Genomic DNA, 49303 nt, shown 5'->3' on the forward strand with positions numbered 1-49303 from the left:
CGGTACTTAAAAATGGTTTAAAAATTTTAAAGGATGGAATTACATTATATCAAAGTCTAGATAGGCCTCAAGGATTATCACCAGCAGATTTACTTAAAGAAAGACGCGGGCGTATAACCAATATAGGGACAGCGATAGCATCATTATTACAGATTTATGCTAAATATGAAAGAAAGCAGATGCAAGACGCCATAGATGATTTAAAAAAGGTGCTTAAAGCTAATGAAGATATGCAAACGCATACGTATTCTAAACATGTCTATTTGTCTGGGTTAATTAATCATCTTGAAGATGCAGAATTAGCATTAACAAAAAGAAAAGCGGGCTTGTATGTTATAAATTATCGGTGTAATAAAAACAATTTTGAACTAGAAAAACTAGATGATTATCAAATGAGTTTTGCTAAAGGATTAGCTGTTCATAAAGCAGTAATAGAAAACATTATGTCAACATTTAAAGATTCTTATAGTTTGATAGCGCCTTGTAAAGAAAGACAATATCAATTTATAGTTTTAGATGGAGCTGGTAAACGTTATGAAAGTTACATAAAAATCATTAGAAAAAAGGATGGTAAAGCATTGTACGAACAACCAACTTATATAAGAGGGCAATCTGCTGAATTTACTTTATTACCTGATTTTTATACTTTAGAAATTTACGAAGGTACTGGAAGCGATGCCGCAAGAGTTTCTGCTCTTACCATTAATGATTTTGAAATTGAAGGTAATGAAGAGTCTGAAATAACATTAAGACCATTTGGACGTGTTGATTTAGAAGTAGTAGATAAATCTGGTAAATCATCAATTTTTGATTATAAATTTGTCAATGATGAGAATCAGATAATTCAAAGAGGGTTAACTACTGATAAAGTTTTAATTGATTTACCCGTTAACCAAGTTATTAACCTTAACATAAGTCATGGGTTATATGGAGAAAAAAAGAAAGATGTTTTTGTAAGTCCAGATCACATAAATAAACTTCGATTTGTTTATGAAGATAAAAAATTCGTAAATTCTGAGGTTCCAAATTTATCAGGTACTTGGATAGCTACGAATGCTTATTGTGGCGATGAAAACTCACAAATAGCGATTAAAATAAATCATCGTGGAAATTATATTACGGCTAAAAAAATATCCGAATCACTTAAAAAAGATTGTGTTCCTTATGGTTACAACTATTTTGAAGGAGAAGTTAAAATGGCTGAAGGTAAAATTAAGCACAGCGCAGTAAGTGTTGGTCACCTCAATTCTGATGGTACATTCATAAAATCTGATAAATTATCAATTGGAAAAATTGATAGTAATTATAAAATAATTAATGAAATTAAGATTGAAGTAGGTGGTCTTACATATCATAGAGTTTTTGAATAATGTCTAGTCCTAAATAATCGATACAGATTAATAAAGGATTAAATTTATAAATTAAACCTGAACAATATTACTATTGTTCAGGTTTTTTGATTTATATCGTTTTGGTTTTAAAGTGTTTTGTTGATGCATTTGTATTGGAGTTAACATGTTGTTAGACCAATGCGGTCTTTTTTTATTGTAAATTTTTATTGCATTTTTAATTAAAATGATCCTTAGCTTTAAATCCACATTGTGTTTCGCTATACCAAATTCTTGTTTTAAAATACCATTTATACGTTCTGCGATAGCATTTTCATAAGGATCATATTGTTCAGTCATACTTGGTTTTATAAAGTTATCTTTTAGTTTTTCTTGATAGTCATCAGAACAGTATTGTAAACCTCTATCAGAATGATGAATCAAACCTTTTTGTTTATATTTTCTGTTTTTAATAGCCATTTCCAAAGCTAATATAGAACCAGATGCATTTAAACTGTTAGATACATTATACCCTACAATCTTCTTAGAATAAGCATCTGTAACCAAAGCGAGATAAGATGGATTTTTTCTGTTTCCTGTGTATGTGATATCACTAACCCAAACTTGTTCTGGTTTTTTAATTTCTAAAGTACTTATTAAGTTTTTGTGTTTTCTAAAACGATGATGTGAGTCTGTTGTAACATGATAACTTCGTTTTGGTTTTATAAGTAAATGGTTTGCTCTTAGTATTCTAAAGAGTTTATCTCTACCAATATTTAAAGCTGTTAATTGTGTTTTCAGTATATGATAAAGCTTTCGAGTTCCAAGATTTGGCATGGATATGCGAACGGATTGCACTAGTGCTATTACTTTTTGGGCAACACTTTGTTTTTGTCTTTTGGATTGTATCGACCTATAGTAAACCTGTCTATCAATCCCGAGTAAATAACAGGTAGAAACTACTGTTTCTTTGTGGGCTTCTTTGAAGCGGTCAATAACTCGGGATTGTAATTTTTTCTAACATCAATATTATATTCCTTTTCGACCATATCAACCATCATATCAAAAAGAATCACTTTTTTATCTGCGCGTTCTGCTAGATATTCAGCTCTTGCTTTCTGCTTTTCTAATAGTTTTACTTGCTGTTCTAATTCTAAAATACGTTGCTCGGGAGTTGTAGACATACTGGTGGAGATTTGTTCTTGCCAGTCAAAGTTACCATATTTTTTTAACCATCTGGTAATGGTCGAACCAGCTTGAATGCCATATTTGTCACGTGCTTGGCTTCTAGTTAGAAATCCTTGCTCTATTTCTTGGACAACTTCTAGTTTAAAAGAAAGGGAGTAATCTTTTTGGGTACGCTTAACGTAACCTGTGTTTTCTGATGTTTTCATTACACTAAAGTTTTAGTGTATCGCTATTTCAGGACGGGACATAACGATATAAAAAAAGCTCAACTGAAAAGTTGAGCTTTTTAAATTATAATTGAGAGCTAATTAATTATTACCAGCTTCTAAGTTTTTCATTTCTTTTTCAATCATGTCGTAAAACTGATCAATTTTAGGTAGCACAACAACACGTGTACGTCTATTTTTTGCTCTGTTTTCTGCAGTATCATTATCAACTAAAGGTACGTAAGAACTACGTCCAGCAGCAATTAATTGTCCTGGGTTTACACCAAGCTCCTGCAATACACGAATGATAGATGTAGAACGTTTAACACTTAAATCCCAGTTATCTAAAAGCACCCCTTTTTGGTACGATTTACTATCTGTATGACCTTCAATCATAGCTTCAAATTCTGGTTTACTATTTATAACTTTAGCAACTTTGGCTAAAACTTCTTTAGCTCTAGTAGTTACGTTGTAGCTTCCACTTTGGAATAATAATTTATCGGCAATTGAGATAAACACAACACCTTTTTCTACGTTTACTTCAATATCTGGGTCGTTAATACCAACTTCGCGCTTTAGGCTAGTTACCAACGCCAATGTTACACTATCTTTTTTGGTAAGTGCATCTTGTAAACGAGTAATTTTAAGTTCTTTTTCTTTAATGCTTTCAAGTGTTTTTTCTATGCTACTTGCTCCTTTAGCAGATAAAACTTGAAGGTTGTCATTGTTTTTACGTAAATCTACAATTTGTTCTTCTAAAGCAGTGGCTCTAGCAGTTACTGCTGCTCTGTCTTCTAAACATGAGTTTAATTTAACGGTTGCAGAATTTAACAAATCTTGAGTCTCCTTTTGTTTTGCTTGTAAGTCTGTGAATTGCTTTTTCGATACGCATGAGCTTAGTAGAAAAATAGCAGATAAGCTAAGTAATAAAACTTTTTTCATAATTAATAATGGATTAAATTTCCTGTTTTTGTTGATTACGCAAAAGTATATAAAAAACCGATGATTGCGGCATTGTTAACAAAACTTTTGCTAACTATTTATAAACTTTCATAATTGTTTTTCTTATTTACGAAATATTCAAACACTATGGATGTTTTTTGGTAATATTTTATGGATTGATTTAATGTTTTTCGTTGTTTTAGCAAATAACTTAAATGTCTATAATAGCTAAAATGTGCTTTAACAATGGCAATAGTGTGTTTAAATTTTAATTCGAATAAAAATTTAATACCTGCTATACTATCTAAAATTAATCGTGTAAGTATTAAAAAGAAAATGTTGCCTTTTGCATTTTTTGTTAAGGCGAATAAACTATTTCTAAAATTAAGAAAGGTTTTTTTAGGATTGGTATTATTAAGTGTTGCGCCACCAACATGATAAATTGAAGAAGCTCCAACATATTTTATATTATAACCTAAATTTTTTGCACGCCAGCATAAATCTATTTCTTCCATGTGAGCAAAAAAAGCTTCATCAAATCCGTTTAATTCTTTAAAAGCGTGACTTCTAATAAATAAGCATGCACCTGAAGCCCAAAATATTTCTGAAACATCATTATATTGATTATTATCTTTTTCAATGGTATTAAAAATTCGTCCACGGCAATACGGATACCCAAATTTATCTATAAAACCACCAGCAGCACCAGCATATTCAAAATAATCTTTCTTTTTATAATCCAATAATTTTGGTTGAATTATGGCTGTATTTGATTCTGCTTTAAAGGTTTCTATAATAGGAGTCAGCCAATTTTTTGAAACTTCAACATCGCTATTCAACAAGCAAAATACATCAGCGTCAATGTCTTTTAGTGCCTCGTTATTACCTTTAGCATAACCACCATTTTCTTTATTTTGAATAATTTTAATTGAAGGGTAAGTGCTTTTTATAAAAGAAACCGAATCATCATTCGAGGCATTATCGGCGATGTAAACCTCAGCTTCGTTAGAAGAATGCTCAATAACCGAAGGTAAAAACTGTTCCAATAGTTTTCTTCCGTTCCAATTTAATATGACGACTGCTACTTTCAATTTAAATATTTATATTAGTTTTACTGTGACTGTTTACTATATTTTGGAATATCTTTTAAAAATTGATAGCGTTCATTTTTAAAATCCATTTGGCAATAATAATGATTTAATCCGTTTGTTACCATTAAATAACTAGCGTTAAGCACCAAATTATATTGTGCAATTTGATCGAAGGTATTTTGGTTAACAGTAATAGTGGGCGATTTACACTCAACAATTAGATGAATACTTCCGTTTGAATTATAAATTACAATATCGTATCGCTTCTTTAAACCGTTAACAATGAGTTCTTTTTCAACGTTTATTAAAGATTTTGGATATCCTTTTACTTCCATTAAATATTGAACACAATGTTGGCGTACCCATTCTTCGGGTTGTAAAATCACAAATTTTTTGCGAATACTATCGAAAATAGAAATTTTATTTTCGCTACTTTTGAAACGAAACGAATATGTAGGGAAATTAAGTTTTTGCACTACACAAATTTGGTGATTTTTTTTCAATGGACGAAGTCAAACAATTAGTAACCGATATAAAAAACAAAAATTTAAAGCCTATTTACTTTTTAATGGGTGAGGAGCCTTATTATATTGATAAAATTTCAGATTTTATTGAAGACAATGTGCTTTTAGAAGAGGAAAAGGGATTTAATCAAATGGTTTTATACGGACGTGATGTATCCATAGATGATATTGTGGGGAATGCAAAGCGTTACCCCATGATGGCAGAACGACAGGTTGTTATTGTAAAAGAAGCCCAGGATTTATCACGTACTATCGAAAAATTGGTTTCGTATGCAGAAAACCCACAACCTACAACCGTTTTAGTTTTTAATTATAAATATAAAAAGATTGACAAACGTAAAGCTTTATATAAAACGTTAAAGAAAACAGGAATAGTTTACGAAAGTAAAAAGCTTTATGAAAATCAAGTAGCCGATTGGATTCGTCGTGTTTTATCACCAAAAAACTATACCATCTCTCCAAAAGCAGCACAAATGCTGGTTGAGTTTTTAGGAACGGATTTAAGTAAAATTAATAATGAATTAGAGAAGCTTCAAATTATATTGCCCTCTGGTAGCCAAATAACACCAGAAGTTATTGAAGAAAATATAGGTATTAGTAAGGATTTTAATAATTTCGAATTACGAAAAGCCATTGGCGAAAAAAATGCAGTTAAAGCGCATCAAATAATTAACTATTTTGCTGAAAACCCTAAGGATAACCCTATGGTAGTAACAGTGTCTTTATTATTCAATTTCTTTTCGCAACTGCTTCACTTTCATGGTTTAAAAGATAAATCGCCACGTAGTGTAGCATCGGCTTTAAAAGTAAACCCTTATTTTGTTAACGAATATATTACTGCTGCAAGAAACTATCCTATGCGAAACGTAAGTGCCATTGTTTCTGTATTACGTGAGTTTGATGTTAAAAGTAAGGGTGTTGGTAGTAATGCAGTCCCTCAAGGGGATTTATTGAAGGAATTATTGGTTAGAATTTTATCTTAAATTTTATATATAAACAGAAACTGTTAAAACGAGCATGGTAAACAATAACAAAATAATTACTAATGGCATCACAAATTTCAGCCATTTGTTATAGCCAACTTTTACAATTGCTAATGATGCTAAAATTAATCCTGTTGGATTTATAAATGCGAATAAACCCATACCGTATTGATAGGCGTTTACAATCATTTCTCGTCCTATACCAACACCATCAGCCAAAGGAGACATTATAGGCATTGTTAATACTGCCATACCTGAAGATGAAGGAATAAAGAATGATAACCCGCCATAAATATATAACATCGCATTGATAAATATGCCTTTATTCATACCATTTGTAGCATTACTAGCATAGTACAAAAGCGTATCGCTAATTTGTCCATCATTCATAATTATGGTAACGCCTCTAGCAATTCCTATAATTATTGCTACACCTAACAAATCTCCAGCGCCTTTTACAAAAACATCAACAAAATGGTGCTCTTTTATTTTTCCAATAACACCTATAGCAATTGCCCCTACTAAAAAGACTACAGTCATTTCTATAAACCACCATTCTAATTGAGAAACGCCATATATCATAACGATAAAGCACGAGATAAAAATGAAAAGAATAAAACGTAATCGAGTGGTTAATTTTAAAGTAGCGTTTGTAGTGCTTCCAAAATGTTTTTCAATGTCTTCTTTTTGATCATAAATAATAGACTTTGTTGGATCTTTTTTTACGCGCTGCGCATACCTTATAATATATAGAATACAAATAATTGTTCCTAAGCTTAACATAACAAATCTTCCAGTAATTCCCGTTGTCCAATTAATACCAGCAGCATCTGATGCAATAATAGCACTAAAAGGATTAGTTGTAGAACACATAGTACCAATAGTTGAACCAATATAAATACAAGCCAATGGAACTATAGCATCATATTTAGCCGCTAAAAATATTGGTATAAGTATGGGGTAGAAGGCTATAGTTTCTTCAGCTAAACCAAATGTAGTACCTCCAGCAGCTATTAGCCCAGTAACTAGAATAATTAAGATGTATTCATTGCCTTTTAATGTTTCTGCTAACCAAGAAATACCGGCATCAAAAGCACCTGTATAATTTATAATACCAATTAAACCACCAATAATTAATACTAAAAAAATAATATCAGCACCTTCTATTATTCCTTTTATGGGCGATTTTATAAATGCAGTTACACCTTGCGGAGACGCTTTAACTTCTTTATAAGTATTAGGAATACTTATAGGTTTCCAAATATCACCATTTGTGAATTTATCTAATGGAATTTTAATTTCAAGATCATCTAAAGTTTCTTGAGTAGCAGCTAATATTACAATTTTGCTCAAACTTGTTTTGGTAAACGTGCTTTCAGCTTTGTTATATGCTAAAGAATCGTATTTTCCTGAAGGAACTAACCATGTTAAAATAGCAACTAAACCAGCAATTATAAGAAGTATGGTTTGGGCGGTTGGAAATTTTATTTTTTTCAATCCTGTTTATTTTATTTAGACGAAAGATAGTAATATTTTAGTGTTTTATAGAAATATTAAAAAATGAATGTAGACATACACGAAAGTTGGAAACCTCATTTACAAGGAGAATTTGATAAGCCTTATTTTAAGAATTTAGCTAATTTTGTAAAAACTGAATATAAAACACAAACTTGTTTCCCTCCTGGAAACCAAATTTTTAATGCATTCAATCATTGTCATTTTGAAGATGTTAAAGTTGTAATAATTGGTCAAGATCCATACCATGGAGCTGGTCAAGCCAATGGTCTGTGTTTTTCTGTCAATGATGATATGGCACACCCACCATCATTGATTAATATTTTTAAAGAGATAGAGACAGATTTAGGAATTCCATATCCTAAAAGCGGTAATTTATTACGCTGGGCTAATCAAGGGGTTTTATTATTAAATGCGACATTAACAGTTAGAGCTCATCAAGCTGGTAGTCATCAAAAAAAGGGATGGGAAAATTTTACCGATGCGGTAATAAAAATAATAAGTGATAAAAAGGAAAGTGTTGTTTTTTTACTTTGGGGAGGTTTTGCAAAACAAAAAGTAAAATTAATTAATAAGGGAAAGCATCATGTATTAGAATCAGGACACCCATCTCCTTTAAGTGCTAATAGGGGGTATTGGTTTGGTAACAAACATTTTAGCAAAGCAAACTTGCTTTTGGAGCAAAAGGGCAAAAAAAAAATTGCTTGGTAAAAATCAAGTATACTATTAACTACCAGTAGGCGCAAGCTTTTCAGATTCTTGCTCTAAAGCAATAGTTGGTCTAAAAACTATTGGCTTTTTGGTTGCTTTTGGCGTTCTATTTATCTTATTACTGCTAAACTTTAGCAATAAAAAATTGATGACGACTAATGTAGAAATTGAAATTGTAATTGTTAACAACATAGAATTTGGGGTTAATTCATCGGCAAAATACAAAAAAATAAGTTTAAATGCTAATTTTGACGATTAAATTATAATTATAGGCAAAAATAATAAATAAAAGACTACAAAACAATACGTACTTCTACTTATTTTTTAAAATATTTTTATCCCAAGAAATTTAATTCAATATTGTTTCAGGAACAACATCTTTATGTACCATTATAGAAATTGTTTTTAATCTAAAATATGCTTCACTCATATAAACGTATCCATCGTTAGCGACACGTTCAGAATTTTTACCCCAAGAATTTTTTACTTTATAATAAGTAGTTCCATTTTGGTCTTTAAGCATACCTGTTATGTGCATCAAATGGTCATCAGTAGTATTATAATTTTCAAACTCTTGTTGTCTTAAGGTTTGTGTAATATTTTTTTCTGGTAATACCTTTATTAAGGCATCTAGTTTACTATTCTCATCGTTTGGTATAACTGCTAAACCATATTTTGATGAAAATGTCTTTTCGCTTACATCGCAATCTAGCTCAATACTATAACCTGCTTTTAAAGCTTCATTTGTAATATTAACCAAATCATCTAATTTAACATTAAAAAAAGAACCATTAGAAAAATTATCTGGAATGTTTAATATAAAATTTGAATTGTAGGGTTCATGGGAAAACGATGTGATACTTATGTAATCTTTCGGGTTAATCTTTGTCATTTCTAAAAATGATTTGGGAGTATACTGTACACCATCATAATTAAAAGTTGATATATTTTTGCCAAGATAAATATCTAGAACACTTTCGGTTACCTGTTTCCACTTTGGCGATAGTTGACGACCAGGATTATCTATATAAACATCTAATAATCCTTTTAAAACAGCTATCATTTCTGAGTGATTGTGTCTTGACACATTGGCTTCTAAGCCAGAATAGGCATCGTTTGGTACTAAACCATAATCGGCAACACTATTAATAACATCGTGTGCTAATCCACCTTCGCTAAATTGAGCTTTTCCTTGTCGCATCATATAATTCCATGCTTTTTTAGGGTAAGTATTGCGAACGGTGTACATTTCAGACAAATCAATTTTTTTACCTGTAATGCGTATTATTTCACTTTCTAAAAATGATGAAGTCGAAAAGCTCCAGCATGTTCCTGTGCTTCCTTGGCTAATAACATCGGTAGTTTCTAAATCTATTATAGTTTCAAATTCGTAAGATTGAGAAAAACTTACAAGGGAAACAAAAGCTAAAATGAAAATTGAAATACTATTTTTCATGATGAAATAAGTGTTTTAATGAAATAAAATTTATTTTTGACTAAAATATAAAAAATGGAGGAAGCAAAATGGGTAACTGTTAAAGAATATCGAGATATTACCTATAAAAAATGTAATGGTGTTGCAAGAATAGCTTTTAATAGACCAAATGTTAGAAATGCCTTTAGACCCAAAACAACAAGTGAGCTTTATGATGCTTTTTATGATGCTAATGAAGATATTAATATAGGAGTTGTTTTATTATCTGCCGAAGGACCATCAACCAAAGATGGCATTTGGAGTTTTTGCTCAGGTGGCGACCAAAAAGCAAGAGGGCATCAAGGATATGTTGGAGAAGATGGGTACCATCGATTAAATATTTTAGAAGTACAACGGCTCATTCGTTTTATGCCAAAAGCAGTTATTGCTGTGGTTCCTGGTTGGGCAGTTGGAGGTGGGCATAGTTTACATGTCGTTTGCGATTTAACTTTAGCTAGTAAAGAACATGCCATTTTTAAACAAACTGATGCCGATGTAACGAGTTTTGATGGGGGTTATGGTTCTGCTTATTTAGCAAAAATGGTTGGGCAGAAAAAAGCACGTGAAATTTTCTTTTTGGGCAGAAACTATTCTGCGCAAGAAGCTTATGATATGGGAATGGTTAATGCTGTAATTCCACATGATGAATTAGAAGATACAGCTTATGAATGGGCGCAAGAAATATTGGCAAAATCGCCTACGTCTATTAAAATGTTAAAATTCGCTATGAATTTAACGGATGATGGCATGGTAGGACAGCAAGTATTTGCTGGTGAAGCAACACGTTTAGCATATATGACAGATGAAGCTATTGAAGGTAGAAATGCTTTCCTCGAAAAACGTAAACCTAACTTTGTAAAAAAATGGATTCCGTAAATGAAAAATATGTCTCTTTGGATTTCTACAATGCGTTTAAGAACGCTACCGTTATCAATTTCTGGAATTATTTTGGCATCTTGTTTAGCAGAGTACAATGGGTATTTTAATTGGACAATATGCGTTCTTGCTATTTTAACGACACTGAGTTTACAAATATTATCTAACCTAGCAAACGATTATGGTGATGGTGTTAAAGGTACAGATAACAACAATAGAATAGGCCCAGAGCGTGCTATACAAAGTGGTAAAATTTCTCCAGATGAAATGTTTAGTGCTATAAGAATTAATATTTTAATTTCTATAGGATTGGCTTTTGCTCTTATATTTTCAGCCTTTGGAGTTAAACACTTTTTGCTTACAATGCTTTTCTTTGTTTTAGGTGTTGCTTGTATAGTTGCAGCAATTCGTTATACCATGGGAAGTAATGCTTATGGATATAGAGGGTTAGGCGATATTTTTGTATTTATTTTTTTTGGATTAGTTAGTGTTATAGGCTGCTATGTCTTGTTTGCTAAAACCATTGATCATGTTGTGTTTTTGCCCGCATGTACTATAGGCTTGTTGAGTATGGGTGTTTTAAATTTGAATAATATGCGCGATATTGTTTCAGATGAAAAATCAAACAAAATGACTTTTGCTGTAAAACTTGGTCAAAATAAAGTAAAAGTATATCACACTGTACTTATTGGTTTAGCCATAGTTTTATCAGCTTTATTTGGCATATTATATTACACATCTCCTTATAATTTAATTTTTGTAGTTGCTTATATTCCTTTAATTATTCATTTAATCAAAGTGAATAAAAACTCAGTTCCAAAATCATTAGATTCAGAATTAAAAAAATTAGCATTAACAACTGTGTTTCTAGCAATTCTAATGGGTATAGGGCATTTATTATAGTTTTTTTTGTATTTTTCTAAATAAATAAAAGCACATGAAAATTACATTTTACGGTCACGCTAGTTTAGGTATTCAAATAGAAGATACACATATTTTAGTTGATCCTTTTATTACAGGAAATCCTAAAGCTTCACATATAGATATTAATAATCTTAAAGCAGATTATATTTTAGTAACGCATGCGCATCAAGATCATATTTTAGATGTTGAAGCTATTGTAAAACGCACCGATGCGGTTATCATTTCTAATTATGAAATTGTGACGCATTTTGGAAATTTAGGTTTAGAAGGGCACCCCATGAATCATGGAGGAACTTGGGACTTTGAATTCGGGAGTGTTAAATACGTCAATGCTATTCATACATCATCGTTTCCAGATGGTAGTTATGGTGGGCAACCTGGTGGTTTTGTAATTGAAGGTGAACATAAAAATATTTACATAGCTGGCGATACGGCTTTAACTTTTGATATGAAGTTGATTCCGCTTCAAACCAAATTAGATTTAGCCATTTTACCAATAGGCGATAATTTCACCATGGGAATTGATGATGCTATTTTAGCTAGCGATTTTGTGGAATGTGATAAAATTTTAGGTTGTCATTTTGATACCTTTGGCTACATTGAAATAGACCACGAAGTAGCCAAACGCAAGTTTTTCGAAAAAGACAAAGATTTAATGCTTCTGGAAATTGGCGAAAGTTTAGAGTTATAAATGACAAGAGCCACCTATCACAAATACGTTTTAAATTTTAAACAACCCAGTGGAACATCGCGTGGTGTTTTAAAAACCAAAGAAACTTGGTTTATTGTAATTGAGCACAACGGGAAAAAAGGCATTGGAGAATGTGGTATTTTCCGAGATTTGAGTATTGACGATGTGCCGCATTACGAAGACATATTAAAATGGACATGTGTAAATATTCATTTAGGGTTAGCGGTATTGTTGGATGAGTTGAATAAATTTCCCAGCATTCAACTTGGATTAGAAACGGCGTATAAATCTTTAGAAAGTGAAAATAAATTCGAATTATTTCCATCCGATTTTACTAACAATAAAGCTTCAATTTCTATAAACGGACTCATATGGATGGGGTCTGAAAACTTTATGAAGCAACAAATAAAAGATAAAATTTCAGCAGGATTCAATTGTATAAAAATGAAAATTGGAGCGATTGATTTTCAAACAGAAATTAATCTTATAAAATCTATTCGAAAAGAATTTTCATCAAAAGATATAGAATTGCGTGTGGATGCCAATGGTGCTTTTTCAAAAGATGATGCTTTAGAAAAACTGAAAATATTATCAGAACTCGATTTACATTCCATCGAGCAACCTATAAAACAAGGTCAAGTTGAAACTATGGCAAAACTATGTGAAGCTACACCGTTACCCATTGCTTTAGATGAAGAATTAATAGGTGTATTTTCTGTAACAAAAAAAGAGGAATTGCTACAAACCATAAATCCACAATACATTATTTTAAAACCGAGTTTAGTTGGTGGATTTAAAGGAAGTGATGAGTGGATTACAATAGCAGAAAACCAAAATATTGGATGGTGGATTACCAGTGCTTTAGAAAGTAATATAGGACTTAATGCTATTGCACAATACACGTTTAAAAAACAAAGCAGCTTACCTCAAGGACTTGGTACAGGCGCATTATTTACTAATAATTTTGATAGCCCATTGCAAGTAAAAAATGGTACATTGCAATATAATAATAGTGTTAATTGGAAATTTAATTTATGATGGATTACATACAACAAGTTTATAAAGGTAAGCGCGAATTATGGATGTTTATTTTAACAAGTGTTTTAATATCTGGAATTTTTGTTCTAAATTTTATAGCGTTCTTGTTTACTTCGCCAGAGGATATGGATGCTGCTTATGAAATGATGAAATCTATTCCTGCAAACCTATCATTAATTATAAATTTGGCACCATTTGCAATTTTGCTAATTTTACTATTTATTTTTGTGAAATTCGTTCATCAAAGAAGTATTTTATCACTCACAACAGCAAGAAAAAAAGTAGATTGGAAACGCATAGTATTCTCATTTTTGCTAATTGTAGTTATTACACTCATAACATTTGGTATTTCTTACTATTTAGATCCTTCTTTAATAGAATTACAATTTGATGGAAAGAAGTTTACAATACTTTTAATAATTAGCTTATTACTTTTTCCGTTTCAAATCGGACTCGAAGAATATTTGTTTAGAGGTTATTTTATGCAACATATAGGCGATTTAGTTAAAAACAGATGGTTTCCATTGCTATTTACTTCTATCTTTTTTGGTGTAGCACATAGTGCAAATCCAGAAGTAGCAGAAATAGGTTTAGTAACTATGGTATTTTATATAGGAACAGGATTGCTTTTAGGAATTATGACGCTTATGGACGATGGTTTAGAATTGGCTTTAGGATTTCATTTAGGAAATAATTTACTTGCTGCATTATTAATCACTTCAGATTGGTCTGCTTTACAAACCGATGCTATTTTTAGATATACAGCAGAAGAAGCGAATACAACATCACTAGAAATCATTATCCCCGTTTTAATTGTTTATCCAATAATATTGTTTATCCTATCAAAAAAATATAATTGGACAAATTGGAGAGATAAATTATTAGGTAAGGTAGTCGAGCCACCAAAAGAAAACTATAAAATTTTAGAAGACATCGGAAATCGTGATTCCCAGTTATAACAAAGTCCATTTAAAGTTTAAACTCAATAAGGTTCATTATTCGTATGGCGACCTTATAGAAGTCGCCTATAGTTTTGTAAAAGAAGGCTTACCGCACGAACAAATTATTGGTGGTTTTTTACTCGATTGGTTAGATGAAAAAGATTTTATAAATGTAAATACTTCGGGTTCTACAGGTAAACCCAAATGCATCAAAATTAAAAAGCAAGCTATGGTAAATTCTGCCGTAGCTACAGGAGATTTTTTTAATTTAAAACCAGGAGATTCTGCTTTGCATTGTTTACCAACACATTTTATCGCTGGTAAAATGATGTTGGTTAGAGCTATTGCTTTAGGCTTAGAATTAGATGTGATTGAACCAACTTCTAAACTAAATTTCGATTCTAAAAAACCATATATGTTTTGTGCCATGGTGCCATTACAGCTTCAAAATGTAATAAATAAATGTGATAATATAAGAACAATTATAGTTGGAGGTGCAGCGGTTTCAAATGTATTAAAATCAGATATTCAGAATATAAAATCTAATGTTTACGAAACTTACGGAATGACAGAAACTGTAACGCATGTTGCCGTAAAAAAACTAAATAATTTTCGTCATGCTGAACTTGTTTCAGCATCTCACTTCAAAACATTACCTAATATTTCAATTTCTCAAGACGAACGGGATTGTTTAGCTATTGATGCACCAAAACTTACAAAAAAAACAATAATAACAAATGATATAGTAAAGCTACATTCTGAAAACGAATTTGAATGGTTAGGGCGATATGATAATATTATAAATTCTGGTGGCGTTAAGTTATGTCCCGAGCAAATTGAAGCTAAACTTCAAAATAAAATAAAACAACGTTTTTTTATTACTTCTGAAAAGGAAGACCTTTTAGGAGAACAACTTGTTTTGGTTGTAGAAGGCAATTCAAATATAATAGATAATGCATTATTTTCAGATTTAGAAAAATTTGAAAAGCCTAAAATTGTTTACAGTATTAATCAATTTATCGAAACTTCTTCAGGCAAAATTCAACGTAAAAAAACTTTAAAGCATATAAAAGTTCAAAATTAATTGTAACATTGCCAACATTTAATCTACTAATAATAAAATTTTAATAATGAGTTTTATAAAGCGCGTACTATCTACCGTTACAGGAATTTTTGTGTTCCTTTTTATTTGTTTTGGACTATTGATTGTAATAGGATTATTAGCAGGTTCATCGTCAGATGAAAAGATTACAGTCAGAGATAATTCTGTATTAGACCTTAAGTTAGATTTTCAGATAAAAGATTACGCAGGAAAAACTGTTTTTAAACAGTATGATTTTTTAAATGAAAACAGAAAAGATGGCCTTTTTAATGTTATTGATGCCATAAAATATGCCGCGACAGATAATAAAATTAAAGGCATATCAATAGATAATAATTTTATTCAAGCAGGTTTCTCTCAAACTAAAGCCATTAGAGACGCTCTTTTAGAATTTAAAAAATCTAATAAATTTATTGTGGCCTACGCCGATATTTATACTCAAAAAGACTATTACTTAAGTTCTGTTGCCGATACTATTTATATGAATCCTGCTGGAATGATGGAGTTTAATGGTTTGTCTACAGAACGTTTATACTTTAAAGATTTTCAAGAAAAATCTGGACTTAAAATGGAAGTGATTCGTTTAGGTAAATATAAAAGTGCTGTTGAGCCTTTCTTAGAAAATGAAATGAGTGCTAATAACCGCGAGCAAATTGAAGGGTATTTGAATGGTATCTGGAATGCCGTTAAAAAAGAAATTTCGGTAAGCAGAGATATATCTGTCGAAAGGTTAAACACCATTGCAGATAGTTTACTATCTAGGACTGCACCTTTAGCGCAATCGTCTAAAATGATTGATAAAATTGCCTATTATGATGAGTATCAAAATGGCTTAAGGCATGCGATTAATGTTGAAGCGTCAAAAAAAATAAAGACCATTTCTATAAGAGATTATGCGGTGTATACTGCAAATAAAATAAAAACGAAAACGAGCAGTAACAAAATAGCAGTTATTTATGCTGAAGGCGAAATTATATATGGAGAAGGTGATGAAGAGTATGTTGGTCAAGGTGCCATGAATCGCTCATTAAAAGACGCTAGAGAAGACGATAAAGTTAAAGCAGTGGTTATTCGTGTTAATTCTCCAGGAGGGAATGCTTTAGCGAGCGAACTTATTTGGCGCGAAATAGAATTAACTAAAAAAGTAAAGCCTGTTATTGTATCAATGGGAGACCTTGCTGCTTCTGGCGGATATTATATTGCTTGTAATGCTGATAAAATTATAGCAGAACCAACAACTATTACGGGGAGCATTGGTGTTTTTGGAATGTTACCAAATGTAAAAGGACTTGCTGATAAATGGGGAATAAATGCAGAACAAGTAACAACTAACAAAAATTCTATTCTATACAGTCTTTTTGAACCGATGAACGAAGGACAAGAAGCTTATATAAAAGAAAGCATTAATGATATTTATGAGTTGTTTACAAATAGAGTTGCTACTGGCAGAAATATGACACAAGAGGATGTAAAAGCGATTGCTCAAGGTCGTGTGTGGACTGGTGTTGATGCTTTGAATAATGGTTTAGTTGATGAACTTGGAGGTTTAGATATTGCACTTGAATATGCAGCACAAGCAGCAGAAATTGAAGATTATAAAATAAAAGAATTACCTGTTTTTGAAAAAGACCTTGAAAAAATATTACAAAGTTTTGGTTTAGTAAAAACAAAGGAAGATATTTTAAAAGAAGAATTAGGAGAAGCTAATTACAAAATAATAAGAGAAATAAGATTGATGTCTCGACGAAAAGGTATTCAGTTGTTGTTTCCTTTTAATATCGAAATTAAATAAACAGTTTATAAATTAATTATTTGAAAGGCTAAGTTTTTACTTACCCTTTTTTGATTTTATAGTTAACTCACTCAAAAGTACACTTTACTCATTGTTGGTTTTTTAATATATAGTTTGATTATAGCTTTATGCTAAACTTTAAAAAAACTTTGGAAAACCAAATGAAACTAAAGACATTAAAATTATAAGATTAACCAAAACAAAAGACAAGCAGATTGTGGCTAAATTGGAAGTTTAGTTTAAAAGAAAAAGAGCGACCATTTGGTCGCTCTGTATTTACTAAACCTGCATAACACCCAAATTAAATTTTTTCTCAATAGGAGCATGGTTTGCTGCTTCTATACCCATGCTAATCCATTTTCGGGTATCTAACGGATCAATGATTCCATCAGTCCAAATTCTGGCAGCCGCATAATATGGCGATACTTGGTTGTCGTATCTATCTTTTATTTTTTTGTAAAGTGCGTCTTCTTTTTCTTTTGTGAATTTTTCACCTTGTTTTTCTAACGATGCTTTTTCTATTTGTAATAATACTTTGGCAGCAGAATTCCCGCTCATAACGGCAAGTTCTGCACTTGGCCATGCCACAATCAATCGTGGGTCGTATGCTTTCCCACACATGGCATAATTTCCAGCACCATAAGAATTACCGATAATAATTGTGAATTTTGGTACCACTGAATTACTAACCGCATTTACCATTTTCGCACCATCTTTTATAATGCCTCCGTGTTCAGATTTACTTCCAACCATAAAACCAGTAACATCTTGCAGAAAAACTAATGGAATTTTCTTCTGGTTGCAATTGGCAATAAACCGTGTGGCTTTATCAGCACTATCGTTATAAATAACGCCACCAAATTGCATTTCACCCTTTTTAGTTTTAACTAGTTTGCGTTGATTAGCAACAACACCTACTGCCCAACCATCAATACGGGCGTAGCAGGTTATTATGGTTTGTCCGTAGCCAGCTTTATATTCATCGTATTCCGAATTATCAACCAATCGCTTAATAATGTCATACATATCATATTGATCAGCTCTCGATTTTGGCACAATGCCATAGATATCTTCAGGATTTTCTTTTGGTTTTTTTGCTTCATTTCGATTAAAACCTGCTTTATCATAATCCCCAATTTTATCTATAATGTTTTTAATGGTATCTAAAGCATCAGCATCATTTTTGGCTTTATAGTCTGTAACTCCAGAAATTTCACAATGGGTTGTCGCACCACCTAACGTTTCATTATCAATAGTTTCACCAATGGCTGCTTTTACCAAATAGCTACCCGCAAGAAAAATACTTCCTGTTTTATCAACAATCAATGCTTCGTCACTCATAATTGGTAAATAGGCTCCACCAGCAACACAACTACCCATAACCGCTGCAATTTGAGTAATACCCATACTACTCATAATAGCATTGTTTCTAAAAATACGTCCAAAATGTTCTTTATCTGGAAAAATTTCGTCTTGCATAGGTAAATACACGCCAGCAGAATCTACCAAATAAATAATAGGAAGTTTGTTTTCAATAGCTATTTCTTGAGCTCTTAAATTCTTTTTTCCAGTAATAGGAAACCATGCACCAGCTTTTACAGTAGCATCATTTGCCACAACAATACATTGCTTGCCCTTGATATAACCCATTTTAACAATCACGCCACCAGACGGACAACCACCGTGTTCTGCATACATATTTTCTCCAGCAAAAGTAGCAATTTCAATAGATTTTGCTTTAGTATCTAAAAGATAATCAATACGCTCCCTAGCTGTCATTTTCCCTTTTGCACGATGTTTTTCAATACGAGCTTTTCCTCCACCAAGACTTACTTTTGCTAGTCTTTTGTTTAATTCGGAAAGTAGAAGTTTATTATGATCTTCATTTTTATTGAAGTTGATGTCCATGAATTATTTTGTTTGATGCTAATGTACAAAAGTTTCAAATTTTATATCGAGTTTGTTAATGAATTCATAAAATAAATAACATGGAAATATATTCCTAGGAATATAAAATTATGTTTTTTATATTTGTATAATAATTGAAAACATTAAATATGAAAAATATAATTGCCTTTGCAGGAAGTAATAGTAAAAACTCTATAAACAAGCAGTTAGTAAAATATGTGTCAAGCCTAGTTGAAGAAACACCTGTGAATATTTTAGATTTAAACGATTTTGAATTACCACTTTTTGGAGTTGATTTAGAGAATGAAAAAGGGATACCAGAGTCTGCTCATCATTTCTTAAAATTGATAAAAGAATCAGATGGCATTGTTTTATCGTTAGCCGAACATAACGGTGCTTACTCTGCAGCTTTTAAAAATATATTCGATTGGATGTCTAGAATAGAAGGAAAAACTTTTTACGGTAAACCTATGTTATTAATGGCGACATCGCCTGGAGCAAGAGGTGGAGCGTCAGTTTTAGAAATAGCAAAAGACCGTTTTCCTAGGCATGATGCTAACATTATTAAAACCTTTTCGTTGCCATCATTTTATGATAATTTTTTAGATGGAAATATTGTTAATGAAGAATTGAATTTAGAATTAAAAAACAATGTTAAAGTGTTTCAAAATTCTTTATAGTTATGGATGTAAAACAATTTGATGATGGAAAAAGGGGGAGGTTCTACATGGAAATTAATGGTGCACAAGAAGCTAAAATAACATATACTTATGTAGGAAAAGATAAGATTATAATAGATCATACAGAGGTAAGCGATAAATTAAGAGGACAAAGTGTAGGCTATAAATTAGTAAAAATTGCAGTGGATTTTGCGAGGATTAATAGTATTAAAATTATTCCTCTATGTCCGTTTGCAACTGCAGTATTTAAAAAGAAACAAGATGATTATAACGATGTGCTTTCTTAATTAAAAAATGATTATAAATGGGAGATATTTCTAAAGACGTTAACTCAAAGTTTAAAAACAATAAAGTTAAAGCACTAATTAATATTATGTTTACTGCAAACTGGATTACGGCTCATCAAAATACTTTTTTTAAGCCTTTTGGTATTTCTCCACAACAGTATAATATTTTAAGGATTTTGCGTGGCACAGATAAACCATTAAAAGTTCAAACCATTAAAGACCGTATGATTGATAGGGCTCCAAATGCTACACGATTAATGGATAAACTTTGTGCGAAACAATTAATTGAGCGTATACCTTGTCCTAGCGACAGACGTGTTGTACATATCCAAATAATGAAAGAAGGTCTAACGCTTTTGCAGAAAATTTCAAAAGATTTGAATACTGATTTGTTAGAACATTTAACAGAACAAGAAGCACAGCAATTAAGTGATTTACTCGATAAAATACGTTAATCTGTTTTTCAAGCAAATAGCTTCAAAAAATAAGGCGAAGCGATTTTATGAATATAAGATCAATACAATTTCTTTTAACCTTTTTCGATGAAAGAAATAAAAATGATAAATCTTTTTACTATTTCCCCATTATAGATCATACGCTATGAACACGTAAACAGAGATTAAGGTTCTCCTCACGGGATTATCAAATGGGTAAAATAGGATTTCTTTCAACGAGTTAATAAAAAGCATCCTTTAAAAGGTGCTTTTTTATGTAAAATAGCGATATTTGCTTTTAGACTAACCATCAAAAAAAATCAATTATGGCAATGAATAAAAATACAGTCCTAGCTTGGGCTACCACAATTATGATTATAGTAGGATTAGCATTAATAGCTTTGGGCGCATTTAGATACGATGATGTTGCAGGCTGGGGGTTTGCAGCAGTAGGCATTGGTTTTTTTGCTATTGCATGGGTATTTAACGCTTTAAAGGGTAGAGTATAATTGACTTAATAACTTAACAATTACAACAAACAAAAATGAACGACGATAAGAAGATAATTTTCTCAATGACTGGTGTAACCAAGACATTTCCTAGTGCAAATACACCCGTTTTAAAAAATATATATTTAAGTTTTTTTTACGGAGCAAAAATTGGAATTCTAGGTTTAAACGGTTCCGGTAAATCAACTTTGCTAAAAATTATTGCAGGTGTAGATAAAAACTACCAAGGTGATGTGGTGTTTTCTCAAGACTATTCGGTTGGTTATTTAGAACAAGAACCAAAGCTTGATGAAGATAAAACAGTTATGGAAATTGTACGCGAAGGTGCAGCAGAAACCGTTGCTATACTTGATGAATATAATAAAATTAATGACCAATTTGGATTAGAGGAAGTATATTCTGATGCAGACAAAATGGAAAAATTGATGAACCGCCAAGCGGAGCTTCAAGATCAAATTGATGCTACAAATGCTTGGGAATTAGATACCAAGCTAGAAATTGCCATGGATGCTTTGCGTACACCAGATGGCGATAAAAAAATCTCTGTTTTATCTGGAGGAGAACGTCGTCGTGTAGCACTATGTCGCTTGCTTTTACAAGAACCAGATGTACTATTATTAGATGAGCCTACCAACCATTTAGATGCCGAATCTGTACATTGGTTAGAACACCATTTAGCTCAATATAAAGGTACCGTAATTGCGGTAACGCACGATAGGTATTTTTTAGATAATGTTGCTGGATGGATTCTCGAACTCGACAGAGGAGAGGGTATCCCATGGAAAGGAAATTATTCATCTTGGCTAGATCAAAAATCTAAGCGAATGGCACAAGAAGGAAAAGTAGCATCTAAACGACAAAAAACATTAGAGCGCGAGTTAGAATGGGTACGTCAAGGTGCTAAAGGTCGTCAAACCAAGCAAAAGGCACGTTTGAAGAATTACGATAAGCTCATGAGTCAAGACCAAAAAAAATTGGATGAAAAGCTTGAAATCTATATTCCAAATGGACCAAGATTAGGAACTAATGTTATTGAGGCAGTTGGAGTTAGTAAAGGTTATGATGATAAATTGCTTTACGAAGATTTAAATTTCAATCTACCACAAGCAGGAATTGTTGGTGTTATTGGACCAAACGGAGCTGGTAAGACTACTATTTTCAGAATGATTATGGGAGAAGAAACTCCAGATAAGGGTGAGTTTAAAGTAGGCGATACTGCTAAAATTGCCTATGTCGATCAAAGCCATTCAAATATTAATCCAGAAAAAACGATATGGCAAAACTTTAGCGATGAGCAAGAATTAGTTATGATGGGAGGAAAGCAAGTAAATTCCCGTGCATATTTAAGTCGTTTTAACTTTTCAGGAAGTGAACAAAATAAAGCAGTAAAACTGCTTTCTGGAGGAGAGCGTAACCGTTTGCATTTAGCTATGACACTTAAAGAAGAAGGTAATGTGCTACTTTTAGATGAGCCTACTAATGATCTTGATGTAAATACGTTACGAGCTTTAGAAGAAGGTTTAGAAAATTTTGCAGGCTGCGCAGTTGTTATTAGTCACGACCGTTGGTTTTTAGATAGAATATGTACACATATTTTAGCTTTTGAAGGTGATTCTCAAGTGTATTTCTTTGAAGGAAGTTTTTCTGATTATGAAGAAAATAAAAAGAAACGTCTTGGAGGAGATTTGATGCCGAAACGAATTAAGTACAAGAAATTGATAAGATAATTACTAAAACTAAAAAGCCTGCTAGAGCAGGCTTTTTAAGTATACAGATATCATTATAATTTAACTGCCACCATACATATGGCCATCAGTAAAATCTTTATAGGGTTTTTCTTTTTCATCTTCAATAGTAGTATTCATACTATTTAATCGATCATTTTCTTTTTTAAGTAAATAAGATTTTCTAACACCAAGTATCAATAAAAAAGAAAAAATAACAACAACAATAATTAATACGGTTACAACATCAATTTGATTGATTAACAGTATACACGGTAATGTGAGAGGTTTGTAGTTTAGAAGCATAGTCAGTGCTTTATTTGAGTTAATAGCTATTCAAATATACTGTTTTTTTACTAACTATTATTAATAATAGTTGTACCCTTCCTATTTAAGATGATTAAACCCTACTACAAACTCAGATATACATTCTATTCTCATTAAAAACAATTTTGATATAAACTCTAAAAAGCAAATTATTATAATTAATGTAACATTTTATTAATTTTTTACACCAATAATTTAAGCAGTATAAATTTTAAAATTGATATTTTTTAACGAAATTGCTTGTCCGTAAAATTGTTCAACCTTAAATATAATATATAACATGTCAGATGATTTTGATTTATTAGAAACCTCTTCAAACGAAAAAACCGAAAAAGTAGATGTTAACTGGGGAAAAGCCATTGACACTATGAAATCTAAATTATCTCAAGAAGATGATCCAGAAGTTCGTCAAAAAATATTAAATGCCACTTTGGATGATGTGGTGCATATGGCCGAAAAAGACAGAACGACACTTTTAGATGCGATTAAAGATTTGACTGATTATCAAGATGAAGTAGGTATTATTTTTGAAAAATTCTCGTCATTAAATGCTACAGAACAAAAAGTAATAGACGATGCTCAAAAAGGGTTAGAGCGCGCGCGAATTGAATTAGAGGATGCTAAAAACAAACCTGATACTTGGTGGAATAATCTTTGGGGACGTAAAAGCAAAATTAAAAAAGAGGAAGAAGAATTTAAAGCTGCTGAAAAAGTACGTGCTGGAGCTGATAATAAAGCCAAGGCGATGTTTCAAGAGCGTATAGAAAGCGCCGATGTTCAAACACTTTTAAGTGAATTATCTTATAAAAGTCAAGCTGCAGTTTCTCGTTTAAAAAATAGAGAAATAGAAATAAAAGAAGTTGAAGAAAAGCTTAAAGATGCTATTGTTGAAGCATCTAAAAATCATACAAAAGCTTTAGAGAAAAAGAAAGAGGTTGAAGAAAAACTAGAAGAACAATATGCGCTTTTAAAACAGGCACGACAAGAGCTTGAAGATATTGCTGATAAACAATCTGCTGAATACGCAGAAGCCATAGGTAAAGTAACCACTTTAGAACAAAAAGTTGAAGAATTAGAAGGTCTTAAAAATGCCTATACAACACTTGCCGCTAGTAAAGATAGCTTTGTACATAAACACAATTTAACCATTAAAGTATTAACATCGTTACGTAGTAATTTACAAACGCATCGTGCTAAATTAAAATCTGATACAGAGGAACGTCTTAAATATTACGATGGTTATGTGGTTGCGTTAAAAGCCAGAACAGACCAAGAATTTGCGGCTATTTTAGAACATTTAGGTGTAAAAACCGATGAGCATATTGGTGAAACTTTAGCATCTATGCATACAGCAAGCGCCAAAGCACGTCAAGATATGATGGATAATATACCGGTACACGAAAAAGTAATGCAAGGTGTTTATAGTAGTTATGCTGAAGCTTTACAAGAAATTCGTGCTAAGGATAGCGATATTCAAAAGAATTTTGCAGAACGCTATGGTATCGATATGAAAGAAATTTTTGAAGATTATTATAATTCTGATGTTAATGTGCCATCTGGTGATGATGGAGAAGGCGATAAGCCTAACTCAAAGCCAGAAGCTAACGACGACGATTTGTTGAGTTAACGTCATTGCGAGGAAGCATGACGTGGCAATCTTTTAATTATATATTGCTAAGTTTATTAGTATCTTTTTTTTCCTCGTTAGGGATTGAACGGTATGTTTGAGCTCCCCGACGCAGGAGGAAGCGAGTAGTGAAAGCCCGACCACTTGCACTGAGCTTGCCGAAGTGTTGTGGTAACGCCCAAAACACAATTAACAATTATCAATTAACACTTGTCAATTATCAATTGAAAAAATGTCCATAAACCACATTGTTACACCATTAGATTCTGCCATTCTCGATTCTAAAGAGCACTATATTTTTTACCATAAAATGGTGGATTTTGCTTTTAAAGAATTAATTGTTGCGGTGCAGCAGCAAAAAGTTTGCAATGAAATTGAGGTGCAATTGTTTAAGCAGTATTGCGACTTGTTGCTGTATTCTATAGAAGCTATGCGAGTTAAATACATGTATGATGATGAGGATAATATGAAGGTGGATTTAACATATTCTGGGTTTCCAAACTATTTAGAGTTTCGGTATTTATTTAACGATTTAGAGCTTCGCGACGGATATTTAGGGAAATTAACTCCAATAAATACTTTAAAAGAGGAGTTTTTAGATACACTAATGCGAAAAAAAGAGCATGTTAAAAAAAGTAGATTGTTTCAAGCGGCATCGATAGTTTATTATACTTCTGTAAAAAAAGAATATATTTTTAATCGTTTTGTTCAAGGAAAAATAGTGACTGCTCCAGAAAATTCTGCTGGAGATTTGCTAGTAAGTTGGAGTTTTTATGATGTATCACATAACAGACCATTTATATGCTTTATGTATTTTAATTATGATGGCAACCAAATAAATGATTATAAAGATGAAATTTACGAGGTTTTAAAAACGGTTGCAGATAGAGACATGAATTTAGATACTATGGCATACACTATTGATAGAAAATTGCCAAAAGTATCACCAAAGCTTATAAAACGAATTGATTTGGGGCCTATTCATAATGTATTTGCAAAAGATGAAAATGATATTACACATGCTATTTTACAAGCTATTTCTAAAAAGGAAATCCCACTAGAATCTTATGCAATATCATTGCGGTTAGATGAAGTGAGTTCTAGTAGTGAATTTAAAGATGGCGGATTTTTTAGTAAGCAAATTTTACAAAAATGGAATGATGTATTTAAGAAGAAATACGTTTTTGCTCCGCATAGAATCATTCAATTATTATATAACAAAACACCTGAGATTATGGATACCCTTGAAAAGGCACCTATTCAAATTTCAGAATTAAAAATTGATTTAAAAAAGTAAACAGTCGCAGTAGCAGTATTCAGTACTGCACACTGGGACTGAAAACTGTAGACTAAAAATATGGAACACAACTCAACATTCCCAATAAAATTAAGCGAACTCGATATGCTTCGTGATGAAGCGACATCCTATTTAAAATCTATACAATGGGAGCAAGGTGCACGCGTAAAAAACAAGGATAAAGATGCTAAAGACGAATCTATTTTATTGTATTTATCGCGAGCTAATAATGGAACAAATACTGCTGAAATAACTTCGGTTTCTAAAACCATATTAGCATTAAAAAAGCGATTGTTACCAGATTCAGTCGCCATCCCAATTTATTTGAATCAGACACTTTATGCGGTTCAAGAAGGTATAACTTTAGGTGTTTGGATTAAAGATAGTTATTATGATGCTTCAGGCTTATCGAGTTTAAATGAAAACAAATCTGCTTTAGATAATAACGGAAAACGCGAGTTTGAAAGCAAAATGCATACTGCAACGGCTTTTATGCTATTTGCTAAAGCCTATAAAGTTTTGCATGATTTAAAGCCACATGCTTCAGATGATTTAAGTGTGATGAAACAGAAATTTGCTGGTATTCCAGAGGTATCTCTTTTATCACCATTAAAAGGAATTTCCTGTAGCTTGTTTTATTATGATAAATATTTAGGTCATCCAGAAATTATAAAATCTGATAAAGATGTCATAGATTTTACTGTGGTTTACTTTGAGGCACTGATTGATGAAATTCAATTGCGTAAAAGTGCTTTAGAATATACCGAAACTATTGAAGATAGAACCTATAAACTTGAAAAATCTGAATTTGCCGTTTCTGGTTGGAATAATGTATTTGCGGGAACAGCTAAAAGTATTGAGTTTAATAAAATCCAATTTGAACAAATTGTTGGTAATCGAGATGCAAAACATTTTGCACGACGATTAACCGAGCATATGTTGAGTTATGATTTTGTTGCTAAAAAGAATCCGTTTCAAGAATTAGGTGGTTTTATGCCGGTGTTTATGGGTTATGGTATTCCTGGAACAGGAAAATCTATGTTGATTGCTGCTATTGCCACTCGACTTAAAGAACATTGTGATAATCTTGATATTCCGTTTTTGTTTCACCCTATGCCAGATACTTTAATTAGTACATTTCAAGGAGGATCTGCTGAAAAAATGGTTGAATGGATGAAGCCATTACAAGACCCATCAAAACTTATTTTTGCACCTATTGATGATGCCGAAAACAATTTGCAAGAACGAACTGCACAAGGCGTTTCAGCTGGTGTAAAAGAGGTTATCGGTGTGTTTTTAAGATATACAGAAGGCGCTTATGCGGTTAATTACGGTAACAGTTCCATTGGGTTGTTTACCAATCTGCCAGAAATGCTTGATAAAGCTGTGATTTCTCGTGTGCAAGGGCGTTTTAAAATTGATGGAGCACGAACCGAACACGACTTTTTAGATCAGGATTATATTTGGTGGAAAAAATTTGATAAAACCATGCCTGATTTTGTGAATATGCAAAATCCGCAAGGATATAAATATTTAGAAGATCAAGGTTTAGCTAAAAGCATGGGTGATATTTTAAATACTATTGAAAAGCCAACAGAAGAGCGGGTTTTAGAAACTTTTGAAAAAGTTGATAAAATGCATGATGCTAATGAACATATGTTTTATGCGAGTTTGTATAAAGAAATTCAGCAAATATTTCCATTCTTTTCATCGCGTGATGTTAGGAACATTCAATCGGCTATTTCATTACGATTAACTGATTTTGATTTAGAAGACGATTGGTTTGAAAACCCAGATGTTTATTTCAAAAAAGATTACGACACCAAATTTGGTATGCTTCAAGAATTGATGAAAGCGAATATGAAAGGACTAGATTTTTCTGAGATAAGAAAGCAAGAAGTAGTTAGGTATTTAGACAATGTTGCTACAATTGCAGATACCGATTTTAAACGAAAAGTTGATGCTAGAGTAAATCAATTGAATATAGAAACTGAGGCTAGAGAGCAGTTTGATGGGAAAAGATAAAAGAATAAAAAACATAACATCAACCGTACTATCTCAATTTTGGGGTAAGTTAGAGCGTATAGATTTCGATTTTAAATTTAAAGATGGTAATTGGAAACGCTTATCACACGAAGCTTACGGTAAGAGTGATGGCGTAGCTATATTGTTGTATAATCCAGAAACACGAAGCGTTGTTTTATCTAAACAATTCAGGATACCAGTTTATGTTGCAGGAGTTTCAGAAGGGTATTCTATCGAGGTATGTGGCGGTTCAGTTGATGAAGGCGAATCACCTGAAAGCTGCGTGATACGAGAAGCTCAAGAAGAGTTAGGGTACCATGTTTCAAACTTAAAATTTATTAGTACCGTATTTTTGTCACCAGGAATTGTTAGAGAGCAAGTACATCTTTTTATAGGTGAGTATCGAGATTCTGATAGAATTGATAATGGTGGTGGATTAGAAGTTGAAGGCGAAGAAATTGAAGTTTTAGAAATGTCTTTTAAGGAAGCATTAAATATGATTGATTCAAATGAAATTATTGATGCTAGAACGATTATGCTGTTGCAATATATTCGAATAAATAAATTGTTGTAATGGACAAACTAATTCAAGCCAATTTATATAGAAGTGAACTCATTCCTGTAAGCGGGAAACTAGTTGAGCGATATAACAAATGCTTAGTAAAGCTTGGGTTTACAAAAACCAAACTTAAAACATTTTCCATTGATGGCATTGGTTGGAGCCCCGAAATCGCTGATGAGAAAAAAGACCTTCATTATTTAAATAACGGTGATGCAAATCCGCATGGAATCATAATTTCTCCTTTGCAAAAAGGAAAACCAGTTTATGTGCCGTTTCATACATTTGATAGAGATATCATGAAATTTGTTTTCAAAATTCACGGAAACAAAATAAACGATATCACGCGTGATTGTGCAATATGTTTAGATTTCGACCAAAATATTGATGCTTTTTATGAGCCTTTAGATGTTTTGAAATACAATAACATTACCATAAGTTTTCATTTAATAAACGATTTAGATAAAATTAAAGCACAACAATTAGAACTTGTAGAAACCTTTAATAGAGACAATAATTTTATAGATGAAACTATACATCAACAATTATTAGAATCAGCAAAAAAACATGGAGATTTACGTCATAGAGATTTAGATTTACACGAATTGCAGTTTACAACAGATTCTTTTTACACCAAGGCTTTTGGAGGGGTATATGTATTGCGAGATTTTATTAAACCCATTGTAGTTTTTGAAGATAAAAAATGGCATAAAGAAGCTATTAAAGATGTGAGTTATGATGTGCTTATCTATCATATTCATCAACCCGAATTAATGGATAAATTGCGCGATCATGTTATTATTGAATACGATTTAGAAGCTGTTGTTAAAACAAAACGCTACGAGCGTATTAAAAAGTTCGAAATGTTTCAGCAGTTAAAAAAAGTACAGCATCCCATTAAAAATATTTTAGAAGACCCTTTATTATACAAAAGCTATTTAAATAAATTAGACATCGAGGCACGTAAAAAAGTAATGAGTGTAGAACGTTATTTAGAAAAATTAGAAACCAGTAACGAATTTAAAATTGCCGATATTGTTGATGTAAAACTTTTTGAAGCCTTGCATCAACCACATTCATCTTTAGAAGCCAAACATCAAGATTTAATTTGGATGCTTTTGGTAAACATTTCTCCTAAAGATGTATTGTACTTGTATTGGTACGATAAAGAAGCGTTTTACAATAGTTTTAAATCTTGGGATGACTCCTTTAAGGAATGGGTAATTGAAAGGATTAGTAACAATATTTAAAAAGTATAGACTAACCTTATAATGAATAATTAATTATGAAATTCTTTGGGTTTATTTGTGTTTTTTTCTTTTTATTGTCATGTAATCCAACATATGTTATTGCAATTCAAAACAATTCAAGTGAAATAATTAAATTGAAAGCCCAAGTTAGTGAAAGGTTTCATTCAAATAATTTTGACTCAGTTGTTATTACTTATTATGATAATAATTGGATTGAAGCTGATATTAAACCTAAACAACAATTAGACTGTGGTTTTGCTATTGCTGGATTAAAAAATAATATTCCATTTAATGAAATGATTATTTTAAAAAACAAAGACACAATAAGTGCTAAAAATCATAAAGAATTGTTGGAATTGTTTGATAATAGGGGTTTCGGTAATATAATGACTCCTTATATTTTTATAATCGATTGAAAATAGTTAGATTTTAATTTTAAACTAAAACCATGGGACTAGAATTAGTAATATTTATAGCAGCGATACTTTTTGGTATCTTTTTGTATTGGAGAGAATCTAATGGAAATGGGTTATATCGTTTTGTAAACAAAATATTGAATTCTAAAGCCTTGCAAATGAAACTGGAAAACAAAAAAGGCTTCGTATATAAACAAGCTTTTTTGCCACGTTTGGTTTTTGTTGCTACCACTTTTTTGTTAATAGGATTAATATTTCAATTTCTAACCCCCTTTAAAATATTTGGAAGTTATAATGGTATTTCGGCATTTGCATCAATAGTCGTTGGCACTTTAGTAGGAACATATTTAGCAACTTTTATATTAAAATCTTCTAAAGTTTTAGAAGAAAAAAGTGATTCTATTGGAGATATTATGGAAGATGCAGTTGAAAAAGGAAAGGACTTTATTGAAGACTTAAAAACTAAAGATACTGATGCAGTTGAAGAAACTGAAGCTATAAAAGAAGCACCAAAAACTGAAGGAAAAAGTGCTCGTGAACGATTAAAAGACAAAGGACTTTTATAAGTTAGTGTCATTACTAGGAAGTATGAAGAAGTAATCTTTTAAATTGAAACTAGAAATATAAACAAACAGATTGCCACAACTATTTTATAAAAAGTTTTGCAATGACAATACATCAAAAATGATTAAAAACTACTGGAATAAAGGAAAAAAGCAAAAAACCATAACAATAGTTACTGGGTTAATTTTGTTAGTCGCATTGTTTGTTTTACGCGACGATTATCAACCTGCATTATTATTTGTTAGAAAGTTCATTTTCATTATTCTGTTAAGTGCTACAGTATTATTTTTTGGATTACGAAAGTTTAGAAATTCTGCAAGCACAGGAAAACGGATTGGTATTTTAGGATTATTAGTTGTTTTCTTCGGAATTTTATATGTTATCGGTTGGCATTTTAAAATGTACGATTACATGAAAACATATAACGTTTTTAATAATTTGAATCGTATAGAAATTAACGAATTACCATTGACTCAAAACGAGCGCATTCAACCATTACAAAATATTTCATCAATGGCAAACGAAAGTGTTGGAGAAACTAAAGATGTTTCGTTACCACATTTAGTTCGTGTTGATGGTGAAAATAAATGGACAATGGCTATCCAGCCAACCGAGAAATATGTTTGGCAAGGCATAACCGATAATACCGAGGAGGTTTTTTCGGTATCTAGTACCACACCATTCCCAAGGTTTTCAAACGAAAACAGAATTCCTGTAACCTTTTCAATTGGTGAATCTTTAAAGTTTAGTAGAAACACCTATAACGCTGTTGTACAACGTTTCAATATTTTTCAATTATTTACTATGGAACCTAGTGATACGTTTTATATGAAAAACGATACAGGACAATGGGTACAAGTGGTCAGTTTAATTAAATGGAAAGGTTTTTTATTTCCGTATCCAACATTTGGTGGTGTGATGATTGTTAACAATGGTGAGCATGATTTTAGCGATTATATTGAACGTATTTTAATAGGTAAAGGCACTTATATAAGTCCAGAGGAGATGAAGAATTATCCTTATTTGAATGGACAAAACACATTGGCAGAAAAAGTATCGCAACTACAAGCAGAATCTTTAAAATTTTTAGGTGGTTTTAGTGATCCATTACCCTGGAATATGGAAACAGCTGTAAAAATTCCAGAATTACCAAAAGACCAAAACCAACAACCTTTTGTTACCGATTTTGATTTTTCTGATACCGATTCTAATGCTTATAGCGGTTTGTACCACTGGTTTGGGTTAGAGCCAGTAGGAGAGGAGCGTACCAGTTTAACCTTTAGTGTATTTATTCCGGCAGATGGATCGGATGCATTATATTACTACGATCATGCTTCAAAAAAGCAAGGTTATGCTGGGGTTTCAGCAATGCCATTAAAAGTTAAAGAATCTAGAAAAGAGTACGATTGGACAGCCAACACACCAGTGGAATTTAGACCGTATATTAAAAATTTAGCAGGCAGAAAACGTATGTTTTTTTTAGGAACCGTTTCCGCTATTAGCGAAAAGGATGCAGGACAATTCGATGGCTCAGCAACACCAGATTTGGTTTTGATTGATAGCGAATACCGCGATGTGATTTGGATAGATGTCAAACATCCAAGCCGATGGGATAAGACCGTTTACGACCAGTTAAATGAAGCGTGGAGATCGAGCGAAGGTATTGGCTATTATTTTGCTGAAGAGACAAAAACCATTGATATTGTTGAGCAGATTTCAGATTCAACACAGGTAATCCCAATGATAGATAAAAAGGCTGAGGAGATTGAAAAACTACAGAAGAAAATTGATTCTTTGAAGGCTATTGGTAATTAACTTAAAATAGAAAAATTATAATTTTCAATTATTAAAATTTGTTATTATAGTTTTGGAAAATAATTTTTGTACTTGGTTGTTTTTTTTTGACTTATAGTATTTATAATAAAAATATTAGTGCTATTACTTTCTGTGTGTTTTTTATCATTTAATGCTTTTCTCATTAAAAAATATTCATCAACTTCGAAAGGGAACTAATTTCTCAAATTGTTAATTCCCAATTTCCATCTATTTTTCTAAACATATTTCCGTTCCTTTACATACCAACAAACACTAAATTATGAAACATTCCATTTACGCTTTTTTAACTTTAACTATTATGATTTCATCTTGTAAATCAAACGAAGCTGAAAGACCACACACGTCACTTGAAGCACCAGTTGCAAAAAAAATACCTAAAGAATTAACCATTCACGACGACACGCGAATTGATAATTATTTTTGGATGCGTTTAAGCGACGAGCAAAAAAATGCTGAAACACCAGATGAGCAAACACAAGATGTATTAGATTACTTAAATGCTGAGAATGATTATTTAAGTAAAGCAATGGCTCATACAGATAGCCTACAAGATAAATTGTATAACGAAATTGTAGGGCGTATAAAAAAAGACGATCAATCTGTTCCAGTAAACAATAACGGTTATTCGTATTATACACGTTTTGAAGAAGGTGGTGATTATGCTTTGTATTGCAGAAAAAAGCTAGAAGAAGGAGCAAAAGAAGAAATCATGCTCAACGGACCAGAAATGGCTAAAGATTATTCTTATTATGGTTTTGGCGGACGTTCGGTAAGTCCAGATAATAAAATGCTAGCTTTTGGCATCGACACTATTTCTAGACGCCAATACACCATTTATTTAAAGAATTTAGAAACGGGAGAATTATTAAAAGACAAACTTAGTAATACGGGTGGTACTGCTACTTGGGCAAATGATGGACAAACTATTTTCTATACTACAAAAGATCCTCAAACTTTACGTCAAAACAAAATTTTAAAACATGTTATTGGCACTAATCAATCAGAAGATGTTGTGGTTTACGAAGAAAAAGATGATACGTTTAGATGTGGTGTTGGTAAAACAAAATCTGATGCGTATTTGGTTATTGGAAGCTTTCAAACCCTATCTACAGAATTCAGGTTTTTAGACGCCAACACACCAAATGAAGAATGGAAAGTGATTCAACCAAGAGAGAAAAATTTAGAGTATACTATCGATCATTTTTATGATCATTTTTATATAAGAACGAATAAAGATGCAAAAAACTTTAAACTGGTTAAAACACCAGTAGATAAAACAGAAAAAGAGTATTGGGTAGATGTAATTCCACACAGAGATAATATATATTTTCAAGGTATGGACTTGTTTAAAAACTATTTAGTTGCTGAAGAACGAAAAGATGGTTTACGAACTATTAGAGTTATGAAATGGGATGGAACAGACGATCATTACATTCAATTTAACGACCCAGCATATTTTGCTGCAACAACCTCTAATTTAGATTTTGATACCGATATTTTACGCTACACTTACAGCTCTTTAACAACACCAAATAGCACTTATGAGTATAATATGTCTGAGAAGAAACAATTACTTTTAAAGCAAACAGAAGTTATTGACCCTTCTTTCGAAATAGATAATTATACGTCAGAGCGTTTATATGCAACAGCAACAGATGGTACAAAAATCCCTGTGTCTTTAATTTATAAAAAAGGTATTGAAAAGAATGGTAAAAACCCGTTGTTACTTTATTCTTATGGTTCTTACGGGAATAGTATGGAGCCAACTTTTAGCTCTACACGCTTAAGTTTGTTAGATAGAGGTTTTATTTACGCTATTGCTCATATTCGTGGCGGACAAGAAATGGGAAGAGACTGGTATGAAAACGGAAAATTATTAAAAAAGAAAAACACATTTACAGATTTTATTGATGCTGGTAAATTTTTGATAGATAAAAAATTCACAAGCAGCAATCATTTGTATGCTTACGGAGGATCTGCTGGTGGTTTATTAATGGGAGCTGTTTTAAATATGGAACCAGATATGTGGAATGGCGTTATAGCAGCTGTTCCTTTTGTTGATGTAGTATCAACGATGTTAGATGAAACTATTCCATTGACTACTTTTGAGTTTGATGAATGGGGAAACCCGAAAAATAAAGAATACTATGATTATATGAAATCGTATTCTCCGTATGATAATGTTAAAGCCAAAGATTATCCAAATATTTTAATTACAACCGGTTATTGGGATAGTCAAGTACAATATTGGGAACCAGCAAAATGGATTGCTAAATTACGAGAGTTAAAAACAGATGACAATTTATTGGCTATGGATTGTAATATGAAAACTGGTCATGGAGGTGCATCTGGGCGTTTTGAACGTTATAAAAGATTAGCATTAACCTATGCTTTTATGTTTGATTTGGAAGGTATTACAAAATAAAGCTTTATTAAATTTGATATTATAAATGCCTTGAATTTATTCAAGGCGTTTCTGTTTAAAATATTAATTTCATTTTTATATCACTACGCTTATAAGGACTATTGTGTTCAACGGGAATTTCAATAAATCCATATTTTCTATAAATGTAAATGGCGTTTTCTAAAACTGAGTTAGAGTAGAGTATAAGCTTTGGTAAATTCATTGATTTTGCAAAATCAATGCTATGTTGCATTAGTTTTTGCCCTATTTTAAAACCTCTATGCTCTGGTGAAACAGCCATTTTTGTTAGTTCGAATAAACCTTCATTTCCAATTGGCATTAAAGCAACAGTACCAACAATTTGATTGTTTAGTTTTGCAAAAAATATATGACCACCTTTATTTATTATATAGGTTTCAGGTTTACTTAAAACGCTTTCATCATAAGGCTCAACATGAAAGAATCTTTGTAACCACTCAATATTTAAGTTATAAAAATTTTTAGCATATCTGTTTTCAAAAGAAACAATTTCAATGTCTTGAGATATTTTCATTTGTATATCGTTAATTATGGTTCTGCTAAAGCTTTTTTTATTAAGCTTATTTTCAAGAATATTTAAATGCTCGATTAAAGATGAAGACCTTTCTAAGGTATATTCTTTTATTACTTTATCTATACTCTTCCATATAGGTTTTAATTTCTCTAAGGTTTTATTTCCTTTATCTGAAGGATATATTATTTTTTTCCGTTTGTCCAATTTATCAGCTTTATAGATAATTAACCCTTTGGCACTTAGTTTATTAATGGATTGTGTTATAGCAGGCTGTGTAAATTGTAAAACGCGTTGAATTTCTGAGTTTGTCACACCATCTTTATTTGCTATTATTTTAAACATAGGAAATAGGTAAGGGTCGAAATCAATATTAAAATGATTGTATACTAATTGAGTTTCTTTCATCATATACTCGCTTACTCTTTTTAGTCTAGAACCTAAACCCAATTCTCCGTACCCTCGTAATGCATCCATAATAGTAGTGTTTATATAAGTACTTATGTAAAATTATATATTAAAATCTAAATGAACAAATAATATTTAAGCTTTTATGAAATCTGTTATTAAATAGGTGATAAGTTTTCCAACCTGATTTGCAGTTTTCTTTTTTGGTGCAGCTTCGCAAATATGTAAATAAGTTGCGTTTTTATGATTTGCAAAAAAACTAACAAATTGTCTGGTTTTATTAACACTAAAACCGCTTGGTGTCATAGCGCTACTTGGCATATTTTCAATGGCATCACAATCTATTTCAATACCAAATGGTTTTTTATGAACATGATTCGATGCGCGTTGCATTTCATCATTAAAATTAAACTTCATTCTAATTTCTATATCTTCAAACGTATTATAATCTATAGTTTTAGCTTTATTAAGGGAGGTGAAAATAGCATCAGAAGTATAATTTTCATGTAACCCAAAAACAAAGTAGTTTTTAAGAAAACCTTCCGCGAAAGCGTAACTAAATCCATTACCACTATGTCTGCCTTCTTCTGGTCTAAAATCTGAATGTGCATCAAAATTAACTACATTAATAGGTTTATTTAAAGCCAACGATGTGCCTTTTATATTGCCATAAGCATTATTATGTCCGCCACCAATAACGATAGCTTTTTTACCTGTAGACACAATTAATTGCATAATATGAGCAACAGAATTATCGATACGTTCAACAATTTTTCTGGCTTTTTTAATATCGCTTTTTTTATTTTGATTAAGTTTTGAAACTTCTAATAATTCATCAGAAAAATCTAAATGTCCTAAAATTAAAACGGTGTTTGCCTTTGTAAATGTGTTACTCTGTATATTTAACAAAACTTTTAATGTAGCTTCCCAAGCTCGCGAAGCACCCAATTTTCCTAGATTAGCAAACACACCAACATCTTCAGGGAAACCAATTATTATATGTGTGACATCCAAACTTTTAAGTTGTTCGTATATATTGGAAATGCTGGCTAACATTTTTATATGTTCGCCAAATTTGGATTCACCAGAGCGTTTATTTAATAATTTATTACGCGTAGTATTGTTAAATAAGACTAGTTTATCCATGCGGTGATTAACTTTAATTTCAAATATTAAAATTAATCAATATTTATTAAAAACGTTAGAAAATTAGAGTATTAAAAATTTTAGATTAACACAAAACATAAACAATTAAAACAAGTAAAAATTATGGAGAATAGCAAAACTAGTACGGGATTAAAAGTGGCTTTAGGTATCGCTTTAGTTTTATTTTTAGGAACATTATTTTACACTTTCAATTTAAAGAGTGAAAGTGATAAAAACAACAAGGAATTAACTGAACAAAAACAGTTAGTGATGAATGATTTAAACGCCATGGCTAAACAATATGACGAGGCTATTGGAGAAAATGAAGTAGCAAACAACAATTTAATTGAAGCCAGAACTCGTATTCAAGGATTAATAGATTCATTAAAAATATCTGAAACAAACGTAAAAAGCTTGTGGAGATACAAACAAAAATATGCATCACTTCAAAAAGAAATGGATATATTGTTAGCTCAAAATGATTCGTTAAGAGTAGAAAACTCATACTTAGCAACATCTTTAGATAGTACAAGAGTACGTTTAGAGGAGCGTACCATGTTTACAGACTCTTTATTAGTGCAAAACACTGCGTTAGCTGAAGTTGTTGAGAATGCGGCAGTTTTAAATACTGTAGGGTTAAAAGGATTTGGAGTAATTGAGAGAACTTCTGGTAAATTAATTCCAACTGAAAGAGCTAGTAGAGTAGATAAAATTAGAGTATGTTTTACAGTAGCTAAAAATGCTTTAGTACAAGCTGGAGATCAAGAATTATACGTTCAAGTTATCGATCCTAAAAACAATACATTAGGTTCTAACGAGCAAGTTCAGTTTGGAGAGAAAACTTTAAACTACAGTATAATTAGTAAGTTTAATTACGAAAACGGAAGCCTTAATATTTGCGAGTTTGTTGCATCTAAAGGCAAAGAAAGTTTTGAAAAAGGGCGTTATACAGTAAACGTTTTTAACGAAAAGGATTTAGTTTCTAGCTCAGAGTTTACTTTAAAGTAAACATATTATATAACACTTAAGAGCAAAGCCTCAAGTTTAATACTTGAGGCTTTTTTTTGATTATACTTTTTCTAAGTACTATTATAATCCGATAACACGGACTTGTAGTCCGTGCATTTTATTTTAAAACAATAACAATAGTATAACTTCAATTTCACTATCTAATTCTGCATAATTACGAGCCGAACTAAATATATAATCTTCAGGATAAGCTACTATTTTTTCTACCACAGGATTATTATGAATATAATCTACCTTTTGTTTAATAAATTTATTAGAATAAACTTTTTCTGCATGATAACCGTCTTGCCAAACCTTATAATTTTGTTTTCGTTTTAAGTGTACACATGCCTTTTTAAAATATGTCAACATCCATTCTCTTCTGCTTTCTGGATAATTAATTGTGGTTTCAATAATTTTTTTAGAAGTGTAAGTTTTAAAATCTCTTATTACGTTAGAGAGTAATTCTTTTTCATCTGCTTTGCAAAGTAAATGTATATGACTGCTCATAATACAATAAGCATATATTTCTAACCCTTTATGTTTTTGACAGTATTGCAATGCATTAATAATTACATATTTTTGTCTAAGCCTTGTAAAAACATCTATCCAACCAACTGCAGTTATTGTAATGAAATAGGCCACATCGGCTTCTGTAGCTTTATATTTAGTGGACATAACATAAATTTAAATTTATAATATTCACAAGATAACAACTTTTAGTGTTATCTTGTTTTTATGGGAAATTGCAAGTACAAAAAGCTTAAACCATCACGTAAAAACACAATTTTATATTGTAGCTTTTCTTTTCTTATGTTGCACGGACTACAAGTCCGCGCTATCGGGTTATTCCAACTACAATAAAATTGAGAATGGTAATCGTGAGATTTCTGTAAAAGAGTTACAGCGACTTGCAGAGTTTTATAATATTACGGTTGACCAAGTGATTAACCTCAATGATGGTTTGCCCAAAGAAGTTGTTATTGAAGATAAACAAGCACAAGAACAGTTACGTTTAATTTCCGAGCTTGATACTGACGATAGAGCTATTATCTTTAAGATGATTGATAAAATGCTCACTTCTAAAAAGTTCAAGGATTTCTTTTCTAAAAATGTTGCTTCACTTTAGAGCATAAAAAAACCACTCCGAAGAGTGGCTTTGATATTTATCTATATGCAGAGTTTTATATTTTTTCCACATTAGGTTCATTTATAGTCAAATCATAGGATATTACATTAGTTTCCTTTAAAAAATAGTAGTAATATCCTTCCTTGTTTTCTTTGCTTAAAGAAGAACTATTATAATTCCCTATTGATAATACTTCAGTCCATTTAAAAGGTATTTTTTGCTTGTTCCACGTACCGTCAATATATACTATATGATATATTCTCAATCTTAACAACAGTATTTAATTTTCCTTTAAAATCTTCACTCTCGTTAATTGGCAAAATATCTATAGAGTTATTTTCTATATAACGATTTAAGTCAAAGTTTGTAGCTTTAATACTTTGTTTAGAGTCTGTTAAACCAATAGGTAAGTATAATTCATCCTTTGTTGGTTTTTTAAAAGTGTCAATAGATTCTTTGAAGTTCGATTTCATATCCTTTAAAGGAATAAAGAAATATAGTTTAGGGTTATCAATTGCAAGTTTCACTTCCTTTGCATTTGTAGAAGAGGCATTTTGCATTGACGCTTGAACAAATAAATACCCTTGTATTCTGAATTCTTCAGACACCTCTTTATTTTCTTGTGCACAAGAAAATAAAGAGTAGGTAATACATAGTAATAATATGATTTTCTTCATCTTTTAATTCGTTTTTTTAAGCCTTCCTACTGTACCTGGGTCTGATGCTTGATTAACTCTTTTGTTCTCTTTATCTGATAAATAATTTGAATTTATGGAACCTGGACTCATATTTACCCTACCCATTATTGCACGAATACCATCTTTACTAACAGAAGGAAGATTATAATTAAAAGTCCCATCACCTGTACCTCCTATTGTACCAGAAGGAATATTATTAGTAATTCCTACATCCTGCATATTTGAACCTGGATCTCCGTGATTACCTCCAATATTATGTCCTATTTCGTGAATGAAAGTTCCCTTAAGTAATTTACTTTCATTTCCGCCAGGAAATTTACTTAATGTATTATCAACTTTTGTTTGATTCAATGTTATATTGAACCTTGATGCATTACCATAATGGTCTCCATCTGATGAATTCTCTACACCAACTACATTTCCATATCTTGCAGCACCTCCATCTTCTGTATCTACATAATCGTTAGAGGCAAGTTCTTGAGCTTGTTCTGCACTTTCAGCTTCGGTTACACCAATGTTAAATTGAACATAAACTTTATTGCCATCTCCATCTTTGATTTTATGAGCCTTACCACCATTGTTATACGCATCTGCTGCTGATTGTAGACCTTCAGTTTGTTTCTCATTTAATCCGTGATGATAATAATTTGCTGTTACAACATAAGGGTCGTCTTTAGTTCCTGAACCCGAAACTATTCCATCTTTTCCATTTGGGTCGATAACTAATGTTGGATTATTAAAAGCATAATTATACGGTGAAGCCCAAGGGTAGCTATAAGAGTGAGGGTCTATTTGCATAAATCGTCCAATAGCTGGGTCATACATTCTTGCTCCATAATCATAAGTATTTAATCCAAGTTCTTCTTGTATTTCCTTACCATTGAATTTATACTTATGTTCCGTACCGTTCACAACATTATTGTACCCTTTGTGTTCAAGTCCAAATGGATAGTAGTTTATGCAAAATTTTTAACTCTGATGTACTTTTACAGCCTATTGCTCCAAAAACAGGCAACAAAAAATTTATTTTAAAGAACGTATTACTGTTGTAAATATAACTATTTCCCTACTAAAACAGATGTGGTTTTACCTTACATTTTATATGTTTTTTTAGATAAGAGTGGACTATGAATTCCCTATAATTAGCTAGGGAGCTTTTTAACCCCAAGCTATGTTTACATAACGGTCTGTTATAGCAACATTCATTTGATTTCTGTACTATAACGCCATTATGTAAAATAGCCGACTACAGCCGATGCGCACTCTTGAACTTCGGTTGATGTTTTTGTTTCTATTTGATGAGATTATAAATACTAACGCCTTTCAGTTGTTCCATTTTAAAAGTTGATGCAACTCCGCTGCATTTTCCAACCTCTGTTACATCAACTTTTAAAACGTTTGTGTACACACGCACACATCTTGAATAGTAAAATTATAGAGGTCTTTTTCAACTGTAAAACGTTTTAAAAAGATGAAGATTTACAAGCTGTGATTTTAGATTAAGCAATTGCCTTAATCAATCTTCATCTTTTTAAAATGATAGCCCAAGTGGCTACAGAACGTCACGTAAGAGTGAGCAAATAAAAAAGGCTGTCCTTTCGAACAGCCTTTAAGGTTACAAGATTACCCTTTTGGTGGGTATGGGTCGTTTCCATAAGTCCTTTCTTCTTGGAACTTACCATCACTCTTGTGGACGATTACTTGAGAACTGGGTTTGTTCTTTGCAATTTCTATGGTTCGCTTTAACGTTTCTGCTTTTGTATTACCAACAACAGAAGCTCGCTGACCACCTTGCGCTTTTCCAGCCCAAGTACCATCTGGTTTCTGGGTTACGTGATATTTCTTTCTCACGGCTATAAAGTATTGTGGAACGCTACCAAAAGAGAGCGTTCAGTCTCTTTAAAGACTTTTAATTTTTATTTTCGGAACTCTATTATTAGATTTGTATTCCGATTAACAAAACTAATAGTTCCAAAAACGAGGCCTAAAAGACTTTTTCAAAGGCCTTTTTTTGTTGCTTGCAACTTCTACAAATTTACGTAGATTTTCGATGCACTCATTTTTGAGTTATTGACAAGTTATAGACAAAAAAACTGTTAATTAAACACCTATTTTGTGGATAAGTGCTTCTAAAATGGTGAGTTGCGCAAAGATATTTCAAGTTTCTGAGTTGTGCAAAAACATAAATTTTCCTTTTATAGTATTCCCGTAAGCCTAATGATTTCAATGGTTTTCGAGCGTTGGTTTTTCGGATATTTTACATAGTTGACATTATAACTTACGGCTTTGGTTTTTTAAGCGTGGCTGATGTCGGCAGTATTATAATGCCAATTATGTAAATATAGCTTGGGGTAAGTTTTGGTGTGAGTGTTGGCAACAGCTCTTTACTTTTTTAGATTACAACTTTCTTTAGACAACTAAATTTTCTTAAAAAAGTAATGTGCTGTGTGTGCGGTTTTCGGCAACCAAAAATTACATTTAGCGTTGGCGAGCGGAACAAAACAAAAAACAGAGGATTTTGAGGAACGATAAAACTGGGTTTTGTTTTGTGGGGATTTAATCTCTATCAGCTTTATACCCTATTTCTTTTCGAGGTTTTTCATTCTCTTTTTTATCAATCAACTCATCCAAGTAGTTAAAAACCAATTCAATATTCTTGCTGTGATTTGTTAGCTTCTTTTTGATTTCTTCAACTTCAAGTTTTAAACTTAAATTATCCGTTAGCATTTCACGAAGCTTGGTAAAAATTCTCATTATTTGGATATTAACTGCAATCGCTTTTTTACTATTCAAAGCACTTGATAACATCAGTACACCGTGTTCCGTAAATACATAAGGTAGTTTTCTTCTTCCTCCCCAACTTGGTGTTGTGTTTTGTGACTTTAAAGTTTCCCATTCTATTTCCGTTAATTGGAACATAAAATCATCTGGGAACCTGTCTGTATTTCGTTTTACTTGTTGGTTTAAAACTCTTGTTTCTACTTCGTAAAGTTCCGCTAAATCACTATCTAACATTACTTTTTGGTCTCTTATGTAGTAAATCTTACTGATAACTACTTCGTCTGGTATAATTAATTTATCGCTCATTTATTTCTAATATTTAACAAAAATAGCAACTTGATATCACAATTTGTGATATCAAGTTTGATTTATTTTCTTTTAGCTAATAGGATGGAAGTTGTTGACGATTTCGTGTAGGTTTTCCAAGTCGTCCTGTAAATATCTTTCGGTTGAACTGATGTAACGATGTCCAGCTAAATATTGAACTTTTCGCAAGTTGTATTGTCCTAACCAATTTGTAATTACTGATGCTCTAATCTGTTTTATATTCTCTGATTTTTGATTGTGCTTTTTCAGCTTCTTAATTATCTGTGAAGTCAGCACATTAAATCTTGTGTTGATTGGGAACAGTTGTTCAGTATCGTTTTTTATTCGCTTTTGCAATAATGGCAACACTTCGTTTTGGTATTCTATAAATTCCAATATTTGCCAAGGTTTGAGTTCTAATTCCCTGGCGTTACTTCTTCTTGTACTTGGTATATAAATCTTTCCTTTTGAGAGTTGTAAATGTTCTGTTTTTAACTTGCTTAAACTTGTAGTATTCAAGCCTTGATAAACGATTAATCCTGTTATCAACTTACTTCGCTTCGCTGTTAATCTGTGATATTTATCTTTGATGTTTTCAGTTTCAAAAGAGTAATATAAATCCTCTAATTCATCAGCATTCAATAAATCATAATTGATTGTTCTTTTTGCTCCTTTTACGATTGTATTTTCTATTGGATTATCACTTCTGTAAGCTTCATCAATCAAGTAATTAAAGTAGATTTTTATACTTCGTAATCTGTGGTTGATTGTCTTTTTACTGTTGCCTTTTCGAGTAAGATATTTTATAAATTTCAATGCTGTTTTATAATCGATTTCTGTTGGTGAAGTATGATTGCATTTGCACCATTTTTTAAAGAGTTCTATTTGCTTTTCGTTTCCTGCAATCGTGGTTTCGCTGTAACCTTGTTCCTGTAAATATGTTCTGTAATCATTCATTTTCAATCGTTTTTAAAAGATGTGTATAGATTTGAGTGGATTCCAGAGAAGTATGGCCTAAAAAGGTTTTTATGCTTTCTAATGGTACTTCTTTTTGTAATAAATGTGTTGCGATGCTATGACGTAAAATGTGTAACGTGATTCCTTTTTCTGCAATAGTTTTATTATTGGTTGCTTGTATAATTGCCTTTAATCTGTTGGCAAAACTCATTCCTTGCATTCTCGTTCCATTCTTGTTTACAAAGAGAGCTTCACTTAAATTGGATTGGTAAAATTCTGGTCGAGCTTCGTAGATATAATCTTCCAATATTTCTGCATTCTTTCGGTTGATTGGCACGAACCTTTCACGATAGTTTTTTCCTTTTCTAACAAACACTCGTTCCTTATCAAAATAGATGTCGCTTAAATCCAAGTGTACTGCTTCATTTCTTCGTAATCCGCAACTATATAAAACGGTTAAAATGGCTTTGTCTCTTAACCTAAATCGTGATTCCCTATGACTAAATTCTGTTGCTTTAAACAACTCTTTTACTTCTTCTTGAGTTAATATATTTAACTTTTCTTCGGTTGGTTGCTTCTCTGATTTTAGATGTATGTTGATGCCTTTATGATTGTGATTTTGTAGATATTCCTTGAACTTTTTTAAGGCTTGTTGGTGCTTATTGAGATAGCTTTTACTTAATGCTCCGCTTTGTCTTTCGTTGGCTCGTTGCTGTAATTCTCGGTAATAATCTTTTATGATTTTGGTAGTGATTTGATTGATATCTCTAATACTATTTTGCTCTAAATAATAGAAGAACTCTTGCAAGTGGTTTGGTAAGTTATATACTGTGGTTTCTGCATAACCCAATATATCCAACCATTCTTTGTAACTGACAACTAACAGTTTAAAACTCTCATTATATAGCTTTAATTTTTTCACTTCGGTATGTGTTTTTTGGGATTTCGTGAACCACTTATTTAAGTTGTTGATTTTCAGATATGTTATTAGTCCATTTTAGGCTTTGAACCATTATGAACCATTTGAACTTCTTAACCTATCGATAATGCTCTGCAATAGGTCTTTTATTTGCTTGTTCGTAGTTTCGTAATCATCATAGTTCACGATTTCATAGACATAACCTTTTCGCTTGTTTCCTTTGGCTTTCTGTATGAGTTCCGCTAATTGAAGTTGCAACATATATCGTTTTTGATTACTTGGATTTACTCGTAAAGCTCTGCGGATTTCAGCGTTTGTAAATGTGGTTTGATTTTCCTTTTTCAAGTATGCTTTTAGGTTCTCAAAAAACTGTCTGCAAGCTCCATTTAGCAAATCACTTTTTCGCAATAAAACTTCCTGTATCAGTTCGTTGGCTTCTTCAATATCTTCAATAGTGGTTTCTATATATTCTTCTCCTGTTTCTGTGTCGTATTGCTTTTCTCGTTGGTATTGTTTGTAAAATGTAATCGCTTCAATAAATTGTAAATAGTGTGAGTTTGTACGTCTTGGTTTAAAAACTGATTTCGGTAATTCTAAATGTTCTGCATAAGGATTAATTACTCTGATTGGCTTTAATGTTCGTTGCACATTTTGTAATAAAACACGCGATGCGTGTTCTTCATCATCATTTATTTTTCCTGCACTAATCAACCTTTGGTAATCCATTATTCTCTGGTCTTGCTCTTCGCTTTCATCGATGTATAAAAGGAAGTTTCTATTTGAGTTATCCTCGTAAATGCTTTCCTGTGTGGTGCAACCTGCAACACTTACAGGGCCTTCTACGGTTAGGTGTATCGTTTTGGTAGTTCCTTTGGTGTCTTTGTGCACAACCGTTTTAGTAATTCGCTTTTTAGATTGTAATTCTCGTAATGGATAGAGTACAGATTCAGCACCATCTAAATCCTCAATCAATATTAATTTGTGCTGTAATTCGGTCCGATTGAAGTAATAAAAAGCATTTGCAGATAATACTGTGATTTCTACTTTATCTTCCTCTGGTATTAACTCTGATACTTTAGATTGTAAATGTGTTTTACCAACTCCGGAACTGCCCAAGCTGATGCAATGCAATGGATTATTTGTTTTGCGAGAAGTGAAGATTAAAAACATTGTTTGCCTGTTGTGTTCTTCTCCGATTACGCCAGACTTTCCAATAAGTTCGTTGGTTCGCTTTAGTAGATTTGGTTTCTTTAAAAATGCAACTGCTTGTTTTTCTTCTGTTGCGTTTAATTCTTTGTAGTATGGTTGGTTTTCCTTTTCGTATTGGTCAATCAATAAAAATCTGTAATTTTCTAATTCTTTGGTTAAATCCTGTAATGTTCTTCGTGCTACGCTTGTTCCAATCTCCAAGCGTTCTGCTATTTTTCGAGTGAACTTTTCTATTTGGTTATCGTTGTACAAGTCTATTGAGTGCCTTAAAACATTATGTTGCTTTGGTTTCTGTATGCTCAATGTTACTCGTAAACTCTCTAATTTGTTGAGCTTGATTCCGCCTAAAATGTGTATCTCTAAATGCTTGGTGATATATTCGTAGTTGTTTGGATTGGAAGTATTGAGCATTGTTGATAAATATTTTAATAATCATATTTGACTACAAATATATACATTTTGTTTATTAAAAAATATACACTTTGATTATTGTTTTCAACAGTATTACATTTTATGTCTATAAAAAGTTAACTTTGTATATCATTTTTGATGTTTCATTCACTTATTATTACACTTATGTCGTTTGGAGATAACTTAAAAAAAATACGCGCAGATAAAGATATTTCGCAAGGAGACCTTGCCAAAATGATTGATGTTCACGCTACACATATTTCTCGGTATGAGCGTAATTTAACATCGCCAACCATAGATGTGGCTAAAAAGATTGCTGACGCACTAGAAGTCTCCACAGATGCGCTTATTTACGGTTCTAATGAGCAAATTATAAACAATAAGCTTAATGACGAAGAACTTTTATTGTTGTTTCATAAAACACAACAATTAAGTGATGAAGATATTGCGAGCGTTAAAGCTATGCTTAAAGCTTTCGTTTTTCAAAAAGATATTCAAAAACAATTGGCTTGATATTTACCCAATATTGCCTTTCCTAAAATGCTGTACTGCTCCTATAACATGTACAGCTAGGTTGCACAACTGCAACCTTTTTTGAGATAAAACGCTTATTTTCAGTAAACTAACTTTTTTGATGGCTTGGAAAACGTAGCTTGTTGATTTACAGCAAATTAACAAAAATAGCTTTTTAGCGTTTTTTACAATTAAAACCATAAAAAAACCACATCTTATTTTCTAAAATATGGTTTCTTCTTCTATTGTTTGGCTTACTCTTACCGCCACTAGTTGCAAACTAGCGGGAGCGGAGGGGACCTATTATTCTTCAAAAGTCAGTCAAGAACTTCTATTCCTATCAACTCATCCTTATCATTAAAATCAAAATATATATCTGCTCCTTTGTAACCCTTAATCAATTTTTGAATAGGTAGTTGCTTAACAGAAGCACCTTTTACTCCAATTCCTGGATGGTTTGGCAGATATAAATATCCTACTTCTGAATTATCACTTAACTTTAATACTAAACTCTTTTTTTTCATTGCTCTATAATTTCATTTAAAACTGTTTTTAATTTAGCAGTACCATTAGACCCAACTTGATATACAGCCATTCCTCCTTCACCGACTGGCACTAATATTCTATCTGCTTTTGAAGGATCAATAATTGTACCATTAGGTAAATTATTAGTTCCAACTTCTCCTGTAAGGTTTTTTAAAGCTGCACTGGCTTCATCTGCATTCTTAAAGATACCTCTTTCTACAGCTCTTTCTACAGCATGGGGCAAGTTGGAATTGACTCCTTTAAGAATTTCTGAAGCTTTCCCCCCATTTATCAGCACTTTGATTCCTTTACTAGCTGCATTTATCTCTCCTGCAGGCGATGGTTCAAGTATCGTTAATAAAACTGATGCAGCTAAATAAGTTGAACCTTCTATTCCTTTTTGTAATTCTTTGCTTATTTCTTGTTTTGCATTAGAGACTACGGAATTTTTTAAGGCAACTGGGTCTTCATTATAAGCTGTTGATAATGATATTGCCGTATCAACTATTCTAAGTGCTGTGCCCGGACTACGCGGATTATTGGTTTTTAAATTTTCCCATGTTGAAGCGCCAAAATCCGCAACAGCTCTTCCTATTCCTTTCAATGCTTGCCATGCCTCATAACAATTTATCCCTGGAGGGCAATTCCCATCTGGGTCGTTAAATGCTATTGGATTGTTCATTGCATATGCATACGTAGAATTATGTATCTGCCCAATTGCACCTGCAAGAAGGTCAATATTCATCCATCTACCTAATGCAGGGTCATAATTCCTTGCAGATACATCATACCAATCTAAACCTAACTCATCTTGATATTCCTTACCGCCAAACTTATACTTAAGCGCAGGATTCGTACTATTCACCACCGCATTATACCCTTTATGTTTAAGTCCAAATGGATAGTAGTTGTTTTCTTCTAGTATTTCAAGACTACCATTGCTGCCTTTATAACTCAACCTCACATTCCCTAAATGGTCTTTATACTGGTATACATACTCATAACCACTACCACTAGCATCTACATAACCTTCAGGATGATTAAAGAATTTCAAAGAACTGCCTTCGTACACATAGTTACCTGCATAATCTGTGGTGGTTGGCGTAATACTATTATTATACACAAACTTTCTCAGCTTTACACCTGTGGCATCGTAAATATACTTAATTTTTTTGTTATTGTTGTTCTCAAATTTTACTTCATCAGGTAGGTTTAAATGATTATAGGTAATACCATTGTTTGAAGGGTTGCCAATGCCCTTGTTCTGATCCTTGAGCATGTTACCATTGGAATCATACGCATAATCATTTGTAGAACCATTACTACCATCTTCAAAACCACTAGCTCCATCAATTAGCTCCTCAACCTTTAGTAGCTTATTTCCAGAATCATAAGTATAAGCCAAATAATCTAAAGCAACACTTTGTCCAAGACTACCTTTTTTATGTCTCTTTAAAGCAATTAAATTTCCATTTTTATCATAAGCTACATCAAATAACCTAAACCAATTAGTTTCCCCAGAATTGCTCGAATCATAATTGGCATCAGTAATTCTATTTAAAGCATCATA

Annotated in this window: 49 protein-coding genes (1 of these 49 running past the window's edge); 27 read left to right on the top strand and 22 right to left on the bottom strand. The window is 31.9% G+C overall.

Features of this window, described 5'->3' with window-relative positions; genetic code table 11:
* On the top strand, nucleotides 1–1370 hold the 3' portion of the coding sequence (locus RG22_RS16380; protein WP_034045266.1) for a hypothetical protein. Its footprint begins 607 nt before the window's first position; 1370 of the gene's 1977 nt are visible here — the last part of the coding sequence; its start codon lies beyond the left edge, outside the window; it ends in the stop codon at nucleotides 1368–1370.
* A 51-nt stretch (nucleotides 1371–1421) separates the two neighbouring features.
* On the opposite strand, the gene RG22_RS17740 is transcribed toward RG22_RS16380, so the two are convergent.
* From RG22_RS17740 to RG22_RS16405, 5 genes are all read right to left on the bottom strand, one after another.
* Nucleotides 1422–2324: an IS3 family transposase gene (locus RG22_RS17740; RefSeq protein WP_204244199.1), complete on the bottom strand. Its 903-nt coding sequence runs from the start codon at nucleotides 2322–2324 to the stop codon at nucleotides 1422–1424.
* Complete coding sequence (locus RG22_RS18040; protein WP_034040217.1) at nucleotides 2288–2722, bottom strand: transposase; 435 nt, start codon at nucleotides 2720–2722, stop codon at nucleotides 2288–2290. The genes RG22_RS17740 and RG22_RS18040 overlap by 37 nt, the downstream gene beginning before the upstream one ends.
* A gap of 102 nt (nucleotides 2723–2824) precedes the next feature.
* On the bottom strand, nucleotides 2825–3664 hold the full coding sequence (locus RG22_RS16395) for an OmpA family protein (RefSeq protein WP_034045267.1): 840 nt from the start codon (nucleotides 3662–3664) through the stop codon (nucleotides 2825–2827).
* A gap of 98 nt (nucleotides 3665–3762) precedes the next feature.
* Nucleotides 3763–4755, bottom strand: a complete 993-nt coding sequence (locus RG22_RS16400) for a glycosyltransferase family 2 protein (RefSeq protein WP_034045268.1) — start codon at nucleotides 4753–4755, stop codon at nucleotides 3763–3765.
* Nucleotides 4756–4775: 20 nt separating this feature from the next.
* A complete protein-coding gene (locus RG22_RS16405) occupies nucleotides 4776–5231 on the bottom strand; it encodes a type I restriction enzyme HsdR N-terminal domain-containing protein (protein WP_034046254.1) in 456 nt (151 codons plus the stop codon).
* Between the two features lie 26 nt (nucleotides 5232–5257).
* Between RG22_RS16405 and holA the strand changes: the two genes are divergently transcribed.
* Entirely contained in the window at nucleotides 5258–6262 is a 1005-nt protein-coding gene (holA, locus tag RG22_RS16410; RefSeq protein WP_034045269.1) for a DNA polymerase III subunit delta, read from the top strand.
* A gap of 3 nt (nucleotides 6263–6265) precedes the next feature.
* Here holA and RG22_RS16415 read toward each other — a convergent pair whose 3' ends face one another.
* Nucleotides 6266–7759, bottom strand: a complete 1494-nt coding sequence (locus RG22_RS16415) for a YfcC family protein (RefSeq protein ID WP_034045270.1) — start codon at nucleotides 7757–7759, stop codon at nucleotides 6266–6268.
* A 63-nt stretch (nucleotides 7760–7822) separates the two neighbouring features.
* On the opposite strand from RG22_RS16415, the gene RG22_RS16420 reads away from it, so the two are divergent.
* Entirely contained in the window at nucleotides 7823–8488 is a 666-nt protein-coding gene (locus RG22_RS16420) for a uracil-DNA glycosylase (RefSeq protein ID WP_034045272.1), read from the top strand.
* A gap of 15 nt (nucleotides 8489–8503) precedes the next feature.
* On the opposite strand, the gene RG22_RS16425 is transcribed toward RG22_RS16420, so the two are convergent.
* Together RG22_RS16425 and RG22_RS16430 are read right to left on the bottom strand one after the other, a co-directional pair.
* Nucleotides 8504–8680 (bottom strand): hypothetical protein, encoded by a 177-nt coding sequence (locus RG22_RS16425; protein ID WP_156113412.1) that lies wholly within the window; start codon nucleotides 8678–8680, stop codon nucleotides 8504–8506.
* A 157-nt stretch (nucleotides 8681–8837) separates the two neighbouring features.
* Entirely contained in the window at nucleotides 8838–9944 is a 1107-nt protein-coding gene (locus RG22_RS16430; RefSeq protein WP_034045276.1) for a C1 family peptidase, read from the bottom strand.
* A 54-nt stretch (nucleotides 9945–9998) separates the two neighbouring features.
* Between RG22_RS16430 and RG22_RS16435 the strand changes: the two genes are divergently transcribed.
* The 7 genes from RG22_RS16435 to sppA are packed head-to-tail and all read left to right on the top strand — an operon-like array spanning nucleotide 9999 to nucleotide 17326.
* A complete protein-coding gene (locus RG22_RS16435; RefSeq protein WP_034045279.1) occupies nucleotides 9999–10838 on the top strand; it encodes a 1,4-dihydroxy-2-naphthoyl-CoA synthase in 840 nt (279 codons plus the stop codon).
* A complete protein-coding gene (gene menA, locus RG22_RS16440) occupies nucleotides 10839–11741 on the top strand; it encodes a 1,4-dihydroxy-2-naphthoate octaprenyltransferase (protein WP_034045282.1) in 903 nt (300 codons plus the stop codon).
* Nucleotides 11742–11775: 34 nt separating this feature from the next.
* Complete coding sequence (locus RG22_RS16445) at nucleotides 11776–12453, top strand: metal-dependent hydrolase (RefSeq protein WP_034045285.1); 678 nt, start codon at nucleotides 11776–11778, stop codon at nucleotides 12451–12453.
* On the top strand, nucleotides 12454–13491 hold the full coding sequence (locus RG22_RS16450) for an o-succinylbenzoate synthase (RefSeq protein WP_034045287.1): 1038 nt from the start codon (nucleotides 12454–12456) through the stop codon (nucleotides 13489–13491).
* A complete protein-coding gene (locus RG22_RS16455) occupies nucleotides 13488–14450 on the top strand; it encodes a CPBP family intramembrane glutamic endopeptidase (protein WP_244462155.1) in 963 nt (320 codons plus the stop codon). Before RG22_RS16450 ends, RG22_RS16455 begins: the two co-directional genes overlap by 4 nt.
* Nucleotides 14434–15516, top strand: a complete 1083-nt coding sequence (locus RG22_RS16460) for an AMP-binding protein (RefSeq protein WP_034045293.1) — start codon at nucleotides 14434–14436, stop codon at nucleotides 15514–15516. The genes RG22_RS16455 and RG22_RS16460 overlap by 17 nt, the downstream gene beginning before the upstream one ends.
* Before the next feature lie 46 nt (nucleotides 15517–15562).
* Complete coding sequence (sppA, locus tag RG22_RS16465; protein WP_034045295.1) at nucleotides 15563–17326, top strand: signal peptide peptidase SppA; 1764 nt, start codon at nucleotides 15563–15565, stop codon at nucleotides 17324–17326.
* A gap of 279 nt (nucleotides 17327–17605) precedes the next feature.
* On the opposite strand, the gene RG22_RS16470 is transcribed toward sppA, so the two are convergent.
* Nucleotides 17606–19234, bottom strand: a complete 1629-nt coding sequence (locus RG22_RS16470; protein ID WP_034045297.1) for an acyl-CoA carboxylase subunit beta — start codon at nucleotides 19232–19234, stop codon at nucleotides 17606–17608.
* A gap of 149 nt (nucleotides 19235–19383) precedes the next feature.
* Between RG22_RS16470 and RG22_RS16475 the strand changes: the two genes are divergently transcribed.
* The 5 genes from RG22_RS16475 (at nucleotide 19384) to ettA (ending at nucleotide 22871) form a co-directional block, all read left to right on the top strand.
* Entirely contained in the window at nucleotides 19384–19914 is a 531-nt protein-coding gene (locus tag RG22_RS16475) for an NADPH-dependent FMN reductase (protein WP_034045299.1), read from the top strand.
* Nucleotides 19915–19916: 2 nt separating this feature from the next.
* A complete protein-coding gene (locus RG22_RS16480; RefSeq protein ID WP_034045301.1) occupies nucleotides 19917–20201 on the top strand; it encodes a GNAT family N-acetyltransferase in 285 nt (94 codons plus the stop codon).
* Nucleotides 20202–20218: 17 nt separating this feature from the next.
* Nucleotides 20219–20656, top strand: coding sequence for a MarR family winged helix-turn-helix transcriptional regulator (locus RG22_RS16485; RefSeq protein WP_034045302.1), 438 nt, complete (start codon nucleotides 20219–20221; stop codon nucleotides 20654–20656).
* A gap of 305 nt (nucleotides 20657–20961) precedes the next feature.
* Nucleotides 20962–21144, top strand: coding sequence for a CAL67264 family membrane protein (locus RG22_RS16490; protein WP_034045305.1), 183 nt, complete (start codon nucleotides 20962–20964; stop codon nucleotides 21142–21144).
* 35 nt (nucleotides 21145–21179) lie between these two features.
* The gene (ettA, locus tag RG22_RS16495) at nucleotides 21180–22871 is read left to right on the top strand and encodes an energy-dependent translational throttle protein EttA (RefSeq protein ID WP_034045307.1); all 1692 of its coding nucleotides are present in this window, start codon (nucleotides 21180–21182) and stop codon (nucleotides 22869–22871) included.
* Nucleotides 22872–22931: 60 nt separating this feature from the next.
* Here ettA and RG22_RS16500 read toward each other — a convergent pair whose 3' ends face one another.
* A complete protein-coding gene (locus RG22_RS16500; protein ID WP_034045310.1) occupies nucleotides 22932–23174 on the bottom strand; it encodes a hypothetical protein in 243 nt (80 codons plus the stop codon).
* Nucleotides 23175–23475: 301 nt separating this feature from the next.
* On the opposite strand from RG22_RS16500, the gene RG22_RS16505 reads away from it, so the two are divergent.
* The 9 genes from RG22_RS16505 to RG22_RS16545 all read left to right on the top strand — a co-directional run bounded on the left by RG22_RS16505 (nucleotide 23476) and on the right by RG22_RS16545 (nucleotide 35194).
* Complete coding sequence (locus RG22_RS16505) at nucleotides 23476–24822, top strand: microtubule-binding protein (RefSeq protein WP_034045313.1); 1347 nt, start codon at nucleotides 23476–23478, stop codon at nucleotides 24820–24822.
* Nucleotides 24823–25054: 232 nt separating this feature from the next.
* Nucleotides 25055–26119: a hypothetical protein gene (locus RG22_RS16510; RefSeq protein WP_034045317.1), complete on the top strand. Its 1065-nt coding sequence runs from the start codon at nucleotides 25055–25057 to the stop codon at nucleotides 26117–26119.
* A 60-nt stretch (nucleotides 26120–26179) separates the two neighbouring features.
* Nucleotides 26180–28144: an AAA family ATPase gene (locus RG22_RS16515; protein ID WP_034045320.1), complete on the top strand. Its 1965-nt coding sequence runs from the start codon at nucleotides 26180–26182 to the stop codon at nucleotides 28142–28144.
* Nucleotides 28131–28718, top strand: coding sequence for an NUDIX domain-containing protein (locus RG22_RS16520; RefSeq protein ID WP_034045322.1), 588 nt, complete (start codon nucleotides 28131–28133; stop codon nucleotides 28716–28718). Before RG22_RS16515 ends, RG22_RS16520 begins: the two co-directional genes overlap by 14 nt.
* Nucleotides 28718–29953: a DUF6638 family protein gene (locus tag RG22_RS16525; protein ID WP_034045325.1), complete on the top strand. Its 1236-nt coding sequence runs from the start codon at nucleotides 28718–28720 to the stop codon at nucleotides 29951–29953. The genes RG22_RS16520 and RG22_RS16525 overlap by 1 nt, the downstream gene beginning before the upstream one ends.
* 134 nt (nucleotides 29954–30087) lie before the next feature.
* Nucleotides 30088–30369, top strand: a complete 282-nt coding sequence (locus RG22_RS16530) for a hypothetical protein (RefSeq protein WP_156113413.1) — start codon at nucleotides 30088–30090, stop codon at nucleotides 30367–30369.
* 32 nt (nucleotides 30370–30401) lie between these two features.
* Complete coding sequence (locus tag RG22_RS16535) at nucleotides 30402–30935, top strand: hypothetical protein (protein ID WP_034045331.1); 534 nt, start codon at nucleotides 30402–30404, stop codon at nucleotides 30933–30935.
* A gap of 118 nt (nucleotides 30936–31053) precedes the next feature.
* The gene (locus tag RG22_RS16540) at nucleotides 31054–32748 is read left to right on the top strand and encodes a hypothetical protein (protein WP_034045334.1); all 1695 of its coding nucleotides are present in this window, start codon (nucleotides 31054–31056) and stop codon (nucleotides 32746–32748) included.
* A gap of 280 nt (nucleotides 32749–33028) precedes the next feature.
* A complete protein-coding gene (locus RG22_RS16545; protein WP_034045336.1) occupies nucleotides 33029–35194 on the top strand; it encodes a S9 family peptidase in 2166 nt (721 codons plus the stop codon).
* 55 nt (nucleotides 35195–35249) lie between these two features.
* Here the strand turns inward: RG22_RS16545 and RG22_RS18255 are convergent, their stop codons facing one another.
* Nucleotides 35250–36200, bottom strand: coding sequence for a GNAT family N-acetyltransferase (locus RG22_RS18255; protein WP_081997760.1), 951 nt, complete (start codon nucleotides 36198–36200; stop codon nucleotides 35250–35252).
* Nucleotides 36201–36266: 66 nt separating this feature from the next.
* Nucleotides 36267–37277: a formimidoylglutamase gene (locus tag RG22_RS16555; protein ID WP_034045338.1), complete on the bottom strand. Its 1011-nt coding sequence runs from the start codon at nucleotides 37275–37277 to the stop codon at nucleotides 36267–36269.
* 123 nt (nucleotides 37278–37400) lie between these two features.
* Between RG22_RS16555 and RG22_RS16560 the strand changes: the two genes are divergently transcribed.
* Entirely contained in the window at nucleotides 37401–38285 is an 885-nt protein-coding gene (locus RG22_RS16560; RefSeq protein WP_034045341.1) for a chromosome partitioning protein ParA, read from the top strand.
* A gap of 123 nt (nucleotides 38286–38408) precedes the next feature.
* Here RG22_RS16560 and RG22_RS16565 read toward each other — a convergent pair whose 3' ends face one another.
* Nucleotides 38409–38963: an REP-associated tyrosine transposase gene (locus RG22_RS16565; RefSeq protein WP_034045343.1), complete on the bottom strand. Its 555-nt coding sequence runs from the start codon at nucleotides 38961–38963 to the stop codon at nucleotides 38409–38411.
* Between the two features lie 52 nt (nucleotides 38964–39015).
* On the opposite strand from RG22_RS16565, the gene RG22_RS16570 reads away from it, so the two are divergent.
* On the top strand, nucleotides 39016–39414 hold the full coding sequence (locus RG22_RS16570) for a helix-turn-helix domain-containing protein (RefSeq protein ID WP_034045346.1): 399 nt from the start codon (nucleotides 39016–39018) through the stop codon (nucleotides 39412–39414).
* A 236-nt stretch (nucleotides 39415–39650) separates the two neighbouring features.
* Here the strand turns inward: RG22_RS16570 and RG22_RS16580 are convergent, their stop codons facing one another.
* From RG22_RS16580 to RG22_RS16610, 7 genes are all read right to left on the bottom strand, one after another.
* Nucleotides 39651–40091 (bottom strand): hypothetical protein, encoded by a 441-nt coding sequence (locus RG22_RS16580; protein ID WP_156113414.1) that lies wholly within the window; start codon nucleotides 40089–40091, stop codon nucleotides 39651–39653.
* A gap of 3 nt (nucleotides 40092–40094) precedes the next feature.
* On the bottom strand, nucleotides 40095–41072 hold the full coding sequence (locus RG22_RS18170) for an RHS repeat-associated core domain-containing protein (RefSeq protein WP_081997761.1): 978 nt from the start codon (nucleotides 41070–41072) through the stop codon (nucleotides 40095–40097).
* Between the two features lie 663 nt (nucleotides 41073–41735).
* Nucleotides 41736–41963 carry a DUF2188 domain-containing protein gene (locus RG22_RS16590; protein ID WP_034045358.1) on the bottom strand — a complete coding sequence of 76 codons (228 nt, stop codon included), beginning with the start codon at nucleotides 41961–41963 and terminating at the stop codon, nucleotides 41736–41738.
* Nucleotides 41964–42668: 705 nt separating this feature from the next.
* Nucleotides 42669–43199 carry an ORF6N domain-containing protein gene (locus RG22_RS16595; protein ID WP_034039734.1) on the bottom strand — a complete coding sequence of 177 codons (531 nt, stop codon included), beginning with the start codon at nucleotides 43197–43199 and terminating at the stop codon, nucleotides 42669–42671.
* Between the two features lie 72 nt (nucleotides 43200–43271).
* A complete protein-coding gene (locus RG22_RS16600; RefSeq protein WP_034039732.1) occupies nucleotides 43272–44156 on the bottom strand; it encodes a tyrosine-type recombinase/integrase in 885 nt (294 codons plus the stop codon).
* Nucleotides 44149–45078: a tyrosine-type recombinase/integrase gene (locus tag RG22_RS16605; protein WP_034045361.1), complete on the bottom strand. Its 930-nt coding sequence runs from the start codon at nucleotides 45076–45078 to the stop codon at nucleotides 44149–44151. Before RG22_RS16605 ends, RG22_RS16600 begins: the two co-directional genes overlap by 8 nt.
* Nucleotides 45079–45168: 90 nt before the next feature.
* The gene (locus RG22_RS16610) at nucleotides 45169–46695 is read right to left on the bottom strand and encodes a hypothetical protein (protein ID WP_034039726.1); all 1527 of its coding nucleotides are present in this window, start codon (nucleotides 46693–46695) and stop codon (nucleotides 45169–45171) included.
* Between the two features lie 138 nt (nucleotides 46696–46833).
* Between RG22_RS16610 and RG22_RS16615 the strand changes: the two genes are divergently transcribed.
* Nucleotides 46834–47208: a helix-turn-helix domain-containing protein gene (locus RG22_RS16615; RefSeq protein ID WP_034045364.1), complete on the top strand. Its 375-nt coding sequence runs from the start codon at nucleotides 46834–46836 to the stop codon at nucleotides 47206–47208.
* Nucleotides 47209–47525: 317 nt separating this feature from the next.
* Here the strand turns inward: RG22_RS16615 and RG22_RS16620 are convergent, their stop codons facing one another.
* Together RG22_RS16620 and RG22_RS16625 are read right to left on the bottom strand one after the other, a co-directional pair.
* Nucleotides 47526–47732: a DUF2283 domain-containing protein gene (locus tag RG22_RS16620; RefSeq protein WP_034039724.1), complete on the bottom strand. Its 207-nt coding sequence runs from the start codon at nucleotides 47730–47732 to the stop codon at nucleotides 47526–47528.
* Nucleotides 47729–49303: RHS repeat domain-containing protein (locus RG22_RS16625; protein WP_204244195.1), on the bottom strand; the 1575-nt coding region annotated here is incomplete at its 5' end. The genes RG22_RS16620 and RG22_RS16625, both read right to left, overlap by 4 nt.

It is taken from the genome of Wocania ichthyoenteri Th78 (genome assembly GCF_000789235.1).
In the GTDB taxonomy this organism is placed as follows: Bacteria; Bacteroidota; Bacteroidia; order Flavobacteriales; family Flavobacteriaceae; genus Wocania_A; species Wocania_A ichthyoenteri.

Coding starts and splice junctions, on each gene's coding strand:
- RG22_RS18040 (WP_034040217.1), bottom strand. CDS start 2,722: ATGAAAACATCAGAAAACACAGGTTACGTTAAGCGTACCCAAAAAGAT.
- RG22_RS16395 (WP_034045267.1), bottom strand. CDS start 3,664: ATGAAAAAAGTTTTATTACTTAGCTTATCTGCTATTTTTCTACTAAGC.
- holA (WP_034045269.1), top strand. CDS start 5,258: ATGGACGAAGTCAAACAATTAGTAACCGATATAAAAAACAAAAATTTA.
- RG22_RS16420 (WP_034045272.1), top strand. CDS start 7,823: ATGAATGTAGACATACACGAAAGTTGGAAACCTCATTTACAAGGAGAA.
- RG22_RS16425 (WP_156113412.1), bottom strand. CDS start 8,680: ATGTTGTTAACAATTACAATTTCAATTTCTACATTAGTCGTCATCAAT.
- RG22_RS16430 (WP_034045276.1), bottom strand. CDS start 9,944: ATGAAAAATAGTATTTCAATTTTCATTTTAGCTTTTGTTTCCCTTGTA.
- RG22_RS16435 (WP_034045279.1), top strand. CDS start 9,999: ATGGAGGAAGCAAAATGGGTAACTGTTAAAGAATATCGAGATATTACC.
- menA (WP_034045282.1), top strand. CDS start 10,839: ATGAAAAATATGTCTCTTTGGATTTCTACAATGCGTTTAAGAACGCTA.
- RG22_RS16445 (WP_034045285.1), top strand. CDS start 11,776: ATGAAAATTACATTTTACGGTCACGCTAGTTTAGGTATTCAAATAGAA.
- RG22_RS16450 (WP_034045287.1), top strand. CDS start 12,454: ATGACAAGAGCCACCTATCACAAATACGTTTTAAATTTTAAACAACCC.
- RG22_RS16455 (WP_244462155.1), top strand. CDS start 13,488: ATGATGGATTACATACAACAAGTTTATAAAGGTAAGCGCGAATTATGG.
- sppA (WP_034045295.1), top strand. CDS start 15,563: ATGAGTTTTATAAAGCGCGTACTATCTACCGTTACAGGAATTTTTGTG.
- RG22_RS16470 (WP_034045297.1), bottom strand. CDS start 19,234: ATGGACATCAACTTCAATAAAAATGAAGATCATAATAAACTTCTACTT.
- RG22_RS16475 (WP_034045299.1), top strand. CDS start 19,384: ATGAAAAATATAATTGCCTTTGCAGGAAGTAATAGTAAAAACTCTATA.
- RG22_RS16480 (WP_034045301.1), top strand. CDS start 19,917: ATGGATGTAAAACAATTTGATGATGGAAAAAGGGGGAGGTTCTACATG.
- RG22_RS16485 (WP_034045302.1), top strand. CDS start 20,219: ATGGGAGATATTTCTAAAGACGTTAACTCAAAGTTTAAAAACAATAAA.
- RG22_RS16490 (WP_034045305.1), top strand. CDS start 20,962: ATGGCAATGAATAAAAATACAGTCCTAGCTTGGGCTACCACAATTATG.
- ettA (WP_034045307.1), top strand. CDS start 21,180: ATGAACGACGATAAGAAGATAATTTTCTCAATGACTGGTGTAACCAAG.
- RG22_RS16500 (WP_034045310.1), bottom strand. CDS start 23,174: ATGCTTCTAAACTACAAACCTCTCACATTACCGTGTATACTGTTAATC.
- RG22_RS16505 (WP_034045313.1), top strand. CDS start 23,476: ATGTCAGATGATTTTGATTTATTAGAAACCTCTTCAAACGAAAAAACC.
- RG22_RS16510 (WP_034045317.1), top strand. CDS start 25,055: ATGTCCATAAACCACATTGTTACACCATTAGATTCTGCCATTCTCGAT.
- RG22_RS16515 (WP_034045320.1), top strand. CDS start 26,180: ATGGAACACAACTCAACATTCCCAATAAAATTAAGCGAACTCGATATG.
- RG22_RS16520 (WP_034045322.1), top strand. CDS start 28,131: ATGGGAAAAGATAAAAGAATAAAAAACATAACATCAACCGTACTATCT.
- RG22_RS16525 (WP_034045325.1), top strand. CDS start 28,718: ATGGACAAACTAATTCAAGCCAATTTATATAGAAGTGAACTCATTCCT.
- RG22_RS16535 (WP_034045331.1), top strand. CDS start 30,402: ATGGGACTAGAATTAGTAATATTTATAGCAGCGATACTTTTTGGTATC.
- RG22_RS16540 (WP_034045334.1), top strand. CDS start 31,054: ATGATTAAAAACTACTGGAATAAAGGAAAAAAGCAAAAAACCATAACA.
- RG22_RS16545 (WP_034045336.1), top strand. CDS start 33,029: ATGAAACATTCCATTTACGCTTTTTTAACTTTAACTATTATGATTTCA.
- RG22_RS18255 (WP_081997760.1), bottom strand. CDS start 36,200: ATGGATGCATTACGAGGGTACGGAGAATTGGGTTTAGGTTCTAGACTA.
- RG22_RS16555 (WP_034045338.1), bottom strand. CDS start 37,277: ATGGATAAACTAGTCTTATTTAACAATACTACGCGTAATAAATTATTA.
- RG22_RS16560 (WP_034045341.1), top strand. CDS start 37,401: ATGGAGAATAGCAAAACTAGTACGGGATTAAAAGTGGCTTTAGGTATC.
- RG22_RS16565 (WP_034045343.1), bottom strand. CDS start 38,963: ATGTCCACTAAATATAAAGCTACAGAAGCCGATGTGGCCTATTTCATT.
- RG22_RS16580 (WP_156113414.1), bottom strand. CDS start 40,091: ATGAAGAAAATCATATTATTACTATGTATTACCTACTCTTTATTTTCT.
- RG22_RS16595 (WP_034039734.1), bottom strand. CDS start 43,199: ATGAGCGATAAATTAATTATACCAGACGAAGTAGTTATCAGTAAGATT.
- RG22_RS16600 (WP_034039732.1), bottom strand. CDS start 44,156: ATGAATGATTACAGAACATATTTACAGGAACAAGGTTACAGCGAAACC.
- RG22_RS16610 (WP_034039726.1), bottom strand. CDS start 46,695: ATGCTCAATACTTCCAATCCAAACAACTACGAATATATCACCAAGCAT.
- RG22_RS16615 (WP_034045364.1), top strand. CDS start 46,834: ATGTTTCATTCACTTATTATTACACTTATGTCGTTTGGAGATAACTTA.
- RG22_RS16620 (WP_034039724.1), bottom strand. CDS start 47,732: ATGAAAAAAAAGAGTTTAGTATTAAAGTTAAGTGATAATTCAGAAGTA.